Raw genomic sequence first — 41,122 nt, forward strand, 5'->3', positions numbered from 1 at the left:
GTCACAAGGTATGTAACAAGTCCGACGATGGCGCCGAACACGAGAATTAAGCTGACGAGTACCGCTAAGGCACGAGGGAATTGTAGTTTTTGGTTGAGAAAATTTACGACTGGATTGATCAAATAAGCAAAAGCTAATGCAATGATAAAAGGGTATATAAGGCCTGAGACATATAAAAGTGCATAAAACCCAATTATTGTTGCTGAAATGACAAATATAAGTCGTAATATGATATACAATGAATTTCGATTCAAAGGTGCTTACCTCCCATTCCAAATGGTATTTATCCTGCTATTTGCGGACAGCAACAATCTCTCATTAAAGTTCAGTGGAAACAGAGAAGTTAGACGGGAGATGAACTGTCTGTAAAAGCTCGATTGGTGAATGCTAATAACCATTAGAGATAGAACTCCGCGCTGATTAAAGTTTCACTTTATGCTATAGTGGAATGATGGATTTATCCTGCTATTTGCGAGTCTCAAGGCATGAAGCAATCTGTTCGCAAAATCCTGATGGTAATTGCTAATCAGTGGTGGGAATTTTCTTTGTACTGATTGGCGAGAGTCTTATTTTATCTATTTTTTATTTTATCTATTTTTTATTTTACCTGTTTCTTATAAGAAAAGAAAGAAGTGCGCTTTTCTTTCTTAGTAAGTATAAACATCTCATTCAAAGTGTTTGAAGTTTGTGTGTATCATCTATATTAATTGATGAATACTTTCATCTATAGCGTGTATAATGATATGTTTAACAGCAATTTATTTTGTAAACAGGTTCATTATTTTCAGAAAGGAAGTGTAATCATGATTAGTCAATCAACGTTATTTTTATTCATACTACTTATTATTGGACTTATTGCTAAAAATCAATCGCTTACTGTAGCGGTTGGTGTTTTATTTTTATTAAAATGGACGTTTTTGGGGGATAAAATTCTTCCATATCTACAAACAAAAGGAATTAATCTTGGTGTAACGGTTATTACAGTTGCGGTCCTTGTTCCGATCGCTACGGGTGAAATCGGATTTAAGCAGCTAGGTGAAGCGACTAAATCTTATTATGCATGGATTGCTTTAGCTTCAGGAATAGCGGTTGCTCTCTTAGCAAAAGGGGGAGTACAGTTATTAACGAGTGATCCTCATATTACAACTGCGCTCGTATTTGGGACGATTATAGCAGTTGCGTTATTTAATGGAGTCGCTGTAGGACCGTTAATTGGAGCGGGAATTGCCTATGCTGTGATGAACATTATGCAGATGTTTAAATGAGAAATTTTATAGTAATATAAATTTTTTGAATTCTTTCCATTCACAAAAGTCAGATAATTGTTTATAATAGGATTAGAAGACATGTAAAAGCTACATAGCAACGAAGACTTACACCAAATAAAATAAAAACAACATAAAGTAATTTTCTACTGATATTGTTTTATGTTGTTTTTATCCTAAACTCTTCGGAACTAGTTTTCCTCACCATCTGTTGTTCTAAGCGTGAGGATTCGGGGAGAAAACTCACGCTCATGCTTGGAGAAAGCGATAGAACAACTAGATGGGAACACCACAACAAATTTGCATGATCGTGCATTTTGCTTGCCTAAAGAGTGAACGGGCGTTCATAATCTAGAAGGGAAGCAAACAGATACAAGGGAGCAAGGTTGGGAGAATTTTCAGGAAAAGGAGAGAGTGTAATGACTGTTATTCGAGGATTAGAAGGGGTAGTAGCAACAACGTCATCCGTGAGTTCAATTATTGATGATACATTAACGTATGTTGGGTATAATATTGATGATTTAGCGGAAAATGCTACGTTTGAAGAAGTGGTATACTTATTATGGCACCGCAAGCTTCCTAACGAAGAGGAATTAAATGAGTTAAAAGAAACTCTATCTGAATATTCTAAAGTTCCAAGTGAGATTTTAACATATTTAAAACAAGTAGATTTAAAGATTGCTCATCCGATGTCTGTTTTACGAACAGCGATTTCCATGTTATCATTATACGATGAGAGTGCTGAATTAATGGATGAAAAGTCTAATTATTTGAAAGCGGTTAAATTACAAGCTCAAGTAGGTACTCTTGTTGCAGCATATGCAAGAATTCGTAAAGGTTTAGAAGTTGTTGAGCCACGAAAAGATTTATCATTAGCTGCAAACTTTATCTATATGTTAAATGACCGTGAGCCAAATGAAGTGGAAATTGAAGCTTTTGATAAAGCGCTTGTACTTCATGCTGATCATGAGTTAAATGCTTCTACATTTACAGCGCGTGTCTGCGTTGCGACACTTTCAGATGTATATTCTGGTATTACTGCAGCAATTGGCGCGTTAAAAGGTCCTCTTCACGGTGGGGCAAATGAAAACGTAATGAAGATGTTAAAAGAAATTGGCGAAGAAGAAAATGTAGAATCCTATATTCATAATGCACTTCAAAATAAAGTGAAAATTATGGGATTTGGCCATCGCGTATATGAGCACGGTGATCCTCGTGCGAAACATTTGCGTGAAATGTCTAAGAAATTATGCGTGCTTTTAGGGGAAGATAAATGGTATAATATGTCTATCAAAATCGAAGACATTGTCACAAAAGAAAAAGGTCTTCCACCAAATGTCGATTTCTATTCTGCTTCTGTTTACCATTGTTTAGGAATTGATCATGACTTATTTACACCAATCTTTGCGATTAGCCGTATGTCAGGATGGTTAGCTCATATTCTAGAACAATATGAAAATAACCGCTTAATCCGTCCGCGTGCTGATTACAATGGACCAACGCATCAACGTTATGTACCACTGGCGCAACGATAAGCTAAAAACACTATTTGGATAGTGTAAATACGCTTTCAAAAGTCAGATTTTTCGGGAAAGATGTAATGATTGGAATATTTTAATTTGACTAACGGTTTGAACTGAGGGTTATATTCCCTCAGTTTCACACATATGAAATTTCAAACATGGGGGTTATCACAGTGACGACAGGAGAAAAAATTACTGTAACGAATGGTGTTATGAATGTACCAAACAATCCGATTATTCCTTTTATTGAAGGCGATGGTATTGGACCAGATATTTGGGCAGCAGCATCTCGTGTATTAGAAGCAGCTGTTGAAAAAGCTTATGATGGTGAGAAGAAAATTGTTTGGAAAGAAGTGCTTGCAGGGGAAAAGGCATTCAACCAAACAGGTGAATGGTTACCAGAAGAGACGTTAAATGTAATCCGTGAATATTTAATCGCAATTAAAGGCCCACTTACAACTCCTGTTGGTGGTGGTATTCGTTCTCTAAACGTAGCGCTTCGTCAAGAGTTAGACTTATACGTATGTTTACGTCCAGTTCGTTATTTTGAAGGTGTTCCTTCACCTGTAAAACGTCCGGAAGATACTGATATGGTAATTTTCCGTGAAAATACAGAAGATATCTATGCTGGTATTGAATATGCACAAGGATCTCCAGAAGCAAAAAAAGTACTTGAGTTCTTAAAAGAAACAATGGGAGTAAACAAAATTCGCTTCCCAGAAACATCGGGAATTGGTATTAAACCAATTTCAGAAGAAGGGACAAAGCGTCTTGTTCGTGCTGCAATTCAATATGCAATTAATGAAAAACGTTCTTCTGTTACATTAGTTCATAAAGGAAATATTATGAAATTTACAGAAGGGGCTTTCAAAAACTGGGGTTATGAAGTTGCTGAACAAGAATTTGGCGATAAAGTATTCACTTGGGCTGAATACGATCGTATTGTTGAAAAAGATGGTAAAGATGCAGCGAATAAAGCGATGGCAGAAGCTGAAGCGGCTGGTAAAATCATCGTGAAAGATTCTATTGCAGATATCTTCTTACAACAAATTTTAACGCGTCCACGCGAGTTCGATGTTGTTGCAACAATGAACTTAAATGGAGATTATATTTCTGATGCGCTTGCAGCACAAGTAGGTGGCATTGGTATTGCACCTGGTGCAAACATTAACTATGTTACTGGACATGCTATTTTCGAAGCGACACATGGTACAGCTCCAAAATATGCAGGTTTAGATAAAGTAAACCCATCTTCTGTTCTTCTTTCAGGAGTATTATTATTAGAACATTTAGGATGGAATGAAGCTGCGAAATTAGTAACTGCTTCAGTAGAAAAAACAATTGCTTCAAAAGTGGTAACATATGACTTCGCGCGTCTTATGGATGGTGCAACTGAAGTGAAATGTTCCGAATTTGCTGATGCTCTTATTAATAATATGGATTTAGCAGTAATCAAAAACGCATAATTCAGAGTGGGGGAGAAAGTATGACAATCAAACGCAAAAAAGTTTCAGTCATCGGTGCAGGATTTACAGGAGCAACAACAGCGTTCTTATTAGCTCAAAAAGAGCTTGCAGATGTTGTATTAGTGGACATTCCACAACTGGAGAATCCAACAAAAGGAAAAGCGTTAGATATGTTAGAAGCAAGCCCTGTACAAGGTTTTGATGCTAACATTATAGGTACGTCTGATTACGCAGATACTGCTGATTCCGACGTTGTTGTTATTACAGCAGGGATTGCACGTAAACCAGGAATGAGCCGTGATGATTTAGTAGCAACCAACTCTAAAATTATGAAAAGTATCACGCAAGATATTGCAAAACATTCGCCAAACGCAATTATTGTTGTGTTAACAAATCCAGTTGACGCAATGACATATTCTGTATTTAAAGAAGCTGGATTCCCGAAAGAGCGCGTTATCGGTCAATCTGGTGTATTAGATACAGCACGTTTCCGTACATTCATTGCACAAGAATTGAATCTTTCGGTAAAAGACATTACAGGATTCGTTCTTGGTGGTCATGGTGATGATATGGTACCTCTTGTACGCTACTCTTATGCAGGTGGTATTCCATTAGAAACATTAATTCCGAAAGAGCGCTTAGAAGCAATTGTAGAACGCACGCGTAAAGGCGGCGGTGAAATTGTAGGCTTACTAGGAAATGGTAGTGCATATTACGCACCAGCGGCTTCTTTAGTTGAAATGACTGAAGCGATTTTAAAAGATCAGCGCCGCGTATTACCAGCTATCGCATACCTTGAAGGTGAATATGGTTATAGTGACCTTTACTTAGGTGTACCGGTAATTCTAGGTGGTAACGGAATCGAAAAAATTATTGAATTAGAACTTCATGAAGAGGAAAAACAAGCGTTAGATCGTTCAGTAGAATCTGTGCGTAACGTTATGAAAGTTCTTGCTTAATACAAAATATATGTTAGGAAAAAGATTCGGAATCCCGAATCTTTTTCTACTATTTACTGGATTGTTTTTTTGAAATAATATGAAAACGCTATCATTTATGTATCCTACAATGGAAGTATAGACTTATAATATACATTGCCCTCATTATAATAGCATTTCGGATAATATATTGTTTTTGGTAGGATAATAAAATAAAACTTGGAGGGGGATTGTAACATGTTAAAGAAAAAAGTTCAAATTGGTCGTCGAATGGATGAAATTACAGTAGGGGAAAAGTTATCTATCACTGAAAAAATCGAGGATAAAGATCTGTTATTGTATTTAGGATTAACAAATGATTCAAATCCATTATATATCCAGCATGATTATGCATCCCAAACTCCATATGAAAAACCGATTGTACCAAGCATTATGTTAACGGGCATGGTTACAACAGCGGTAACGAAATATTTGCCAGGTCCAGGCAGTCATGTTGTTAGGAAGGACCTTACTTTTGTGAAGCATGTACACCATTATGAAACTTTGCAAATTCATTTTGAAGTTGTAGCTGTTTCTCACGAGGAGCATACGATTGATATGCGTGTATTCGCTTATGATGAAAAAGAAGCAGTGGTTGTAAAAGGCGTATTAACAGTAGCACCGCCTTACAAATCAGCTTCTATTTTAGAAAAAGCGTTGGATAATTTTTAATAATGAGTTAGTAAGAGTGTAATGAAAAATAGTGCTATCCTATCATTATATGCTAAGTTAGCACTATTTTTTTTAAGTATAGCTTAACTGAAAAAACCTTTTACAAACCCTTCTGAGAAATCAGAGATGCCAGTTTGTAATGCTTCCCAGTTTGAAAAGCCGGCAGTAAAACCAACTACAAATAATAAAGCGAGGCAAGATAGTACCCAATTTTTACGATTCATTATGAAGTGGCTCCTTAATGGTTTAATCTTTATATTATAATTTTATTATATTGATTATTACATTTTAAGGAGATATAAGTCAAATGTGTATCTGTTTTTAGCCACGTGGCCAAAGAATAATAAAAACACCAATAAGGCAAATAGCTGCACCAGCCCAGTCAAAGATATCGGGTGTTTTCTTATCAATCATCCATCCCCATAATAAACTCATCACAATAAATACGCCGCCATAAGCTGCATATACACGTCCGAAGCTAGAAAATACTTGAAATGTGGCGATTACGCCATACAAACATAAAACGATTCCTCCGTTTAGACCGAACCAGATGGACCCACCTTCTCGTAGCCATTTCCAGATGAGATATCCACCACCAATTTCAGCTAGACCGGCAAGAATGAAAATAGTAGCTGCTTTAAACATGAATAGACCATCGCTTTCTATTAGAGATATTTTTCTGTATAACTATATCATAATCAAGCTTAGTGGATGGACAATTCTGTTGAGAGGGGCATTGTTTTCTAGTATGATGGGAATAGTGGGGAAATACTAGGATGAAGAAGGTTTCAAGTCTATAACTTGGAGGAAGAGAATGAGCAATCGAATTTTAGTTGTTGATGATGAGGAGTTTATTTTAACTTTAATTGAATTTAACTTACAGCAAGCAGGATTTGAAGTTATAACAGCGATGGATGGTGAAGTGGCGCTTCAAAAGGCGGTAACGGAACGTCCGGATCTGATTATATTAGATTTAATGCTTCCTAAAATGGATGGTATGGAAGTGTGTAAAGAATTGCGTTTGCAAAGGGTTATGACACCGATTTTAATGCTCACAGCGAAAGATGACGAGTTTGATAAAGTGTTAGGACTTGAGCTTGGGGCTGATGATTATATGACAAAGCCATTTAGCCCAAGGGAAGTTGTTGCACGTGTAAAGGCGATTTTACGTCGTACGAAATTGCAAGATGAACAAGTTCCAGAAGTGCAGGACGAAAATAGTATTAATATCGTTGATCTGAAAATTTCACCTGAGTTTTATGAGGCGTATTTCCAAGGGGAAAAGTTAGAGTTGACGCCAAAAGAATTTGAATTACTTGTATATTTAGCGAAAAATAAGGGACGTGTGTTAACACGTGATCAGTTATTGAGTGCAGTATGGAATTATGATTTTGCCGGTGATACAAGAATCGTCGATGTTCATATTAGCCATTTGCGAGATAAAATTGAAAAGAATACGAAAAAACCAGCATATATTAAAACCATTCGTGGATTAGGGTATAAATTAGAGGAGCCAAAGGGGAATGAATAAATTTCGCTCAAGGCTTCTCTTTACATTTGTTTCTCTCATTGTACTTATTTTAGTTGGACTAGGAGTACTTTTGGAAACGCTGTTTGAGAATTATTATATTAATCATGCGAAAGAGAGAACGATAAAAGAAGCGCAATATGTTGCTTCGTTAGTAGAGACAGAAGGTATTGATCATGTTTTAAAAGCGCCAAATATATTTGAGCAATTAGAAGAACAAGTTCCTGTTTCGATTGTATTTGCTGATGAAGAGAAGAAGGTCGAATATAGTAAAGATAAGCAAACTATATTCAATCAAGCGACAATTGATGAACTTTCTTCTGAAACAGAAAAACAAAAAAATAGAGTGATTACGAAAGACACCAATGATAAGAACGTATTTCATCATGCGATATTTGTTCAAGATGCAGATGGTAAGCAAGGATATATTCTTATAAAAAGCATGATAGCTCCTTTGAAAGACGTTCACCAAAAAACGTGGGGATTATTAATTATAGGATTTGTAATTGCTTGTCTTGTCGTTGTCTTTCTTGGTGTAAAAATTACAGGCCAATATATTCGTCCGATAGAGTCTGTTACAAAAGTAGCGATTGAATTAGCGAAGGGTAACTATAAGGCGCGTGCGTATGAAAATCATTCAGATGAAACAGGAATGTTAAGTAAGGCCATCAATATTTTAGCACGTAATTTACAAGAAATGACGTTAGAGCAAGAAATGCAACAAGATCGTTTACATACATTGATTGAAAATATGGGAAGCGGTATGATTTTGATTGATAGCCGCGGCTATATAAGTCTTGTAAATCGTTCATATAAAGAAATCTTTCATGTAACGGATGAAGAGTATTTAGATCGCTTATATTATGAAGCATTTCTTCATGCAGAAATCATTGAACTTGTGGAAGAAATTTTTATGACAGAAGTAAAAGTACGGAAGCAAATGCTGCTGTCACTTGAGATTGAAAGAAAGCATTTTGAGGTATATGGTGCGCCAATTATCGGGACGAATCATGAGTGGAAAGGGATTGTTCTTGTATTCCACGATATAACTGAGCTCAAGAAATTAGAGCAAATGCGCAAAGACTTTTTAGCGAACGTTTCACATGAACTAAAAACGCCAATTACTTCTATTAAGGGCTTTTCTGAAACATTACTTGATGGTGCGATGGAAAATCAGCAATTTTGCGAGCATTTCTTGCATATTATTTTAAAGGAAAGCGAACGTATGCAAGGATTAATCGAAGACTTACTAGATTTATCGAAGATTGAACAACAAGGCTTTAAATTAAATATGGGCAATGTTGATATGAAGGAATTGCTTGGGGAAATCAAAATGGTACTGGAGAATAAATCACAAGATAAAGAAATTTCCTTACAAGTTGATGTGCTGAGACATGTATCTGTGATAGGAGATCCAAGCCGATTAAAGCAAATCTTTATCAATTTAGTTAATAATGCAATTGTATATACACCAGCTGGTGGAATGGTTTCTGTAGCGTTGTTAGAGGATGAACATAATGCTTATATAAAAGTATCTGATACAGGAATTGGGATTAGTAATGAAGAAATTCCGCGTATTTTTGAACGCTTTTATCGCGTAGATAAAGCGAGAAGTCGAAATACGGGCGGTACAGGCCTAGGGTTATCGATTGTAAAACATTTAGTAGAAGCGCATCAAGGGACGGTTACTGTGGAGAGTACAGTAGGAGAAGGTACGACATTTACAGTTGCTTTACCAAAAGCGGATTTGGAAAAATAATGATAATATGAAAATTTTGGGAGGGGTAGATTTACATTATATTAACAATAGCTTCATTAAATATTAATAAAGTCCTGTTAATATAATACATGAAAACCCCTTCATCCAAGGAGTAGTTTTGGACGAGAATAGTGCTCTATTCTCGTCACTTCCCTTTTCTGTAAAAACGTAATATCTCTTGTACCTTATGTCAAAGTGTTATAACAATACAATAAGGACATTGTGACAGCATCTTCATTTATATGTCTAAATATATGTAATCGGAAGAACCGTTATTTTTCTTCTCTCTCGTAGTCATGTTAATATAGAGAGAAGGAAATAACGGTTTTTTCTTTCTATATAAATCCATTTGATTTGCAGGCGTATAAGTTGCTGCTAAGAAGAACAAAAGGGATCGTTTATTCTTTTGGTTTTCACTTGGCAGGGGACAGGAAGAATGGCTGATCGTTTCTATGTATGGCAGGATGCCCTTTCCCTCTAAAAAGAAAGGGGTTATGTCGGTTTTCAATAGGTATTTATATATAAATCGTTTTAAATTTGTATGGGGAGGTTTCCGATTTGGAAAAAAAGGTCGTATTAGTCGATGGGAATAATATCGCGTATCGTGCTTTCTTTGCACTGCCGCTTTTAAATAACGACAAAGGTATACATACGAACGCAATTTACGGTTTTACGATGATGTTAATGAGAATATTAGAAGAGGAAAAACCGACGCATATGCTTGTTGCGTTTGATGCGGGTAAAACAACATTTCGTCACAAAACATTTAGTGAATATAAAGGAGGCCGTCAAAAAACGCCGCCTGAGCTATCAGAGCAATTCCCATTTATTCGTGAACTGTTAGACGCGTTTCACGTACCACGCTACGAGTTAGAGAACTATGAAGCAGATGATATTATGGGGACACTCGCGAAAGAAGCGAGTGAACAAGGTGCTCACGTTAAAGTGATTTCCGGAGATAAAGATCTGCTGCAGCTTGTTTCTGACAATACGCTTGTATGTATTCCACGTAAAGGAATTACAGAAGTAGATGAGTATACGAAAGAAGCTCTATTTGAAAAATATAGTTTATCACCAAAGCAAATTATCGATATGAAAGGTTTAATGGGAGACCAATCTGATAATATCCCAGGTGTACCAGGAGTTGGTGAGAAGACTGCAATTAAACTGTTAACGCAATTTGAAACAGTAGAAGCAGTATATGAGAACTTAGACCAAGTGAGCGGAAAGAAACTCAAAGAAAAGCTAGAAGCGAATAAAGAGCAAGCGCTAATGAGTAAAGAGCTTGCAACAATTATTACAGATGCGCCGATTACAGTACATGTAGATGATATCGAATATAAAGGATATGAAGCGAGCGACGTTATTCCAATGTTCCAAAATTTAGGGTTCACTTCGCTATTAAACAAGCTTGGTGCGACTCCAGAAGAAACAACGCCAGCTGAATTAGATGATATTTCATTTGATATTGTAGAAGAAGTGACAGAAGAAATGCTTCAGCAAGATAGTGCAATTATCGTTGAGGTACAGGAAGATAACTATCATAAAGCTGACATTCAAGGATTTGGTATTCAAAATGAAAATGGGTGTTATTTCATTCCGACTGATGTTGCGCTCAAATCTGAAGCTTTTACGAAGTGGCTTGCAAATGATGAAATGAGAAAATATACGTTTGATGCGAAACGTGCAATTGTTGCACTTAAGTGGAAAGATGTAGAAATCAGAGGGATTGGCTTTGACTTACTAATTGCAGCTTATTTACTTGATCCAGCTGATACAGATAAAGATTTCCGTGCCGTAGCGAAAATGAAAGAGACGCACGCTGTTAAATCTGATGAAGAAGTATACGGAAAAGGTGCGAAACGTGCAGTTCCAGAACAAGGTGTAGTTGCGGAGCATGTAGCGCGCAAAGTACATGTATTATATGATGTTCAACCAACATTTGTAGAAGAATTACAAAACAATGAACAGTATGAACTGTTTACAGATCTCGAAATGCCGCTCGCTCGCGTGTTAGCTGAAATGGAAGTAAAAGGTGTTAAGGTTGATACGAAGCGCTTACGTAATATGGGGGATGAGCTTGCTGGTAGACTGAAAGAAATGGAACGAGAGATTTATGAGCTTGCTGGGACAGAGTTTAACATTAACTCACCAAAGCAGCTTGGTGTTGTTCTATTTGAAAACTTAAACTTACCAGTTATTAAAAAGACGAAAACAGGATATTCTACATCAGCCGATGTACTGGATAAGTTAATGGATCATCATGAAATTATCCCTAAAATTTTACACTATCGTCAATTAGGAAAATTAAATTCAACATATATTGAAGGATTATTAAAAGTTGTTCATGAAGATTCTTCTAAAATTCATACGCGTTTTAATCAAGTGTTAACACAAACAGGACGATTAAGTTCTACAGATCCAAACTTACAAAACATCCCAGTTCGTTTGGAAGAAGGAAGGAAGATTCGTCAAGCATTCATTCCTTCGAAAGAAGGATGGGTTATGTATGCTGCCGATTATTCACAAATTGAGCTGCGCGTACTGGCACACATCGCAAAAGACAAAGGGTTAGTAGAAGCGTTCCAGCATGATATGGATATTCATACGAAAACGGCAATGGACGTGTTTGGCGTTGGAAAAGATGAAGTAACATCGAATATGAGACGTCAAGCAAAAGCGGTTAACTTCGGAATTGTGTATGGTATTAGTGATTATGGACTTTCACAAAATTTAGGGATTACACGAAAAGCAGCAGGAGAATTTATCGAAAAGTATTTCGCAAGTTTCCCTGGTGTAAAAGAATATATGGATGAGATTGTACAAGAAGCGAAGCGAAAAGGGTATGTGTCTACATTATTAAATCGTCGCCGTTATATTCCAGAAATAACGAGTCGTAATTTTAATTTGCGCAGCTTTGCAGAGCGTACTGCGATGAATACGCCAATTCAAGGTAGTGCGGCAGATATTATTAAAAAAGCGATGATTATTATGGCGGATCGCTTAAACGAAGAAGCATTACAAGCGCGTCTTCTCTTGCAAGTACACGATGAATTAATCTTTGAAGTGCCGAAAGAAGAGATAGAAAAACTAGAGAAGCTTGTACCTGAGGTAATGGAACATGCGATTGAACTTGCTGTTCCGCTAAAAGTGGATTATTCTTCTGGTCCAACTTGGTATGATGCAAAATAAGGAAGTGATTGAATGCCTGAACTACCAGAGGTTGAAAATGTTAGAAGGACTCTTGAAAACCTTGTAACGGGAAAGATAATTAAAGATGTAATTGTAACATATCCGAAATTAGTAAAGCGACCTGATGACGCTGAGCTTTTTAAAGAAATGTTACGCGGTGAAAAGATTGAAAGAATTGAGCGAAGAGGTAAGTTTTTACTTCTATATGTAACAAAATATGTGATTGTTTCACATTTGCGTATGGAAGGTAAGTATTTGCTTCATGAAGGCGATGAACGAATTGATAAACATACGCATGTGCGTTTTCAGTTTACAGACGGGACAGAATTGCACTATAAAGATGTAAGAAAGTTTGGTACGATGCATCTCTTTAAAAAAGGAGAAGAATTCGACCAAATGCCACTTGCAGATTTAGGGCCTGAGCCGTTTGCTGCTGAATTGACACCAAGGTATTTGCAAGAAAGATTGCAAAAGACAAACCGCAAAATAAAAGTTGTATTGCTAGATCAGCGTCTTGTGGTAGGACTTGGTAATATATATGTGGATGAAGTGCTATTCCGCTCTGGGATTTATCCAGAACGGGAAGCTTCTGCTTTGACAACGGCAGAAATAGAAAAGATCTATGAAGCAATAGTCGCAACATTGGGCGAAGCAGTGAAGCGCGGTGGCAGTACAATTAGAACATATATCAATTCACAGGGACAAATCGGCTCGTTTCAGGAGCTGTTAAATGTGTACGGCAGAAAAGGTGAACCGTGCGTAACTTGTGGGAATGTGATTGAAAAGACAGTCGTTGGTGGACGAGGGACGCACTATTGTCCTATATGCCAGCCCAAAAGCTAAGAAAGAGATTTTTTTCTAATAACATCGGATAGGCATTTGTCATATACATACAGCAAAGCTATGTATAAGGAAGGAGCTTACCGATGTATCAATATTTCTCTCTTATTTTATTAGCTTTTACATTAAGTTTGGATAGCTGTAGTGTAGGGCTTACTTATGGTCTGCGGGGCGTACGGATTCCATTAAAATCGATACTCATCATTGGAATGTGTTCAGCGGCTGTTATGCTTGTGTCGATGGGAATTGGACATATGATTGCCAAAGTGTTTTCCCCAGTGATTGCAACGCGTATTGGCGGAATCGTTCTAATAGCTATTGGAGCGTGGGTTGTATATCAATTTTTTCGGAGTGAGAAAAAAGATGAGCCGCAGCACGAAGAAAAAGTTTGGAAATTAGAAATTGCTTCACTTGGATTAGTCATTCAAATTTTACGGAGACCGACTGTTGCTGATTTTGATAAATCAGGCACGATTTCTGGGGGGGAAGCTTTACTTCTTGGTATTGCTCTTTCGATAGATTCGTTTGGGGCTGGGATTGGTGCATCTTTATTAGGGTATGCCCCTGCCATGATGGCGGTATTAGTTGCTGTTATGAGTTCTTTGTTTTTATTTATTGGAATGAAGCTCGGAACGGTGTTATCGAATATGCGGTGGTTACAAAAATTTACGTTCCTACCTGGAATTTTACTCATTATTATTGGTATTTGGAAAATGTAAGTAGGAGCGTGAAACATAAGTTTCACGCTCCTATTCATAAGGGGGTAGCATAATGACAATTGTTATTGGTTTAACGGGAGGCATTGCAAGCGGAAAAAGTACAGTTTCACAAATGTTTCGTGAGATGAACATTCCTGTTATTGATGCAGATATTATTGCAAGAGAAGTTGTAGAACAAGGTAAAGAAGCGTATAAAGAAATTGTAGAGGTATTTGGTGAAGAAATATTACAAGCAGATGGTGAACTTAATCGTCCGAAGCTTGGGAGTATTGTATTTCATAATGAAGAAAAACGATTGCATTTAAACAAAATCGTTCATCCAGCTGTCCGCAAAGAAATGAATGCTCATAAGGATATGTATATAAAGGAAGATGTGCAAGCGATTGTGCTAGATATTCCGCTTTTATTTGAAAGTAAGTTAACAGAACTTGTGGATCAAATTTTAGTTGTAGCTGTAGCGCCTAGTACACAGTTAGAACGCTTAATGAAGCGGAATGGTTTTATAGAAGAAGAAGCAAAAGCGCGCATTGATTCGCAAATGTCTTTAGCAGAGAAAGTAACATTAGCTAATAAAGTGATTTATAATGATGGCACAATTGCTGAGACAAAAGCACAATTACAGCTCATTTTAAAAGAGTGGAACATCATTAATTAAAAAAATATGAAATTAGTGAAAATGCTTAGTGACATATCTTCTTTTTGTGTTATACTATTATTGGGATTAGAGATAAATAGTATAACGCATTCAAGGGGGATAACATATTATGACTCGTGTGGCAATTAATGGATTTGGACGTATTGGGAGAATGGTATTTCGTCAAGCGATAAAAGAAAGCGCATTCGAAATTGTAGCGATTAACGCAAGCTATCCACCAGAAACATTAGCACATTTAATCAAGTATGATACAGTTCATGGCAAGTTTGACGGAACAGTGGAAGCATTTGAAGATCATTTATTAGTGGATGGGAAAATGATTCGCCTTCTAAACAACCGCGATCCAAAAGAATTGCCTTGGAAAGAACTAGGTGTTGAAATTGTAATTGAAGCAACTGGTAAATTTAATGCGAAAGAAAAAGCGATTCTTCATGTAGAAGCTGGGGCAAAGAAGGTTATTTTAACAGCGCCAGGTAAAAATGAAGATGTAACAATTGTAGTTGGTGTAAATGAAGAACAATTAGACATTACAAAACATACTGTGATTTCAAATGCATCTTGTACAACAAACTGTTTAGCGCCTGTTGTTAAGGTGTTAGATGAGCAGTTTGGAATTGAAAACGGTTTAATGACAACTGTTCATGCTTATACAAATGACCAAAAAAATATTGATAACCCACATAAAGATTTACGAAGAGCACGTGCTTGTGGACAGTCTATTATTCCTACAACAACAGGTGCTGCAAAAGCTCTAGCGAAAGTTCTTCCACATTTAAATGGAAAACTTCATGGAATGGCACTTCGTGTTCCAACACCAAACGTGTCTCTTGTTGACTTAGTAGTAGATGTGAAACGTGATGTAACAGTTGAGGAAATTAATGAAGCGTTTAAAACTGTTGCAAACGGTCCACTGAAAGGGATTATTGAATTCAGTGAGGAACCTTTAGTTTCGATTGACTTTAATACAAATACACACTCAGCTATCATTGATAGTTTATCTACAATGGTAATGGGCGAACGTAAAGTGAAAGTACTTGCTTGGTATGATAACGAGTGGGGTTACTCTCGCCGTGTTGTAGATCTTGTGCAGTTAGTTGCTGCTGAATTAACAAAACAAGAAAATGTACAACACATTTAATGATACAAGGAAGGCAAGCGATTGCTTGTCTTCTTTTTTTGTATTTTTTTCTGAAAAGGAAAAAAATTATACAAGTATATTTTCGCGAATGGTACATAGGAGAAACCATTGTGATTATTGCATTTGTGAATCAATTATTTGTTTTTTGGAAAAGTAAAGAAGAGAATATGACAAAAAATCGAAAAAACTGTTGTTGCAAAATGAAAATAAACAAAGTATACTAACACTCGTAAACTTAAGAGCTGAGGTACGTAGTTACTACTTAAAGGGTTAGGACCTCTCTGGACTAACTTTCCCCCGTGGTAGTAGAGCAAGCCAAATTGCAAATTAGTTTTCAATTCGAACAGTTAGATTAAATTTTTATGAGGGGGAACTGTAGAATGGATACTATGGACACGATGGGTCGTCACGTAATCGCTGAACTTTGGGATTGCGATTTCGACAAGCTTAATGATATGCCGTTTATTGAACAATTATTTGTGGATGCAGCACTAAGAGCAGGTGCTGAAGTACGTGAGGTTGCTTTTCATAAATTTGCGCCACAGGGTGTAAGTGGAGTTGTAATCATTTCGGAATCACATTTAACAATTCATAGCTTCCCGGAGCACGGCTATGCAAGTATTGATGTTTATACTTGTGGGGATCGTATTGATCCAAATGTTGCTGCAGAATACATTGCAGAAGGTTTAAATGCGAAAACGCGAGAGAGCATCGAGCTTCCTCGAGGCACAGGTAGCTTCGAAATTAAGCATAGAGAAACAAAAGCTCTTTAAAAAAGAACATAATTGATTTAAAATGTAAAGAGGTGTATAATGCACCTCTTTTTTAGTTTATATAAATGGAAGTAGTAAGCGTAGACAAATAGGTTATATAATATTGTATATATATTTTCGCATGTAGGTGAAACGAGAAGAATGAAGATTAAATTGCAAGGGAGTGAATGAGTTGCGTTGTCCAACCTGTTTTCATAATGGTACAAGAGTATTGGATTCACGTCCGGTAGATGAGGGACGCTCCATTCGAAGAAGAAGAGAGTGTGAAAGTTGTTTAAATCGATTTACGACATTTGAACGAGTAGAAGAACCACCTCTTATTGTTGTAAAAAAAGAGGGAACACGAGAAGAGTTTAATAAAGAAAAGATTTTACGCGGGTTAATTAAAGCGTGTGAAAAAAGACCTGTATCGTTAAAGCAATTAGAAGGAGTAACGCAAAAAGTAGAGCGTGAACTTCGTAATTTAGGAATATCAGAAGTGAAAAGCGATATGATCGGTGAAATCGTAATGGAAGCACTTCGAGATATTGACGATGTTGCTTATGTACGATTTGCGTCTGTATACCGTCAATTTAAAGATTTAAATGTATTCATTGAGGAATTAAAAGATATACTGCAAAAAGAAAGAGAATAAGATAAAACTCTGATTCGCGGTGGCTGTCTCTTTGTTTCATTTCTTTTGGAATGATGGAAGAATTGAACCCGCAAATTACGTGAAAAAGAGCTATAAGCGTAAGCTATTAGCTCTTTTTTACTAATAGAATACGTAAAATGGACAAAAGAAAGGAATTGCAGGGAATGGAAAAACAGTCATGGATGGAGCTATTGCCAATCGATCGTTATAAAGTAAGTGCAAAAGGGCTATTGCATAATTACGATCGGAAGGTATTAACAATGTTATATCAACCATTAGTGGGTAGCAAGGCTTTTAGCCTATACATGACGCTGTGGGGAGAGCTAGAGCAGGATCGTGTATTTGGAAAAGAGAATACACATCACTCTCTGATGGTGACAATGCAAATGCAGCTTCCTGAAGTATATGAAGAACGGGTGAAATTAGAAGCAATTGGGCTTTTAAACGTATATATTAAAAAAGAAAAAGATATTCGGATGTTTATATATGAATTGCAGCCACCACTAACTCCAAAACAATTTTTTGATGATATTGTTTTGAGTATTTTCTTGTACAACAGATTGAGCAGAGCGAAATATAATCAAGTTAAACAATACTTCTTAGAAGAAGAATTCGATTTTGCTTCATATGAAAATGTTACACGTTCTTTTAATGATGTATTTGGTTCATTTAATCCAGGTCAATTTGAGCATGCACAAGAGGAAGTTCGTATTCCAAAGACAACAGTCATGCCTGGAAATGAACAGGGGACTGCGCCTAAGGTTTGGAATGATTTCTTTGACTTTTCTTTATTTCTAGAAGGGGTATCGACGCTCGTCCCAAGAAAGGCAATTACGGATCAAGTACGTGAATGTGTCATTACGCTAGCCTACGTGTATGACGTCGATGTATTATCGATGCAAAATATAGTGCTTGGTGCAGTGACAGAATTACAAACGATTGATACGGAGAGGCTTCGTAAAGGAGCGCGTGATTGGTATCAATTTGAAAACGGTCAAGCGCTTCCGGTGTTAAGTGAACGGGTGCAACCTCATTCTACGCGTACGATGAAAGAGAAAGAGCCAACTACGCAAGAAGAGATGCTTATCAAACAGCTTGAGGAAATTTCACCGAAACAATTATTAAAAGAAATCTCAGGCGGGGCAGAACCAACAAAAGCAGATTTACAAATTGTAGAAGAAGTGATGTTGAGTCAAAAACTAGCGCCAGGTGTTGTCAATGTACTTATTTATTACGTTATGCTTCGTTCTGACATGAAACTGGCTAAATCATATGTTGAGAAAATTGCAGGGCATTGGGCACGAAAAAAGGTTGGTACCGTATCAGAAGCGATGGCTTTAGCGAAAGAAGAGAATCGTCAATATCAAGAGTGGGCTGAGACGAAGAAGAAAGGCCGTACAACGAAGAAAGCAGTACGGACAGAGATGGTGCCAGATTGGCTTAAGGAAGAACAGAAAGAAGAGCCGAAAAAAGAATCGAAAAAACAATCACAAAAAGGTGCAAGTTCAAAAGAAAATACGAGCAATCTAGAAGAAGAACGAAAGAGATTGGAAGAAGAGTTGAAAAAATATAAGCGTGATTAATAGAGGAGAATGAACACTCTTTGAGGTGAGAGAATGGAGCATATTCAAAATTCATTTGCAAAGTTGATGCAAAATGAAAATTTTAAAAATAGATATGAAGTGTTAAAAGCGGAAGTGATGGCGCATCCGCGTGTGAAAGAGTTTATTGAAGAACATAAAGGTGAAGTGACAACTTCTATGATAGAACGAAGTCTTGTGAAGCTATATGAATACATTGGGCAAAGCGTTGGATGTGCAGATTGTCCGAACTTAGAATCGTGTAAAAATATGATTCAAGGATATGAGCCGAAATTGATTATTCAAGGTAAGATGATTGATATTCAATATGATCGCTGTGTAAGAAAAGTGGCTTATGATGAAAGGAAGAAGTATGAAAAATTAGTGCAAAGTGTCTATATGCCAAGTGATATTTTACAGGCTTCTATGGAAAATTTAGATCCATCAGATTTAGAGCCGCGCATTGAAGCGATTCGTGCGGCAAATGAATTTTTAAGTGCATACGAACCTGGGAAGAAAGTACAAGGGTTATATTTCTACGGTAAATTTGGTGTAGGGAAAACGTATCTCTTAGGAGCGATTGCAAATGAATTAGCCTTGAAAAAAATAAGTTCAATGATTGTATACTTACCAGAATTTTTGCGAGAAATTAAAAGCTCATTGCAAAATAATACGATAGGTGAAAAGATTGATGCTGTGAAGCGTGTACAAGTATTAATGCTAGACGATATCGGGGCAGAAGCAATGTCAAGTTTCGTGCGTGATGATGTGCTTGGTGCTATACTGCAGTTCCGTATGCTAGAAAACTTACCGACGTTCTTTACATCTAATTTTGACTTTAAACAGTTAGAGCATCATTTAACGTATACGCAGCGCGGAGAAGCAGAAGAAATGAAAGCAGCCCGTATTATGGAGCGTATTAAATATTTGGCAAAACCAGTTGCGATTGGCGGGAAGAATCGTCGTCATGCTTAAAGATAGAAAAGAAATAGGAGAAAGTTATTTTTAATATATTTTAAATTTGTATTTATATAAAAAAGAGTCTGTTTTGTATGAAAACAGACTCTTTTTTATGCTCAGTTAAGCAATGGAAATACATTGTTAATCTGAAAATTCATACGAGCTTGTATCATTTTTTTCTTCCACCGTTAATATATATAAAATTAGCAAGAAATATCGAGTGAAGGCTTTCGGCGATAGGGGAGTTATTTCTACTTAGAGTAAGGCTTCACGGATCGGACTCTTATGGATGTGTGCCTCACTTCGTTTTAAGCTGAGGGGTTAACTGTCCTTTAGAGCGGGATAAAAGGGGGGACAAGAGTGATTGAAATCTGCTTCGAAGAAAAAAATGATGCTGCGCACGTATATCAACAACTGATAAAGAGAACGGAAAAGCTATATAAAGAAACGAGCGTTTATTTATATGAACAAAAGGTAACAATTCATATTCCAATATGCGAATCGAATTATATGGAGAAAGTTTTGATACCGGTACTCCTTTATTTTATTGTTAATATAAAACAAAATGAATGGCTTCGTGCTATTTTAAAAGAAAAGTTTTTTTATGAAGAGCAAGAAGAATGCCATCAAATTTTACATATGGCACAAGCAATTTTAAATGGAAAAAGAAAAGGAATTACCCGGGATTTAACACGTAATCAAATTGAGATGTATGTTATGTCTTCTTTAAAAGGATGGATCTGTGACCCGCTTTCGTTTTCCTTTTCATCCTATATTCGTTTTCGCCTGCGCGCGTATAAAGAAATGGTGCACAGGCTTGCGGAAGTAGCAATTGATGAATATAAAATGGAGCAAGAATATCAAATGTTTGTAGAGATGCTACGGCAACAAGTAAGTAGCCGAAAATCACGGTTATCTTGCTTACATCTTGTATTTGATGAAAATTTTATTTTTTATGATGAAAAAGGAATACGTTTAAAACAAGAGAAATTGGTTCAATATATAGACGAGGAGTTACTAACTAAGCAGGGTGTGTACATTGACACGAAGGTAATTGCACCGCTTCTTTCTATTTCGCCGAAAATGATTTATTTGTATACGAAAGAGCAAGATCATAATATGATTGTTACCCTTCAAAATGTATTTCAAGAAAGAGTACAAATATGTGCACCGCATGAATTTGAACACAACGTGAAAAATTTGAAAAATAAAGGGAACGCCCTTGATTTTCTAAGTTTTTGAGCATATAATTACCTACATAAATGAAATATATTGAAATGTCACGATGAGGACATGAGTAATTTACTACGATTTTCAGAGAGGGAAGGCTTAGGGTGTGAGCTTCCTAGTACGGGTCTATTACTTACCACCTCTAAACTTTAGCAGTGAACGTTTTGTCTAGTAATTGCTAACGGTCAACACCGTTATGTTGTACTTGAGCAATTAACAGTTTTGTTAATTGGAACAAGGGTGGAACCACGAATTCAACACTCGTCCCTTTTTACGGGATGAGTGTTTTTTATTTTGAGAAAAAAGAGGAGTGACCAGTGATGGCAGATGTAGTTAAAATTACTTTCCCTGATGGAGCTGTGAAGGAGTTTCCAAAAGGAGTAACAACTGAAGAAATCGCAGCTTCTATTAGCCCAGGCTTAAAGAAAAAAGCTGTGGCTGGAAAATTAAATGATGAGATGATCGATCTTTCTACACCAATCGAAGAAGATGGTGCAGTTTCAATCATTACATTAGATTCTGAAGAGGGCTTATATATTTTACGTCACTCAACAGCTCATCTTTTAGCACAAGCGTTAAAACGTTTATATAAAGATGTGAAACTTGGTATCGGCCCAGTAATTGAAAATGGCTTCTACTACGATATCGATATGGAAGAAGCAATTACAGTTGAAGACTTCAAAAAAATCGAAAAAGAAATGCAAAAAATTGTGAACGAGAACTTAGAAATCGTTCGTCACGAAGTACCACGTGCAGAAGCACTTCGTCGTTATGAAGAAATTGGCGATGAGTTAAAATTAGACTTAATTAATGATCTTCCAGAAGATGCAGTGATTTCAATTTACGAACAAGGCGAATTCTTCGACCTTTGTCGTGGGGTTCACCTTCCATCTACAGGAAAGATTAAAGTATTTAAATTATTAAGCGTTGCAGGTGCTTACTGGCGCGGCGATAGCAACAATAAAATGTTACAACGTATTTACGGTACTGCATTCGTGAAAAAAGCAGAATTAGATGAGCACTTACGTATGCTTGAAGAAGCGAAAGAGCGCGATCACCGTAAATTAGGTAAAGAGTTAAAACTATTTACTAATAGCCAAAAAGTAGGTCAAGGTTTACCCCTTTGGTTACCAAAGGGTGCAACAATCCGCCGTATTATTGAGCGTTATATCGTTGATAAAGAAGCAAGCTTAGGATATGATCACGTATACACTCCAGTACTAGGAAGCAGAGAACTTTATGAAACTTCTGGTCACTGGAACCACTACCGTGATGGTATGTTCCCATCAATGGAAATGGATAATGAAGAATTAGTTCTTCGCCCAATGAACTGCCCTCATCATATGATGGTTTATAAAAATGATATTCACAGCTATCGTGAACTACCAATCCGTATTGCGGAACTTGGAACAATGCACCGCTATGAAATGTCTGGAGCATTATCTGGATTACAACGTGTACGCGGAATGACTTTAAATGATGCGCACATTTTTGTTCGCCCAGATCAAATTAAAGAAGAATTGAAACGCGTTGTAAACTTAACTTTAGAAGTATACAAAGATTTCGGTTTAGAAAATTATTCATTCCGTCTATCTTATCGTGACCCAGCAGATACTAAAAAGTATTATGCTGATGATGAGATGTGGGAAAAAGCACAATCAATGTTAAAAGAAGCTATGGATGAAATGGGTCTTGAGTACTATGAGGCTGAAGGTGAAGCGGCATTCTACGGTCCGAAACTTGACGTTCAAGTTCGTACTGCACTTGGAAAAGACGAAACACTTTCAACTGTACAATTAGACTTCCTACTTCCAGAACGCTTTGAATTAACTTATGTTGGTGAAGACGGTAAACAACATCGTCCAGTTGTAATTCACCGTGGTGTTGTATCAACTATGGAACGCTTTGTTGCCTTCTTAATTGAAGAATATAAAGGTGCATTCCCAACTTGGTTAGCTCCAGTTCAAGTGCAAGTAATTCCGGTTTCTCCGCAAGTGCATTTAGATTACGCGAAGAAAGTACAAGAAGAATTGCAACGTGCTGGTATCCGTGTTGAAGTAGATACTCGTGAAGAGAAAATCGGTTACAAAATCCGTGAAGCACAAATGCAAAAAATTCCGTACATGCTTGTAGTAGGTGACAATGAAGTTGCTGAAAATGGCGTAAATGTACGTAAATATGGCGAGCAAAAATCAGAAACAATCGCATTAGATGCGTTTGTGGATATGATTAAAGTAGAAGGAAAACGCTAATGAAAAGTCGCGGCATGCCGCGACTTTTTTGTATATTACAAGCAATAAAAGTTAGAAAAAATAACCAAACTACACTTATCATAAAAAAGTATTGCATGTATGCTAGTTGTTTGTTACAATATTTCTTGTTGTTAGTAAAACACATGACGTCTTCTTGACAGACGTCATGTCCTATGATAAACTCATCAAGGATAATAGAATATTGTTTTGTAGAACAAGTAGAAGCACCCGCTTCTCACCTGATTGACGCATGCGCAGTTAGCAGGTAAATGTATTTCTTACTAAAGATATTACAAGTGTGGGTGTCGTATGCCCGCACTTTTTTTGTTCGGGTTCTATGATTGCAAAACGTATTCTGATAAAACCTTGGAGGTGGCTTACTATTAGCAAGGATATGATGATTAACGAGCAAATTCGTGCACGTGAAGTACGCTTAGTTGGCGCAAATGGCGATCAACTTGGAATCAAGTCTCGTAATGACGCTTTAGACTTAGCTGCAAATCTTAATCTTGATTTAGTATTGGTTGCTCCAAATGCGAAACCGCCAGTATGCCGCATTATGGACTACGGTAAATTCCGCTTTGAGCAACAAAAGAAAGAAAAAGAACAGCGCAAAAATCAAAAAGTAATTAGCATGAAAGAAGTTCGTTTAAGTCCAACAATTGATGAACATGACTTTAACACAAAACTTCGTAATGCTATCAAGTTTTTAGAGAAAGGCGACAAGGTTAAAGCATCAATTCGCTTTAAAGGACGTGCCATTACTCATAAAGAAATCGGTCAACGTGTCTTAGATCGTTTCGCTGAAGCTTGTGCTGAAGTTAGTACAATCGAATCTAAGCCTAAAATGGAAGGACGCAGTATGTTCTTAGTTTTAGCACCGAAAAACGATAAGTAATAGATAGAGGAGGAAATACCTATGCCTAAACAAAAAACTCATCGCGGCGCTGCAAAGCGTTTCAAAAAGACTGGATCTGGTAAACTTAAGCGTTCTCACGCTTACACAAGCCACTTATTCGCTAACAAATCTACAAAAGCTAAACGTAAACTACGTAAAGCTGGTGTAGTAAGCGCTGGTGACTTCAAACGTATTCGTCAAATGCTTGACAACTTAAAATAAGTTCGGTTGATATATAGAACAAACTAGGAGGTAATATCATGCCAAGAGTAAAAGGTGGTACAGTTACTCGTAAACGTCGTAAAAAAATGATTAAACTAGCGAAAGGTTACTACGGTTCTAAAAATACTTTATTCAAAGTTGCTAACCAACAAGTAATGAAGTCTTTATTATATGCGTTCCGTGACCGTCGTCAAAAGAAACGTGACTTCCGTAAATTATGGATCACTCGTATTAACGCAGCTGCTCGTATTAACGGTCTTTCTTACAGCCGTTTAATGCACGGTTTAAAAGTTGCTGGTATCGAAGTTAACCGTAAGATGCTTGCTGACTTAGCTGTTCATGACGAAAAAGCTTTCGCTGAATTAGCAACAGTTGCAAAAAACAACTTAAACTAATTATTCAAAAACCTTAGAAGATTTTCTTCTAAGGTTTTTTTATTTGTCCGAATGATACAATTCTAGCAGGAAACGAAGAAGAGAATTAGAAATAGAAATGAGCGTGGAAAAAGATACGAGGAGGAACCACATGGCAAAGCTAATTTATCATATTGCAGTTACGGCGGATAGCTTTATTGCGGACTTAGATGGTGATGCTACTGATTCGATTTTTTTATATGAAGGTGAACATGTATCAGATTTTATTGCCGATGTCGAGCAATATAATGCGGTATTAATGGGGAGAAAAACATATGAGTTTGGATTTCAATTTGGTGGGAAACTAGGAGAGCCAGGTTACTTTAAAGAATTAAAGCATTATATTTTTTCAAATACTATGCAATTTGAATCGAGTGATAAAGTAGAACTTGTTAGGGAAGATGCAGTTGAGTTTATCAAAAACTTAAAAATGAAAGAAGCTGGTAATCTGTGGCTCTGCGGAGGCGGAGAACTGGCTGGCTCGTTAGTTCAGCAAAAACTAATTGACCAAGTAGTATTAAAAATAAATCCAGTCATAATTGGTGAAGGAACGCCTTTATTTGGTAGCGTGAAACCGCGTTTAAAATTGAAATTAGTTGATGCGAAACACTATGTAAATGGTGTCATTAAATCAACTTATACTATTATTTATTCTTAGGAACATTTACGTGGAAGAGGGGAAAATTAACGGACGTGTTGTTATCGATATGAAAAAAAGAATCTTAATATAATTTGTCAAAAGCTAGAGGAAGAATACTCTAGCTTTTTCGATATAATATCACGACGGAAAATTTGAAAAAATTAAAACAAATGGTAGATTTAGGATAATTGTTGTACTAATATGTAAATGAAAACCTTTTCAAAAACAGAGTGAGGGAGGAATTCATTTGAAAGCAGCTGTTGTAAACCAATTTAAAGAGAAATTAGAGGTAAAGGATGTCCCAAGGCCAAAGGCAGGAATGAACGAGGTGCTTGTACATATCCAAGCATGTGGTGTTTGTCATACAGATTTACATGCGGCACACGGTGACTGGCCAGTAAAACCGAAGTTACCGTTAATTCCAGGACATGAAGGCGTTGGGGTGGTAGAAGAAGTGGGAGAAGGCGTTACCCATCTTAAAATAGGTGACCGAGTCGGAATTCCTTGGTTATATTCAGCGTGTGGTCAATGTGAGTACTGTTTATCTGGCCGTGAAACACTTTGCTTAGATCAGCATAATGCAGGGTACTCAGTGGATGGAGGCTATGCAGAATATTGTATAGCAGCAGCTGATTATGTTGTAAAAGTACCGGAAAACTTAAGTTCAGTAGAAGCAGCTCCGTTATTTTGCGCAGGTGTTACAACATATAAAGCGTTAAAAGTATCAGAAGCAAAGCCTGGACAATGGATAGCTGTTTTTGGGATTGGTGGTCTAGGGCATTTGGCGATGCAGTATGCCAAAGCAATGGGGTTACATGTAGTAGCAGTTGATACAGTTGATGAAAAACTTGAACTCGCAAAAGAACTCGGTGCAGATTTAGTTGTTAATCCACTTAAGGAGGATGCTCCGCTTTGGATTCATGAAAAGGTAAACGGCGTACATGCATCTATTTGTACAGCCGTATCAAAACCAGCATTTGATCAAGCGTATCGTGCGGTTCGCCGTGGTGGATCATGTGTAGCGGTTGGACTGCCGCCAGAAATGATGGAAGTACCAATCTTTGATACAGTATTAAATGCGGTGAAAATTGTTGGTTCTATCGTTGGAACGCGTAAAGACTTACAGGAAGCATTGCAATTTGGTGCGGAAGGAAAAGTAAAAGCGATTATAGAAACACGTCAGCTTGATGAAATTAATGAAATATTTAGTGAAATGGAAGAAGGAAAGATTAACGGACGTGTTGTAATTGATATGACAAAATAAATATAAAAGCTATAACGATATAGAAGAATATACAGTAAAAGGTCGGAGGAGATTCCTCTGGCTTTTTTTACTGTCGTTCACAGGAACCTTTCCTAGTAGAAACGACACTGCTATAATGGAAAGATGATATGGAAGTTTCAACATATGTAGATAATGTTTGAAACGTACCACTGATTTAGGGACAAGCTATTTCATAAGGGACTAGGAAGCTAACTAGATAATAAAGGGTAGGTTTTTTAGCTTACAATAAATATGAGATGAAACAACATTGTTTTTGTGCAATGTTGGAGGAGGAATAGAATGGACTTACTACAACTATTTAAATTACAAAAAGAATTAGATGATCGTATTGCAAAAGAGCATAACTTGCAACCGAAGAAATTATTAAAAGAAAAAATGTTAGCACTTCTTGTTGAAATTGGAGAACTTGCAAATGAAACGCGTTGTTTTAAATATTGGAGCAAAAAACCAGCTGCTGAGCGCGAAGTTATTCTTGAAGAATATGTAGACGGTTTACATTTTATTTTATCAATTGGGATCGACTTAGGCATTGATAAAAACTTCTTGTTTTATAAATGTGCTCAAACGAACAAAACACGAGTTGAAATTTTCTTAGACACGTATGCGAAAGTGATTCGCTTTACTGATCAGCCATCTATTACAAATTATATTGAACTATTTACAAGCTATCTTCGTCTTGGACAAGCTCTTGATTTTGGACAAGAAGAAATTGAAAAAGCATATTTAGATAAAAATGAAGTAAACCATCAGCGTCAAACACAAGGGTATTGAGTTAATTTTTGAATATTTCAACTCGTTTTTGTATAATGAAGTGACTGAAGAAAAAGGAGGTATTGACAATGACAAAATTAGACGCGACATTGACAATGCTAAAAGAATTAACAGATGCACGCGGGATTGCAGGTAATGAACGCGAACCACGTGAAGTCATGAAAAAGTATATCGAGCCGTTTGCAGATGAACTTTCTACAGATAATTTAGGGAGCTTAGTTGCGAAAAAAGTAGGGGAAGAAAACGGTCCGAAAATCATGGTAGCTGGTCACTTAGATGAAGTTGGTTTTATGATTACGCAAATTGATGACAAAGGTTTCCTTCGTTTTCAAACAGTTGGTGGCTGGTGGTCACAAGTTATGCTTGCGCAGCGTGTAACAATCGTAACGCGCAAGGGGGATGTAACAGGTGTAATTGGTTCAAAACCACCTCATATTTTACCAGCAGAAGCTCGTAAAAAACCGGTTGAAATTAAGGATATGTTCATTGATATTGGTGCTTCTAGCAAAGAAGAAGCAATGGAATGGGGCGTACGACCAGGGGATCAAGTTGTACCATATTTTGAATTCCAAGTAATGAAAAATGAAAAGATGCTACTTGCAAAAGCATGGGATAACCGTATTGGCTGTGCAATTGCAATTGACGTGTTGAAACAATTGAAAGATGAAAAGCATCCAAACGTTGTATACGGCGTTGGAACTGTACAAGAAGAAGTAGGTCTTCGCGGTGCGAAAACATCTGCAAACTACATTAAACCAGATATCGCGTTTGCAGTAGATGTTGGTATTGCTGGCGATACACCAGGAGTAACAGAAAAAGAAGCGCAAAGTAAAATAGGTGATGGACCACAAATCATTTTATATGATGCATCAGTCATTGGACATACTGGACTTCGCAATTTCGTAGTTGATGTGGCAGATGAATTAGACATCCCTTATCAATATGATTCTGTAGCTGGTGGCGGTACTGACGCAGGTGCAATTCATATTTCTGTAAATGGTATCCCGTCTATGGCGATTACGATTGCAACTCGTTATATTCACTCTCATGCGGCAATGTTACACCGTGATGACTATGAGAATGCAGTGAAATTAATTGTAGAAGTGATTAAACGTCTTGATAAAGAAGCTGTACATAATATTACATTTAACTAATAAGAAAAAGCGAGGGGGGCTCCCTTCGCTTTTTCTATTTTTATTACGCTCTTATTATTGTTCTTGTATCATTTTCATCAGTAATAAATTGTATATTTTCAAATCCGAAGTTTTTTGCGTTCTTATAAAGCAATTCGAGTTTTTCTTTATCTTTGCAGTAAATGACGGTATAGTAGCTATCTACTACGAAAAGAACAAGTTCACACTCACTTTTAACGAATTCTTCATAAGTTTCAATTTCTGAAACTTTGCCTTTCGGATATGCTTGTAAATCAGCAAAAATAATCCAATAGACATTATTTTCTAATAGATTTTTAAGATCCGTACCTTCCATTATTTCATTATCTGTTTCAAAAAGATCTTGATCTAGATCTAAATCATCATTAACCACTAAATAAGACTCTACGGGGCTAACTCTCCAATCGAAAGTGGAAATGTCTATTGGTTTTAATACCTCTCCAAGACAAGAGTCATATTTGTCAGTAATAGGTAGTTGAAAACTTATTCCTCTTTTCATAAAGCAATACTCTCCCCTCGTTGATTTTGTAAATGTTCTCAAAGAATCTATGAAAGGTTTTTGCTCCATTATAAATACGGCTTGTTAAAAAGGTCTCTCTAGTCCAGCGGCAGTATACGCTCCTAAAATAATTAAACGTGTGAGTTGCATCGCCATAAAGTGCGGCGTATAAATCATCCCTCTTTTTAACCACGACATAATCATCCCGATATGTGCACCTGTTACGTAGCTAATGAGAATATCACGAGGAACCATAAGTTCGTCATCATCTGGCTGTGAAATAGAAAGTCCTAATGTTAAATGTGTTTGAATGGTTTTCATCATTTTATAAGAATAGTTTCCAGCTGCTTTGTCACCGAGCATTACGTTGTAAAAGGTAGCATTCTCAGCGATGTGTTCAAATAAGGCTAGAAAAATTGGATGAGGTGAATTAAAGGTAAGTTGCAAATCTTCTTTTGTTTGCTTTTTGGGCTTAATCACTTCTGATAAAGATGCTAGCATTTCCTCTATACACTTATCTAATAAATCGTATTTATCATGATAATGGCTATAGAAGGTAGCTCGATTGACAGGAGCACGTTCAGCGATATGCTGAACTGTTACATTTTCAAATCCCTTTTCGCCTACTAAAGCGACAAAAGCATCCTGTATCAATTGTCTCGTTCGTTTTACACGCGGATCGTTTGTATTTTTAATAGACATTTTATTTCTCCTTGCTGAATTTTGATTACTTAACCAACAAATATATAGTATAGTGTTGGATAACCAACATATATGCTCAAATTGTCGGTTGTAGATTCAAAATAATTATTTATAATTATAAACGATATTCCTTTAGAAAACAGCACCGGTAGCATACAAGCAAAGAATTGGTTTGCTATGCGTAAGGTGTGCTTTTTTAGTTTAATTGTTAATATAATTAACAATTAAACAGTATAAATAAAAGGGGTATAAATAGTTTAGAAAAAAATTATATGCGATATAAGGAGAGGAATGCAATGAATCAGTTTCGAAGAATGGTGATTATTAACATTATCACATTAATTGTATTAGTTGGCGGTGGTATCGGCGGTTATTACTACTATAACCAAGCTGAAAATTACTTAAAAACAGATAATGCGAAAATTGATGGGAAAGTAATCCCAATCGCATCACCAGTAGCAGGGAAATTAACAGAATGGAATGCTGAAATAGGTAAGAGTTACAATGAAAATGATAAATTAGGTTCTGTTTCTGCACCAGGTCAAAATGGTGAGCAAACGATGGACGTAACAATTCCGCATAGTGCAACAGTTGTTCAATCCAATGCGACGACAAATGCTTTCGTAGCGGCAGGTAGTCCAATTGCGTATGCATACGATATGAGTGACTTATGGGTAACAGCAAATATTGAAGAAACTGATGTTGATGATGTAAAAAAAGGTCAAGAAGTTGATGTGTATGTAGATGCATACCCTAATACAACGTTAACAGGAAAAGTAGAACAAGTTGGATTAACAACGGCAAATACATTCTCTATGCTTCCATCAAGCAACGCAACAGCGAACTATACGAAAGTAACACAAGTTGTGCCGGTTAAAGTTTCTTTAGATCATAGCAAATCAGTAAATATTGTTCCTGGAATGAATGTGACAGTTCGTATTCATAAGTAAGGGGGGAAGATAAAATGTCCTCAGGTTTAATTGTAGGATATGCAGCATTTTGTATTATCGTCTTCTTCCTTGTAAATCGTCTTTTAAGAAAGAAAAAAACGAACGCGGGAGAAGAACAAGTCCCAGCCGTAAGTAAGATAGAAATAAATCAGTCAGAGCAAGAAACTTCAAATGTAGTTGAATTAGAAGCATCAAAACAAGAAACGAAAAAGCAAGAAAGATCGAAACAGCAAATGCCGATAGAGAATGTCAATGTAAAAGCCGTTGTAGCGGTATTAATTCTCGGTATGTTCGTGTCGATTTTAAACCAAACAATTATTAATGTTGCCTTGCCTCCATTAATGAATGAGTTCAACGTATCAACTTCAACAGCGCAATGGTTAATTACAGGCTTTATGCTTGTGAACGGGATTTTAGTGCCAATTAGTGCGTTCTTAGTTTCGCGGTTTACGTACCGTAAATTATTTGTAGCAGCGATGCTATTCTTCACAGTAGGTTCTATTATTTGTGCGATATCTGGAAACTTCACAATGATGATGATAGGGCGCGTCATTCAAGCAGTTGGCGCAGGGATTTTAATGCCAGTTGGTATGAATATTTTTATGACGCTGTTCCCGCCACATAAGCGCGGTGCTGCAATGGGATTGCTTGGTGTAGCGATGATTTTAGCGCCAGCGATCGGACCAACTGTAACAGGTTGGGTTATTGAAAACTACAACTGGAACTTAATGTTCTATGCGATGTTTGCCATCGGTTTAGTTATTACATTCTTATCTTTAAAATTCTTTACACTAGCTCAGCCAGTTTCAAAAACAAAGCTAGATATGTTTGGTGTTATTAGCTCGAGTATTGGACTTGGTAGTTTACTGTATGGATTCAGTGAAGCTGGAAATAACAGCTGGAGCAGTGCCGAAGTTGTGATTTCACTTATCGTTGGTGTAATTGGTATAGCGGTATTTATTTGGAGAGAGATGACGACAGATAACAAAATGCTTGATTTACAAGTATTTAAATATCCAACGTTTACTTTTACATTATTAATTAATGCAATCGTAACAATGGCATTATTTGGCGGGATGTTATTACTTCCTGTATACTTGCAAAACATTCGTGGCTTTACGCCAATTGAATCAGGTCTCCTGCTTCTTCCAGGATCATTAATTATGGGGATTATGGGACCGATTGCAGGGAAGTTATTTGATAAGTATGGTATTCGCCCGCTAGCAATCATTGGATTAGCGATTACAACATATGCTACGTATGAATTTACGCAGCTGTCGATGGATACACCATATAGCGTCATTATGACGGACTATATTATACGTTCATTTGGAATGTCATTCATTATGATGCCAATTATGACAGCTGGTATGAACGCGCTGCCGATGAATTTAATCTCTCACGGTACAGCAACGCAAAATACATCAAGGCAAGTAGCGGGTTCAATTGGTACAGCAATCTTAATTACAATTATGACGCAACAAACAACGAATCACGTTGCAGATTACGGTAATATGCTAACAACAACAAATCCAATTGTAGTTGATAAAGTACACGGAATGGGACAAAGTTTAGCATCTGTAGTTGGATCAGCACAAGGAGGAGATGCGATGAGCTCTCAGCTACTATTTGGACAAATTTCAAAGCTTTCTGCAATTAATGGCATTAATGATGCTTTCTTAATTGCAACTATATTAGCAGGAATTGCTTGGGTGTTATCATTTTTCTTACCATCAGGTAATAAGCCAAATAGAAAAGCAGAGAATTAATTTTCTCTGCTTTTTTGTTTTGATATTAAAATGAGAAACCTGCATTATCCTGGAATGGAGAATGAATCAGGCATAGACATCAGTTGATAGAAAATAGCCCCTAGTACCCCTACAGTAAAAATGATCATTCCCATATTGCGGATACTAATCATTTGGTTACGTATTCCACTTATACTTGCCAACAAACCAGCTAACGCGAAAAGAAACCAATACAGGACAGTTGGAATTGGTAAGATCTTCTCACCATCAATCCCCATTCCCCAGAAAATAAAAGGCATAGCGACAAAAGAAAAACAAATAAGCCCCATTGTAATAACGAATGGCTTTCGATACATGAGTCCTGCTATAACTAAATAGATGCCACCAACGATCCCACATGATACAAGTATGGGCATAAAGAAAATCCATAGAAAGCTTAACATTTGCATATGTTTATTCCTCCTGATTGATAAGTTATATTTTACAATACTAGGGTTATTTTGGGTATTGTTAAAGGTGAATTAGTTTTGTTCCAGTTAAAAGAGGTATCGCCAAGTAGCGATACCTCTTTTTATGATAAAAATGCCAGTGTATTATTCATAATATGAAATAATATAGCTGGAATAATAGAATTTGTTCGTTTGCATAATATAGCCATCAATAGTCCCATAAGAAAAGTAACAACCATTACGCCAAGTGAGTATGTATGAGCGATCCCGAAAAGTAAACTTGTCCCAATTGCTGCAATCCAAAATGGAAAGCGTTCTGAGAAGAAGCGAAGGATGATACCCCGGAAAATAATTTCTTCAAAAATAGGAATGAAAATTGCAGATCCAATAATTAATAAAATTCGATATTGCTTTAGAACATCTAAGTTTAAAGCAGATGCTTGTTGCGTTGTTGCATCTGGAAATAGGTGTGTTAGGATTAGCGAATTTAAGGCGATGTTTATAGTGAAGAAAAGAATTAGGTATATGTAAGTACTCAATTTTTTAAGTGCTCTAAAATTGAAAGCGGATGACAATAAGTTTTTTGCTGGTTCATACTTATAGATGAATAACAATAAAACAAGTAATTGCAATAAAGTACTTGCAGTATTTCCTATGGATTCATACAAGGCGATTTGTTTTTTATCCGTTAGGTCGCTTGTATAAATTGTTACAGGGAGTGCAATGAATAATGTTAGAAGTCCTGTCCCAAAAAAGGCAAATAAGGTAGAAGCGATAAATTGTCCCCATGACATGGAATGTTTTTGTGTTTCTATAAGCTGTGTGGTTGGCTGCATAGATAGAACTCCTTCTGTATATTTTTATATATAATTATATATATTTAGTTTATAAATGTCACTTTCAAATATGACATATGGAAATGGTATTGGAAGACTTTGTGAAATAATAAAAGAGGTATCACCTTGTAGTGATGCCTCTTTTTCATTGGTAGACTTGTTCTGCTTTTTTATTAGATGTTGATTGCCCTATTTGTAATTCGCGCTCTACCATTCGATCTAATTGCTGAATGGCTTTGAGTGCCTTTTCATAAGAGATTGTTCGATAGTGATGTGCTCCGCCTGGCTCTTCATCTGCTTCGTCCGCCCACTTAATAATATTTTGTAGAGGGGTTCTTTCAATTGTTTGTTCTACTAGAAAAGAATCGGTATGCAGGAGAATAGCAACAGAAATTTCCTTTGCTTGCTTCGGGTGTTCTCCTAATCGGATCAATAATTTATGAGCTCGTTCCGCTCCTTTAATTGCATGAATATCATTCTTTTTATACAATTCATAGTCCCATTCTCCGCCTGTGTACCATGTATGATGTCCTATATCATGAAGAAAACCAGCCTTTGTTGCCGCATCGACTGAGGCGTGATGCTTTTTGGCTAAGTGAAACGCATGGTAAGCGACTGCAATCGCATGGACCATTCCAGAACGGTTGACATATTTTTGTGTAATATGATGTTTGAAAATTTGTTCAAGCGTAATACGGTGCATAAAACATTCACTCCTTTTGTTTATTGATATATATAAAGAAAATCGATAGGTTTAAATGTATTTTGAACATTGTACTCCATCACGCTATGTTAGTAAAGTAGAAATGTTTAGGAGGAGAGAATTTTTTATGCATATAAAAATCACCCTAGCTCATGCCAAGGTGATTTTTAATTCTTCATTTTTTTAGCCCTTGCTCAAGTGTTTCTAACATCTCATGCTTTCCGTTTTCGTCGGCATTTTGCCAAATGACTTCAAATAAAACACCAAGCCCTGGAAGCATTTTTTCTTCACCGCTTTGAATTGCTTCTACAATTGTCTCTTGTAATTCGCCTTGTGTATTTCCTGCAACGTTTGCTAATACAGCGCCGCGTAGATTAAAGTTCATTACTTTCACCTCTTCTTCTGAATTGAAACTGACGTTAGTTTTTGTTCTTTTTTATGTAAATATGTATGAAAAATAGGCTATAATGAGAAGACAAGAAGAGAGGGAATACATATTATGAAAAACATTGATTCAGTACAAAATCCGCGCGTAAAGCAGTGGAAAAAGCTGCAGACGAAAAAAGAGCGCGATAAAAAAGACCTATTCTTTGTAGAAGGATTCCACTTAGTCGAGGAAGCTTTAAAGGCAGGGGTTGTCACAGAACTTATTGTCTCAGATCAGACAGATCTTCCAAAAGATTGGGCGGTTACGGATGTTGAAATGTATATTGTGCCGGAAGCAATTGTAAAAGTACTTCGTGAAACAGAAACGACGCAAGGTGTATTTGCTGTTTGTGAGAAGCGTGAGAAAGAAATCGCTCTTACAGATGGGAAGTTTTTATTATTAGATGGCCTGCAAGATCCAGGAAATTTAGGGACAATTATTCGTACAGCCGATGCAGCTGGTATTCATGCCGTTGTGCTTGGAGAAGGATGCGTTGATGTTTATAATAGTAAAGTGCTTCGCTCTACACAAGGTTCTATTTTCCACTTACCGATTGTAAAAGGGAACTTAGAAGAATGGGTAGATAAATTACAAGAAAAGAACGTTCCTGTATACGGAACAGCGCTTGAAAACGGAGTCCCATATGGTGAAGTAACGCCGACAGGAAGTTTTGCATTAATTGTAGGAAACGAAGGAAATGGTGTACGCCAAGAAATTCTTACAAAATGTAATCAAAACTTGTATATTCCGATTTACGGCGGGGCAGAATCGTTAAATGTTGCAGTTGCTGCAGGGATTTTAACGTATTATTTACAAAGCCCAGTTGCGAACAGGTAAAAAACTTCTTATAATAAGTTGAAGTACATGTTCATGATGAACATATAATAAAAGTAAAATAATGAAAAACGTTGATAGAGAAGAGTAGCTTGCAAAATCGCCATATAGGGAGAGAATGCCGTAGACTGAAAGCATTCTTATGGTAGACGGAAGTGAATTCACCTCTGGAGTTGGCGCCAGGACCATTGTATATGTAAAGGCGTTCCGGTCAAAGCTGACCGTTATAACGAATTGAGTGGGCAGACTTGTTCTGTCAATTTAGGGTGGTACCGCGAATTTACCTCGTCCCTTTTTTAGGGAGCGAGGTTTTTTTATTTTAAAAATTAGGAGGGTTCCAAGATGGAAGCACGTTTAAAAGAGCTAAAGCAAAAAGCGTTAGAGCTGATTGAAGAAGCGAAAGAGCTAAAGGGCTTAAACGATGTACGCGTAGCGTATTTAGGGAAAAAAGGTCCAATTACAGAAGTATTACGCGGCATGGGGAAATTGTCTCCAGAAGAGCGTCCACGTATGGGGGCATTAGTAAATGAAGTACGTGAAGCAATTCAAACGCGTTTAGAAGAAAAAATTAACACGCTAGAAAAAGCAGTAATCGAAGCAAAATTAGCTTCTGAAACAATTGATGTTACATTACCAGGTCGTCCTGTAGAAACAGGTTGCCACCATCCGTTAACAGCTGTTGTTGAACAAATTGAAGATGTATTTATCGGTATGGGGTATGAAGTAGCTGAAGGGACAGAAGTAGAGAAAGACTACTACAACTTCGAAGCATTAAACTTACCAAAAGATCACCCAGCGCGTGATATGCAAGATACTTTCTACATTACAGAAGAAACATTATTACGTACACATACATCTTCTGTGCAAGCAAGAACAATGGAAAATAATAAAGAAAAAGGCCCAATTAAAATTATTTGCCCTGGTAAAGTGTATCGCCGTGATGATGACGATGCAACGCATTCACACCAGTTCATGCAAATTGAAGGTCTTGTCATTGACAAAAACATTCGCATGAGTGACTTAAAAGGTACACTGCAAGTATTCGTGAAGAAGATGTTCGGTGAAGACCGTGAAATTCGTCTTCGTCCAAGTTTCTTCCCGTTCACAGAGCCATCTGTAGAGATGGATATTTCTTGTATGATGTGTCACGGAAAAGGTTGCGGCACATGTAAAGGAACTGGATGGATTGAAATTTTAGGTGCGGGTATGGTTCATCCGAACGTACTTGAAATGGCAGGCTATGATTCAAAAGAATATCAAGGTTTCGCATTCGGTATGGGTGCAGAGCGTATCGCAATGTTGAAATACGGCGTTGATGACATTCGTCATTTCTATACAAATGATGTACGTTTCTTACAACAATTCAAACGAGCGTAAGGGAAGGAGAGGATAAATATGTTCGTATCATATCGTTGGTTACAGGAGTATGTAGATATTAAAGATGTAACGGCACAAGAACTAGCAGATAAAATCACGAAAAGTGGTATTGAAGTAGAAGGCGTTGAAGTATTAAACAAAGGTGTAAAAGGTGTTGTTGTTGGTCACGTATTAGAATGTGAAAAACACCCGGAAGCTGATAAATTAAGTAAATGTCTGATTGACATCGGTGAAGAAGAACCAGTACAAATCATTTGCGGTGCTTCTAACATTGCAAAAGGTTTAAAAGTCCCTGTTGCAAAAGTTGGCGCTGTTCTTCCTGGTAACTTCAAAATTAAAAAAGCAAAACTACGCGGGGAAGCTTCTCACGGTATGGTTTGTGCACTTCAAGAACTTGGTATTGACGGGAAACTAGTTGCGAAAGAATATGCAGACGGTATCTTCATCTTCCCAAGTGATGCGGAAGTTGGTGCAGATGCGCTTGAAATTTTAAACTTACATGATGAAGTACTTGAACTTGGTTTAACACCAAACCGTGCTGACTGCTTAAATATGTTAGGTGTTGCGTATGAAGTAGCTGCTATTTATGGCCGTGAAGTAAAACTTCCAGCTGTAGACTTACAAGAAACAGCAGAAAAAACGTCTGACTACATTTCTGTAAGTGTAGAAGCAACTGAGCAAAACCCATTATACATTGCAAAAATGGTGAAGAATGTAAAAATCGGTCCATCACCAATGTGGATGCAAACGCGCCTTATGGCAGCTGGCATTCGTCCAATTAGCAATGTAGTGGATATTACAAATTACATTTTAATTGAATACGGTCAACCATTACATGCGTTTGACTACGATAAATTAGGTTCAAAAGAAATTGTTGTTCGTCTTGCAACAGAAGGTGAAAAGATTCAAACATTAGACGATCAAGAACGTACATTACAAGCGCATCACCTTGCGATTACAAATGGTACAAAAGCATTAGCTGTTGCTGGTGTAATGGGTGGAGCTGAATCTGAAGTTGATAATGATACAGTAAACGTTCTAATCGAATCTGCATACTTCGAAGGTCAAACAGTGCGCCGCGCATCAAAAGACTTAGGTCTTCGCAGTGAATCAAGTGCACGTTTTGAAAAAGGAATCGACCCAACACGTACATTTGAAGCAATTCAACACGCAGCAGCTTTAATGGCGAAATATGCTGGTGGAGAAGCACTTGAAGGTGTAGTAGAAGTTGATAACTTGCAAGTACAAGAGCGTACAGTATCTGTTACAGCTGAAAAAGTAAACCGTGTATTAGGTACAGAAATCTCTGCAAGTGAAATGGGTACAATCTTCACAAACTTGAAGTTCCCATTTACAGAAGTAGAAGGAACATTCCATGTGAATGTACCAGCACGTCGCCCTGATATTACAATTGCAGAAGACTTAGTAGAAGAAGTAGGTCGTCTGTACGGATACGATCATATTCCAGTTACATTACCAACTGGTACAATGACGCGTGGTAAATTAACAGCGGCACAAACAAAACGCCGTAAAGTACGTCGTTTCTTAGAAGGTGCTGGTTTATATGAAGCAATTACGTATTCATTAACAAGCGCTGATAAAGCGAAACAATATATGGTTGAGCCAAACGAAAAGGCGCCTGTAAATCTTGCACTTCCAATGAGTGAAGAGCGCAGCCAACTTCGTTTAAGCCTAGTACCACAATTACTAGAAGCAGTCGCATATAACAACGCTCGTAAAAATGACAGTGTTGCATTATATGAAGTAGGTTCTATCTTCTTACCAACAGCAGAAGGTGAACTTCCGAAAGAAGAACAACATCTTGCTGGTGTGATGACAGGTTTTGCACTTCACCATGCATGGCAAGGTGAGAAGAAAGTCGTTGACTTCTTCGTTGCAAAAGGTGTGTTAGAAGGATTATTCGACGTACTTGGCGTCGCAAGTAGCATCACGTATGCTCCTGCAAAACGTGAAGGCATGCACCCAGGACGTACAGCTGACATTTTACTAGACGGAGAAGTAATTGGTTTCATCGGTCAATTACATCCAGAAGCGCAAAAACAATTAGATGTGAAAGATACATTCGTATTTGAATTATCTCTTGTAAAAGTATTCGGTGCAGACGTAGAAGAAACTTACTACTCAGCAATTCCACGTTTCCCATCTATGACACGTGACATGGCAGTTGTAGTAGCAAAAGAAGTAAAAGCTGGCGAAATGAAGCAAGTAATTGCAGAAACAGGCGGAGAACTTCTAAAAGAAGTAACACTATTCGACTTATACGAAGGTGAAAAAATGGAAGAAGGCAAGAAATCACTTGCATTCTCTATGAACTACTTCGATCCAGAACGCACATTAACAGACGAAGAAGTAACAGAAGCACATAACCGTGTATTAACAGCGGTAGAAGAGAAATTTGGTGCGGAGTTACGTAAGTAAAAAAGCAGCCTTGTGGCTCATAGCCATCAAGTTAAGGTTATGTATAATTTTCATCAAAAACAGCTACCCTTTCATGGATACTCCATGAAAGGGTAGCTGTTTTTATGTTTTCAATGAATTTTACGGAAGAATTACAATTATTAAGTCAGGAATTAAAGAATACATTTTCACTTTCATTTTTAGAATCACTTGCATATGAGACAGGAATGATTCAATGTAAAAGAAAATGTAAAGCACAGGATATCGTTTCTTTATGTGTCTTTTTAAGTAAAAAAGTTGGAACAGAATCTTTAGTGAGTCTATGTGCCAAATTCAAGCGTTAATAGGAAAAAAGAAGGTAAACCTAAAAGATACAGAAAATAGGTAACTTTCAAAATAAGGAACTCTCAAATTAGTAGGGTAGTTGAGTAGTTACATTTTTTTATTTGAATATCCCTACTTTTTGTTTTCCATGTTATGATAGAGATGTTAATGAATTGAAGGGGTGGATTTTATGAAGTTTGGGAAAATGGGATTAGTGGTTGTGGCAAGTTTAAGTCTTTTCGCTTTATCTGCTTGTGGAAAATCTGCAAAAGAAACAGTTGTTTCTTCAACAGAAAGCATTTTAAACGCAAAGCAAATGGAATCAAGCGGTTCAATTTCTTTTAAATTCGATTCTAATGCGAAAGATATGAAAAGAGAAGATAAAGCGGCAATTGATATGTTAAAAAACATATCAATTACAGTTGATTCAAAAACAGATAAAGATGCAAAAAAAGACGAAGTAACAATTGGTGCAAATATTAAAACAGATGCAATGAAAATGGATATATCGATTCCAATGTTTATGGATGAAGGGAAAGAGGCTTTATATGTAAAAGCGAATAATGTAAAATCACTATTACAATTAGCTGGCGTTCCTGGTGACAGTTTTTCTACTCTAGAAGGAAAAGTTATCAAAATGGATATGAAAGATTTAGGAGAAGTAGATACAAAAGAATCTGCGAAAATCCAAGAGAAAGTACAAAAAGCGTTATTAGATGCAATCAAAGCGCTTCCTGAAGACAAATTTACAAACGAAAAAGATGTATATACTGTGAAATTAACAGGTAAAGATTTAAAAACAGTGATTGAAAAGGTATTTGATGAAATTTCTACAATGAAAAACTTCACTGGAACAAAACAAGAAATTGCAGACTTTAAGAAAGAATTGAAAGGTGCAAATCTTGATAAATCTTCCATTTCTTTAACTTATACAATGGATGGAAAAACAATTAAAAAACAGGATGCAGCAATTCATGTCGAAGCAAAAGATCCTGAAAACGAAAAAGAAACAATTAAATTTGATATGAATATTAAGTCTGATATCAAATCTATCGATAAACCAATCAAATTCACATTCGATACTTCTGAAAAGAACATCGTTCCAATGGATGAGTTACAAAAAATGATTGGTGAGTTTATGAATCAATCCATGAGGGGCGGGGAAGTAACTCCTGTTCAACCAACTCCAATAGAACCTGCAGCATAAAAAAGACCCCTTAAGGGGCATAGCCCCATCGCTATCAAGCTAACAAAACAAAATACCCCCTAAAATGAAAAAATGCGCTATTCT

General features: G+C 36.8%; 40 protein-coding genes, 1 pseudogene and 3 other annotated features (1 of these 44 running past the window's edge). Of the genes and pseudogenes, 32 read left to right on the forward strand and 9 right to left on the reverse strand.

Annotated features, from left to right (window positions below):
* Nucleotides 1–254, reverse strand: the beginning of a protein-coding gene (gene ytvI, locus LOK41_RS03445; protein ID WP_241815244.1) for a sporulation integral membrane protein YtvI. Its footprint begins 865 nt before the window's first position; the window shows 254 of its 1,119 coding nt (coding positions 1–254); its start codon is at nucleotides 252–254; its stop codon lies off the left edge, out of view.
* 549 nt (nucleotides 255–803) lie between these two features.
* Between ytvI and LOK41_RS03450 the strand changes: the two genes are divergently transcribed.
* The 5 genes from LOK41_RS03450 (at nucleotide 804) to LOK41_RS03470 (ending at nucleotide 5,903) form a co-directional block, all read left to right on the forward strand.
* Nucleotides 804–1,265: a DUF441 domain-containing protein gene (locus LOK41_RS03450; RefSeq protein WP_241815245.1), complete on the forward strand. Its 462-nt coding sequence runs from the start codon at nucleotides 804–806 to the stop codon at nucleotides 1,263–1,265.
* Nucleotides 1,266–1,651: 386 nt separating this feature from the next.
* The gene (gene citZ, locus LOK41_RS03455; protein ID WP_241815246.1) at nucleotides 1,652–2,800 is read left to right on the forward strand and encodes a citrate synthase; all 1,149 of its coding nucleotides are present in this window, start codon (nucleotides 1,652–1,654) and stop codon (nucleotides 2,798–2,800) included.
* Nucleotides 2,801–2,961: 161 nt separating this feature from the next.
* Nucleotides 2,962–4,254 (forward strand): NADP-dependent isocitrate dehydrogenase, encoded by a 1,293-nt coding sequence (icd, locus tag LOK41_RS03460; RefSeq protein ID WP_241815247.1) that lies wholly within the window; start codon nucleotides 2,962–2,964, stop codon nucleotides 4,252–4,254.
* Between the two features lie 20 nt (nucleotides 4,255–4,274).
* Nucleotides 4,275–5,213: a malate dehydrogenase gene (mdh, locus tag LOK41_RS03465; protein WP_174101651.1), complete on the forward strand. Its 939-nt coding sequence runs from the start codon at nucleotides 4,275–4,277 to the stop codon at nucleotides 5,211–5,213.
* 216 nt (nucleotides 5,214–5,429) lie between these two features.
* Nucleotides 5,430–5,903 carry a MaoC/PaaZ C-terminal domain-containing protein gene (locus LOK41_RS03470; protein ID WP_174101649.1) on the forward strand — a complete coding sequence of 158 codons (474 nt, stop codon included), beginning with the start codon at nucleotides 5,430–5,432 and terminating at the stop codon, nucleotides 5,901–5,903.
* A gap of 83 nt (nucleotides 5,904–5,986) precedes the next feature.
* On the opposite strand, the gene LOK41_RS03475 is transcribed toward LOK41_RS03470, so the two are convergent.
* Entirely contained in the window at nucleotides 5,987–6,127 is a 141-nt protein-coding gene (locus tag LOK41_RS03475) for a hypothetical protein (protein ID WP_241815248.1), read from the reverse strand.
* A 97-nt stretch (nucleotides 6,128–6,224) separates the two neighbouring features.
* Entirely contained in the window at nucleotides 6,225–6,548 is a 324-nt protein-coding gene (locus LOK41_RS03480; protein ID WP_241815249.1) for a YnfA family protein, read from the reverse strand.
* A gap of 169 nt (nucleotides 6,549–6,717) precedes the next feature.
* On the opposite strand from LOK41_RS03480, the gene LOK41_RS03485 reads away from it, so the two are divergent.
* The 20 genes from LOK41_RS03485 to LOK41_RS03580 all read left to right on the forward strand — a co-directional run bounded on the left by LOK41_RS03485 (nucleotide 6,718) and on the right by LOK41_RS03580 (nucleotide 28,546).
* Nucleotides 6,718–7,434, forward strand: a complete 717-nt coding sequence (locus LOK41_RS03485; protein ID WP_174101645.1) for a response regulator transcription factor — start codon at nucleotides 6,718–6,720, stop codon at nucleotides 7,432–7,434.
* A complete protein-coding gene (pnpS, locus tag LOK41_RS03490) occupies nucleotides 7,427–9,190 on the forward strand; it encodes a two-component system histidine kinase PnpS (protein WP_241815250.1) in 1,764 nt (587 codons plus the stop codon). The genes LOK41_RS03485 and pnpS overlap by 8 nt, the downstream gene beginning before the upstream one ends.
* Before the next feature lie 558 nt (nucleotides 9,191–9,748).
* Nucleotides 9,749–12,382, forward strand: a complete 2,634-nt coding sequence (gene polA, locus LOK41_RS03495) for a DNA polymerase I (RefSeq protein WP_241815251.1) — start codon at nucleotides 9,749–9,751, stop codon at nucleotides 12,380–12,382.
* Nucleotides 12,383–12,394: 12 nt separating this feature from the next.
* Entirely contained in the window at nucleotides 12,395–13,225 is an 831-nt protein-coding gene (gene mutM / locus LOK41_RS03500; protein ID WP_241815252.1) for a DNA-formamidopyrimidine glycosylase, read from the forward strand.
* 83 nt (nucleotides 13,226–13,308) lie between these two features.
* Nucleotides 13,309–13,941, forward strand: a complete 633-nt coding sequence (ytaF, locus tag LOK41_RS03505) for a sporulation membrane protein YtaF (protein WP_241815253.1) — start codon at nucleotides 13,309–13,311, stop codon at nucleotides 13,939–13,941.
* A gap of 52 nt (nucleotides 13,942–13,993) precedes the next feature.
* Nucleotides 13,994–14,596, forward strand: a complete 603-nt coding sequence (coaE, locus tag LOK41_RS03510) for a dephospho-CoA kinase (RefSeq protein ID WP_241815254.1) — start codon at nucleotides 13,994–13,996, stop codon at nucleotides 14,594–14,596.
* A 109-nt stretch (nucleotides 14,597–14,705) separates the two neighbouring features.
* Nucleotides 14,706–15,734: a glyceraldehyde-3-phosphate dehydrogenase gene (locus tag LOK41_RS03515; RefSeq protein WP_241815255.1), complete on the forward strand. Its 1,029-nt coding sequence runs from the start codon at nucleotides 14,706–14,708 to the stop codon at nucleotides 15,732–15,734.
* A gap of 389 nt (nucleotides 15,735–16,123) precedes the next feature.
* Complete coding sequence (gene speD, locus LOK41_RS03520; RefSeq protein WP_006096185.1) at nucleotides 16,124–16,507, forward strand: adenosylmethionine decarboxylase; 384 nt, start codon at nucleotides 16,124–16,126, stop codon at nucleotides 16,505–16,507.
* Nucleotides 16,508–16,679: 172 nt separating this feature from the next.
* Nucleotides 16,680–17,141, forward strand: coding sequence for a transcriptional regulator NrdR (gene nrdR, locus LOK41_RS03525; RefSeq protein ID WP_241815256.1), 462 nt, complete (start codon nucleotides 16,680–16,682; stop codon nucleotides 17,139–17,141).
* Between the two features lie 164 nt (nucleotides 17,142–17,305).
* Entirely contained in the window at nucleotides 17,306–18,724 is a 1,419-nt protein-coding gene (locus LOK41_RS03530; protein ID WP_241815293.1) for a replication initiation and membrane attachment family protein, read from the forward strand.
* 33 nt (nucleotides 18,725–18,757) lie between these two features.
* Entirely contained in the window at nucleotides 18,758–19,696 is a 939-nt protein-coding gene (dnaI, locus tag LOK41_RS03535) for a primosomal protein DnaI (RefSeq protein WP_241815257.1), read from the forward strand.
* A gap of 345 nt (nucleotides 19,697–20,041) precedes the next feature.
* A complete protein-coding gene (gene ytxC, locus LOK41_RS03540; RefSeq protein WP_241815258.1) occupies nucleotides 20,042–20,923 on the forward strand; it encodes a putative sporulation protein YtxC in 882 nt (293 codons plus the stop codon).
* Between the two features lie 31 nt (nucleotides 20,924–20,954).
* Nucleotides 20,955–21,183: a binding site (T-box leader), on the forward strand.
* A 48-nt stretch (nucleotides 21,184–21,231) separates the two neighbouring features.
* Nucleotides 21,232–23,163 carry a threonine--tRNA ligase gene (gene thrS, locus LOK41_RS03545; RefSeq protein ID WP_241815259.1) on the forward strand — a complete coding sequence of 644 codons (1,932 nt, stop codon included), beginning with the start codon at nucleotides 21,232–21,234 and terminating at the stop codon, nucleotides 23,161–23,163.
* Nucleotides 23,164–23,373: 210 nt separating this feature from the next.
* Nucleotides 23,374–23,494 (forward strand) — a sequence feature (ribosomal protein L20 leader region).
* Nucleotides 23,495–23,557: 63 nt separating this feature from the next.
* A complete protein-coding gene (gene infC / locus LOK41_RS03550; protein ID WP_174101776.1) occupies nucleotides 23,558–24,061 on the forward strand; it encodes a translation initiation factor IF-3 in 504 nt (167 codons plus the stop codon).
* A gap of 21 nt (nucleotides 24,062–24,082) precedes the next feature.
* Nucleotides 24,083–24,283, forward strand: a complete 201-nt coding sequence (gene rpmI, locus LOK41_RS03555) for a 50S ribosomal protein L35 (RefSeq protein ID WP_001125945.1) — start codon at nucleotides 24,083–24,085, stop codon at nucleotides 24,281–24,283.
* A 38-nt stretch (nucleotides 24,284–24,321) separates the two neighbouring features.
* A complete protein-coding gene (gene rplT, locus LOK41_RS03560) occupies nucleotides 24,322–24,678 on the forward strand; it encodes a 50S ribosomal protein L20 (RefSeq protein WP_241815260.1) in 357 nt (118 codons plus the stop codon).
* 130 nt (nucleotides 24,679–24,808) lie between these two features.
* Nucleotides 24,809–25,354 (forward strand): dihydrofolate reductase family protein, encoded by a 546-nt coding sequence (locus LOK41_RS03565; protein WP_241815261.1) that lies wholly within the window; start codon nucleotides 24,809–24,811, stop codon nucleotides 25,352–25,354.
* Nucleotides 25,355–25,583: 229 nt separating this feature from the next.
* The gene (adhP, locus tag LOK41_RS03570; RefSeq protein WP_241815262.1) at nucleotides 25,584–26,600 is read left to right on the forward strand and encodes an alcohol dehydrogenase AdhP; all 1,017 of its coding nucleotides are present in this window, start codon (nucleotides 25,584–25,586) and stop codon (nucleotides 26,598–26,600) included.
* Between the two features lie 300 nt (nucleotides 26,601–26,900).
* The gene (locus tag LOK41_RS03575; protein WP_241815263.1) at nucleotides 26,901–27,392 is read left to right on the forward strand and encodes a dUTP diphosphatase; all 492 of its coding nucleotides are present in this window, start codon (nucleotides 26,901–26,903) and stop codon (nucleotides 27,390–27,392) included.
* 68 nt (nucleotides 27,393–27,460) lie between these two features.
* Entirely contained in the window at nucleotides 27,461–28,546 is a 1,086-nt protein-coding gene (locus tag LOK41_RS03580) for a M42 family metallopeptidase (protein ID WP_241815264.1), read from the forward strand.
* 43 nt (nucleotides 28,547–28,589) lie between these two features.
* Here LOK41_RS03580 and LOK41_RS03585 read toward each other — a convergent pair whose 3' ends face one another.
* Nucleotides 28,590–29,063: a DUF2691 family protein gene (locus LOK41_RS03585; RefSeq protein ID WP_241815265.1), complete on the reverse strand. Its 474-nt coding sequence runs from the start codon at nucleotides 29,061–29,063 to the stop codon at nucleotides 28,590–28,592.
* Between the two features lie 84 nt (nucleotides 29,064–29,147).
* A complete protein-coding gene (locus tag LOK41_RS03590; RefSeq protein ID WP_241815266.1) occupies nucleotides 29,148–29,765 on the reverse strand; it encodes a TetR/AcrR family transcriptional regulator in 618 nt (205 codons plus the stop codon).
* A 296-nt stretch (nucleotides 29,766–30,061) separates the two neighbouring features.
* On the opposite strand from LOK41_RS03590, the gene LOK41_RS03595 reads away from it, so the two are divergent.
* Together LOK41_RS03595 and LOK41_RS03600 are read left to right on the forward strand one after the other, a co-directional pair.
* Nucleotides 30,062–30,715, forward strand: coding sequence for an HlyD family secretion protein (locus LOK41_RS03595; protein ID WP_241815267.1), 654 nt, complete (start codon nucleotides 30,062–30,064; stop codon nucleotides 30,713–30,715).
* Nucleotides 30,716–30,729: 14 nt separating this feature from the next.
* A complete protein-coding gene (locus LOK41_RS03600) occupies nucleotides 30,730–32,484 on the forward strand; it encodes a DHA2 family efflux MFS transporter permease subunit (RefSeq protein WP_241815268.1) in 1,755 nt (584 codons plus the stop codon).
* A gap of 44 nt (nucleotides 32,485–32,528) precedes the next feature.
* Here the strand turns inward: LOK41_RS03600 and LOK41_RS03605 are convergent, their stop codons facing one another.
* From LOK41_RS03605 to sspI, 4 genes are all read right to left on the reverse strand, one after another.
* On the reverse strand, nucleotides 32,529–32,912 hold the full coding sequence (locus LOK41_RS03605; RefSeq protein ID WP_241815269.1) for an ammonia permease: 384 nt from the start codon (nucleotides 32,910–32,912) through the stop codon (nucleotides 32,529–32,531).
* Between the two features lie 122 nt (nucleotides 32,913–33,034).
* On the reverse strand, nucleotides 33,035–33,748 hold the full coding sequence (locus tag LOK41_RS03610) for a CPBP family intramembrane glutamic endopeptidase (RefSeq protein WP_241815270.1): 714 nt from the start codon (nucleotides 33,746–33,748) through the stop codon (nucleotides 33,035–33,037).
* A gap of 145 nt (nucleotides 33,749–33,893) precedes the next feature.
* Complete coding sequence (locus LOK41_RS03615) at nucleotides 33,894–34,451, reverse strand: HD domain-containing protein (protein ID WP_241815271.1); 558 nt, start codon at nucleotides 34,449–34,451, stop codon at nucleotides 33,894–33,896.
* Between the two features lie 175 nt (nucleotides 34,452–34,626).
* Nucleotides 34,627–34,836, reverse strand: coding sequence for a small acid-soluble spore protein SspI (gene sspI, locus LOK41_RS03620; RefSeq protein ID WP_017153966.1), 210 nt, complete (start codon nucleotides 34,834–34,836; stop codon nucleotides 34,627–34,629).
* A gap of 114 nt (nucleotides 34,837–34,950) precedes the next feature.
* Between sspI and LOK41_RS03625 the strand changes: the two genes are divergently transcribed.
* The 5 genes and pseudogenes from LOK41_RS03625 to LOK41_RS03645 all read left to right on the forward strand — a co-directional run bounded on the left by LOK41_RS03625 (nucleotide 34,951) and on the right by LOK41_RS03645 (nucleotide 41,038).
* Nucleotides 34,951–35,715, forward strand: coding sequence for a TrmH family RNA methyltransferase (locus tag LOK41_RS03625; protein WP_347269285.1), 765 nt, complete (start codon nucleotides 34,951–34,953; stop codon nucleotides 35,713–35,715).
* A 62-nt stretch (nucleotides 35,716–35,777) separates the two neighbouring features.
* Nucleotides 35,778–36,008: a binding site (T-box leader), on the forward strand.
* Between the two features lie 46 nt (nucleotides 36,009–36,054).
* On the forward strand, nucleotides 36,055–37,089 hold the full coding sequence (gene pheS / locus LOK41_RS03630) for a phenylalanine--tRNA ligase subunit alpha (protein WP_241815272.1): 1,035 nt from the start codon (nucleotides 36,055–36,057) through the stop codon (nucleotides 37,087–37,089).
* Nucleotides 37,090–37,107: 18 nt separating this feature from the next.
* On the forward strand, nucleotides 37,108–39,528 hold the full coding sequence (gene pheT, locus LOK41_RS03635) for a phenylalanine--tRNA ligase subunit beta (RefSeq protein ID WP_241815273.1): 2,421 nt from the start codon (nucleotides 37,108–37,110) through the stop codon (nucleotides 39,526–39,528).
* Between the two features lie 104 nt (nucleotides 39,529–39,632).
* Nucleotides 39,633–39,839, forward strand: a pseudogene (locus LOK41_RS03640) (IS4 family transposase); the annotation flags it as partial.
* Nucleotides 39,840–40,021: 182 nt separating this feature from the next.
* Entirely contained in the window at nucleotides 40,022–41,038 is a 1,017-nt protein-coding gene (locus tag LOK41_RS03645) for a hypothetical protein (protein ID WP_241815274.1), read from the forward strand.
* The last annotated feature ends 84 nt before the right edge of the window (nucleotides 41,039–41,122 follow it).

The sequence above is a fragment of the Bacillus sp. TL12 genome (assembly GCF_022625245.1).
Taxonomy (GTDB): Bacteria; Bacillota; Bacilli; order Bacillales; family Bacillaceae_G; genus Bacillus_A.

Excerpts from the sequence above, each read along its gene's own strand:
- LOK41_RS03615 (WP_241815271.1), bottom strand. The coding sequence starts at position 34,451 with ATGCACCGTATTACGCTTGAACAAATTTTCAAACATCATATTACACAA.
- LOK41_RS03480 (WP_241815249.1), bottom strand. The coding sequence starts at position 6,548 with ATGTTTAAAGCAGCTACTATTTTCATTCTTGCCGGTCTAGCTGAAATT.
- LOK41_RS03605 (WP_241815269.1), bottom strand. The coding sequence starts at position 32,912 with ATGCAAATGTTAAGCTTTCTATGGATTTTCTTTATGCCCATACTTGTA.
- pnpS (WP_241815250.1), top strand. The coding sequence starts at position 7,427 with ATGAATAAATTTCGCTCAAGGCTTCTCTTTACATTTGTTTCTCTCATT.
- LOK41_RS03625 (WP_347269285.1), top strand. The coding sequence starts at position 34,951 with ATGAAAAACATTGATTCAGTACAAAATCCGCGCGTAAAGCAGTGGAAA.
- pheS (WP_241815272.1), top strand. The coding sequence starts at position 36,055 with ATGGAAGCACGTTTAAAAGAGCTAAAGCAAAAAGCGTTAGAGCTGATT.
- LOK41_RS03530 (WP_241815293.1), top strand. The coding sequence starts at position 17,306 with ATGGAAAAACAGTCATGGATGGAGCTATTGCCAATCGATCGTTATAAA.
- thrS (WP_241815259.1), top strand. The coding sequence starts at position 21,232 with ATGGCAGATGTAGTTAAAATTACTTTCCCTGATGGAGCTGTGAAGGAG.
- rpmI (WP_001125945.1), top strand. The coding sequence starts at position 24,083 with ATGCCTAAACAAAAAACTCATCGCGGCGCTGCAAAGCGTTTCAAAAAG.
- sspI (WP_017153966.1), bottom strand. The coding sequence starts at position 34,836 with ATGAACTTTAATCTACGCGGCGCTGTATTAGCAAACGTTGCAGGAAAT.
- LOK41_RS03600 (WP_241815268.1), top strand. The coding sequence starts at position 30,730 with ATGTCCTCAGGTTTAATTGTAGGATATGCAGCATTTTGTATTATCGTC.
- LOK41_RS03610 (WP_241815270.1), bottom strand. The coding sequence starts at position 33,748 with ATGCAGCCAACCACACAGCTTATAGAAACACAAAAACATTCCATGTCA.
- pheT (WP_241815273.1), top strand. The coding sequence starts at position 37,108 with ATGTTCGTATCATATCGTTGGTTACAGGAGTATGTAGATATTAAAGAT.
- LOK41_RS03575 (WP_241815263.1), top strand. The coding sequence starts at position 26,901 with ATGGACTTACTACAACTATTTAAATTACAAAAAGAATTAGATGATCGT.
- LOK41_RS03475 (WP_241815248.1), bottom strand. The coding sequence starts at position 6,127 with ATGAATCGTAAAAATTGGGTACTATCTTGCCTCGCTTTATTATTTGTA.
- coaE (WP_241815254.1), top strand. The coding sequence starts at position 13,994 with ATGACAATTGTTATTGGTTTAACGGGAGGCATTGCAAGCGGAAAAAGT.
- LOK41_RS03585 (WP_241815265.1), bottom strand. The coding sequence starts at position 29,063 with ATGAAAAGAGGAATAAGTTTTCAACTACCTATTACTGACAAATATGAC.
- LOK41_RS03565 (WP_241815261.1), top strand. The coding sequence starts at position 24,809 with ATGGCAAAGCTAATTTATCATATTGCAGTTACGGCGGATAGCTTTATT.
- LOK41_RS03645 (WP_241815274.1), top strand. The coding sequence starts at position 40,022 with ATGAAGTTTGGGAAAATGGGATTAGTGGTTGTGGCAAGTTTAAGTCTT.
- LOK41_RS03485 (WP_174101645.1), top strand. The coding sequence starts at position 6,718 with ATGAGCAATCGAATTTTAGTTGTTGATGATGAGGAGTTTATTTTAACT.
- speD (WP_006096185.1), top strand. The coding sequence starts at position 16,124 with ATGGACACGATGGGTCGTCACGTAATCGCTGAACTTTGGGATTGCGAT.
- dnaI (WP_241815257.1), top strand. The coding sequence starts at position 18,758 with ATGGAGCATATTCAAAATTCATTTGCAAAGTTGATGCAAAATGAAAAT.
- mdh (WP_174101651.1), top strand. The coding sequence starts at position 4,275 with ATGACAATCAAACGCAAAAAAGTTTCAGTCATCGGTGCAGGATTTACA.
- infC (WP_174101776.1), top strand. The coding sequence starts at position 23,558 with ATGATGATTAACGAGCAAATTCGTGCACGTGAAGTACGCTTAGTTGGC.
- mutM (WP_241815252.1), top strand. The coding sequence starts at position 12,395 with ATGCCTGAACTACCAGAGGTTGAAAATGTTAGAAGGACTCTTGAAAAC.
- rplT (WP_241815260.1), top strand. The coding sequence starts at position 24,322 with ATGCCAAGAGTAAAAGGTGGTACAGTTACTCGTAAACGTCGTAAAAAA.
- LOK41_RS03515 (WP_241815255.1), top strand. The coding sequence starts at position 14,706 with ATGACTCGTGTGGCAATTAATGGATTTGGACGTATTGGGAGAATGGTA.
- LOK41_RS03590 (WP_241815266.1), bottom strand. The coding sequence starts at position 29,765 with ATGTCTATTAAAAATACAAACGATCCGCGTGTAAAACGAACGAGACAA.
- LOK41_RS03595 (WP_241815267.1), top strand. The coding sequence starts at position 30,062 with ATGAATCAGTTTCGAAGAATGGTGATTATTAACATTATCACATTAATT.
- ytaF (WP_241815253.1), top strand. The coding sequence starts at position 13,309 with ATGTATCAATATTTCTCTCTTATTTTATTAGCTTTTACATTAAGTTTG.
- LOK41_RS03450 (WP_241815245.1), top strand. The coding sequence starts at position 804 with ATGATTAGTCAATCAACGTTATTTTTATTCATACTACTTATTATTGGA.
- LOK41_RS03580 (WP_241815264.1), top strand. The coding sequence starts at position 27,461 with ATGACAAAATTAGACGCGACATTGACAATGCTAAAAGAATTAACAGAT.
- LOK41_RS03470 (WP_174101649.1), top strand. The coding sequence starts at position 5,430 with ATGTTAAAGAAAAAAGTTCAAATTGGTCGTCGAATGGATGAAATTACA.